Origin of the sequence: Croceibacterium segetis, assembly GCF_011320115.1 — a bacterium.
GTDB classification, from domain to species: Bacteria; Pseudomonadota; Alphaproteobacteria; order Sphingomonadales; family Sphingomonadaceae; genus Croceibacterium_B; species Croceibacterium_B segetis.
Genome location: NZ_JAANOZ010000003.1, coordinates 1 through 57,163, shown reverse-complemented (window position 1 = coordinate 57,163; position 57,163 = coordinate 1). Strand labels below are relative to the sequence as shown.

Below are 57,163 nucleotides of genomic sequence, written 5' to 3'. Positions count from 1 at the left end.
CCCGGCGCGGTTCGGTATCGGGCTTGAACGCTTCCCAGATCACCGAACTCAGCGGATCGTCCGTCGGATTGGCGTCGAACACCCTGGTGCCGGTGCGGCGATCGACCCGCACCATGCGCACGCCGGGCGGGGCCAGGAACGGCCGGTCGCTCCAGCGGTCGCGCGTGCCCTTGACGAAATCGATGAAGATCGGCGCAGCGATATTGGCGCCCTGGACCCACCCGCCGAGATTGCGAGGCTGGTCGAAGCCGACGTAAGTCCCGGCGATCAGGTCGGGCGAGCCGCCGATGAACCATACGTTGGTCGGGCCGCTGGTGGTGCCGGTCTTGCCGGCGAGCGGCAGCCCCAGCGCGCGGACGCGCACCGCGGTGCCGCGCTGCACGACGCCTTCCATCATGTGGACCACCTGGTAGGCGGTGCGCGGATCGAGCACCTGCTTGCCGCCGTCGGGCAGACGCGGCATCGCCTTGCCGTCCCATTCCGGCATGTTGCAGCCGGTGCAGTCGCGCTTGTCGGCGCGCCAGATGACCTTGCCGTGGCGGTCCTGCACGTAGTCGATCACTGTCGCAGCGTGCTGCACGCCCTGGTCGAAGAGCGCGGCGTAGGCGTCGACCATCTTGAGCACGGTGGTTTCGCCCGCGCCGAGCGCGAACGACAGATAGTTCTGGTAATTGCCGATCCCGAGCCGCGAGAACGTGCGGGTGACGTTCTCCATGCCGACGTCCGAGGCAATGTGCACGGTCATCAGGTTGCGCGACTGCTCGAGGCCCCAACGCATCGTGTGCTCGCCGCCGCCGCCCTCGTTCTCGAAATTGCGGAAGCATTTTTGGCCGAGCGCGGCACCCTGGTACACGCAATAGGCGGTGTCGGGGACCATCGTCGCCGGCGTCATGCCGTTGTCGAGCGCAGTGGCATAGACGAACGGCTTGATCGTCGAGCCCGGCTGGCGCAGCGCCTGCGTCGCGCGATTGAACGAGCCGAGGCGGAAGTCGAAGCCGCCCTGCATCGCCAGCACCCGGCCGTTATGCGGGTCCATGGCGATGAATCCACCGGAAACCTCGGGCACCGTCCGCACCGCCCATGCACCACCTTGCGGAGCGGCCGCGACGACGTCGCCAACCTTCAGCGCATCGGGCAAGTTCGTCAGAGGCGCCTGTTCGTTGGTCGCAAAACCGATCCGCGCCGTCGGGCCCGAGCGCTCGGTGACCACGCCCACGCGCCAGTCCTTGTAATTGATACCCAGGTTCGACCCCGCAAGCTGCCCCGTCAGGCTGCCCCTCGACGGGTCGAGCCAGGCGAGCGGCTTGGTCCATGCCTTGCCCGCCCAATAACGGAACAAGCCCGCGCGCACGGCCTCGCGCGCGGCATCCTGCATCTCGGTGTCGAGCGAAGTGCGAACCCACAAACCGCCGGCATAGACGCTGTTGGGCCCGTCCTCGGCCTTCTCGCCGTACCGCACGAGCAGCTCGCGGCGGACTTCCTCGAGGAAATAGCCGGCATCGGCGGAACCGGTGTCGTCATGCTGCGTGACGATGCCTAGCGGAGCCGCCTTGGCCGCATCGGCCTCGGCCTGGGTGATGTGGCCGTTGTCGACCATCTCGTCGAGTACGTAGTTGCGCCGGGCGATTGCGTCCGCGGCGTATTTCGGACGGCTGTAATGCTCGGGCGCCTTGGGCAGGATCGCCAGGAAGGCCATCTCCGGCAGGGTCAGCTGGTCGACGTCCTTGTCGAAATAGGCCCGGCTCGCCGCCTGCACGCCGAAGCTGCGCCGGCCGAGCGGAATCTCGTTGAGGTAAAGGGTGATGATCTCCTGCTTGCTGAGCACCCCTTCGATGCGCCGCGCGAGGATCATCTCCTTGAGCTTGCGGCTGACCGAGTATTCGTTGCCGACGAGGATGTTCTTGGCCACCTGCTGGGTGATCGTCGAGCCGCCCTTGGCCCGCTCGCCACTGCCGATCTTGGTCGCGTAATCGAACACCGCGCCGATCAGGCCCCCGATGTCGACCCCGCCGTGAGTCCAGAAGGTCTTGTCCTCGGCCGAGGTGTAGGCGTTGATGAGCTGGGTCGGAAAATCCTGGAACTGCAGCTGCACGCGATGCTCGCGCGCATAGGAATGGACGATCGCGCCATCATAGCCGCGCACCACGGTCGGCAGCGGCGGCTCGTAGGTCAGCAGCTTGTTGGCGTCGGGCAGGCCGCTCGCGACCACCGTCCAGCCGACGATGATCAGCGCGAGGAACGCCGCCAGCGCCGACGAAATCCACCGAAATTTCCGGCTGCCGCGCCAGTTCTCACGGAACCAGTCCAACGCCCCGCTGGCGTCACGGCGAATGCGGTAGCGGAAATAATCGCCGCGCGATTGCTGCGTCTCGTCCATTGTGCCGGCGCCTTAGCATGGCGATTCCGCATCGCGCCAGTTGCTTTGCGGCGGGTCGTTCAGGCCCCGGCTTCGCGGGCGAAGAAGATGCGGATGGCCCGCGACATTACCGTAGCGAAGCGCTGCTGGCCTGCAGGCGAAGTCAGCCGGGCGGCATCCGCCGGGTTGGAGACGAATCCGGATTCGTAAAGCACCGAGGGCACGTCGGGCGCGCGCAGGACGACGAAATCGGCCGAGCGGAGCGGATCGGGGTGGAGCGTGAGAATCCCCTGGCCCTCGCGAACGATAAGGCCTGCGAAGGTGGCCGACTGCTCCGAGGTGCGCCGCTGGGCGAGGTCGACGAGGATATTGGTGACGACGTCGCTGCGCCCGGCGAGCTGGACGCCGTTGACGCTGTCGGCGCTGTTCTCGCGCGCCGCCACCCGCGCGGCCGCTTCGCTCGAGGCCTTGTTCGACAGCGTGTAGACACTGGCCCCGGTAACCTGGTCCTTCTCGCCGGCCGAGTCCGCGTGAATCGACACGAACAGATCGGCGCCGAGCTGGCGGGCAATCCCGATCCGCTCGTCGAGCGCCAGGAAGCGGTCGTCGGCGCGAGTCAGCGCGACGCGTACGCCGCCTTGACGAACGAGCTGGTCGCGCAGCGCCCGCGCGAGCCCGAGCGCCAGCGCCTTTTCGCGGAAGCCCTCGCCGACCGCGCCGGGATCGTGCCCGCCATGGCCGGCATCGATCACCACCAGCGGCCGCGAAGGATCGCTCGGCCCGGCGATCGGCGGCAAGCCGATCGGCCGATTGGCGTCGGGCAGCTTCACGCGGATCACGTATTGGCGCCCGAGCAGCGGCACGGGAATCGTCAGGCCGAACAAGTAGAGCCCGCCGATCAGCACGACCGGTGCAAGGAAGATCAGCGCAATCTGTAGTCGGTGCCACATGCCGCACGCAGTGCTATCGGCGCAGCGGGCCGGCGAACAGCGGTAAATTGCCTTTAACCGCAACAAGGTTGCCGAGACGAATGGCGGGTGCTAGCAAACCCGGCGCCGGACGAGCTTCGCCCGGCCCACGCCGGAAACCCGTTTGGAGCCTTCCGGCCAATGCACACAGGTTGATGCCACAATGACAAGACTGCGCCTGTCCGTTTCGCCGCTGCCCCAGGGCCGCGACGCGATGGCTGGCGCGAGCGCGCAGACTGCAACCCTGCGCCTTGCCACTGTGGCAGACACATTCCGCAGCGCCGCCGCCTTCGTGCGCGTCGGTGCCGTTCCCTATTCCGGCGGCGTACTCGCACGCGCTGGATTCCACAAAGAGATGCGCGCCGCGCCCCCCAACAGGGCGCTTGCCTTGCCACACGCAGGGGCTCGCCGCGCATGGAGATTTTTACATGGCAACGCGCATGCTTATCGATGCGCGCCACCCGGAAGAAACCCGGGTGGCGGTGCTCAAAGGCAACCGGATTGAGGAATTCGACTTCGAATCTGCCGATCACAAGCAGATCAAGGGAAATATCTATCTAGCCAAGGTTACCCGGGTCGAACCGTCGCTGCAGGCGGCGTTCGTCGACTTCGGCGGCAATCGCCACGGCTTCCTCGCCTTCAGCGAAATCCATCCCGACTACTACCAGATCCCCAAGGAGGATCGCGAGGCGCTGATCGCCGAGGAACAGGCCCACGCCGAGGAAGAAGCCGCGCTCCGCGCCGCCGAGGAAGACGATGAGGACGACGATCACTCCGGTGAGGACGGCGTCGAGGAGATCGACACGTCCGAGAAGGACGACGTCGCCACCATCGAAGACGGTCACGTCGACCATGACGACGATGAGGCCGCCGCCGAGGAAGCCTACGAGGACTCCGGCGAGGACTCCGGCGAGGACGCCCATGACGAAGGCGAGAGTGACGGCGAAGGCCGCCAGCGCGGCCGACGGCAGCAGGGCCGCGGCCGCCGTCAGGGCCGCGGAGGCGGACAGGCGCGCGCCAAGGCGATGGACGACTTGCGCGACAAGCGCATGGCGCTGCGCCGCCGCTACAAGATCCAGGACGTGATCCAGCGCCGCCAGGTGCTCCTCGTCCAGGTCGTCAAGGAAGAGCGCGGCAACAAGGGCGCCGCGCTGACCAGCTACCTCAGCCTGGCCGGCCGCTACTGCGTGCTGATGCCGAACTCGAGCCACGGCGGCGGCATCAGTCGCAAGATCAGCTCGGCGGCCGACCGCAAGCGGCTCAAGCAGATCGTCGGCGAGCTCCGCCTGCCGCGGGCGATGGGCCTGATCGTCCGCACCGCCGGCCTCCAGCGCACCAAGACCGAGATCAAGCGCGATTTCGATTACCTCGCCCGACTGTGGGACGAAATCCGCGAAACCACCCTCAAGTCGAGCGCCCCGGCGCTGATCCATTCGGACAGCGACCTGATCAAGCGGGCGATCCGCGACATCTACAACCGCGAGATCGAGGAAGTCGTCGTCGAGGGCGAGGAAGGCTATCGCTCGGCGCGCGAGTTCATGAAGCTGCTGATGCCGAGTCACGCCCGGCGGGTGAAGGCCTATTCGGACCCGGTCCCGCTGTTCCAGCGCTACGGCGCCGAGGACCAGCTTTCGGCGATGTATGACCCGGTCGTGCAGCTCAAGAGCGGCGGCTACCTGGTGATCAACCCGACCGAGGCGCTGGTCTCGATCGACATCAACTCGGGCCGCTCGACCAAGGAGCATGGGATCGAGGCGACCGCGCTCAGCACCAACCTCGAAGCCGCGCGCGAGATCGCCCGCCAGCTGCGCCTGCGCGACATGGCCGGCCTGGTCGTGATCGACTTCATCGACATGGAATACGGCTCCAACGTCCGCAAGGTCGAGAAGGCGATGAAGGACGCGCTGCGCAACGATCGCGCGCGCATCCAGGTCGGCCGCATCTCGGGCTTCGGCCTGATGGAAATGAGCCGCCAGCGCCTGCGCACCGGCGTGCTCGAGGCGACCACTCGCCAATGCCCGCACTGCGACGGCACCGGCCTGGTCCGGACCGCCTCGAGCGCCGGGCTTTCGGCCCTGCGCCTGATCGAGGACGAAGCCGCCAAGGGCAAGGGCACGACGATCACGCTCCATGCTTCGACCGAGGCGGCGATCTACCTGCTCAACGCCAAGCGCGCCGATCTCGCCGAGATCGAGCACCGCTACGGCGTGACCGTCGAAGTCGTGCCCGAAGGCGAGCAGGAAGGCGCCAAGATGCGCGTCTCCAGCTCCGGCCCGCGCCCGACCTCGACGCCGAAGTTCGAGCCGATCGTCGAGGAAGTCGACGACCTCGACCTGATCGACGAGGACGAGGAGGAAGAAGAGGAAGAGCGCGAAGAGCGGGATAGCCCGCGAGAGCGCGAGTCCGGCGAACGCGGCGGCAAGCGCCGCCGTCGCCGCGGCGGCCGCGGCCGCGATCGCGAGCGCGAACCGGGCGAGGAGCAAGCCGCTGAGGACCGCGACGAGACCGACGAGGCGGTCGGCGAACCCGACCGCGAGCGCACCGAGGAAGGCGGCGAGGATCGCCCGAAGAAGCGCCGTCGCCGTGGCGGCCGCCGCAGGAACAAGCGTCGCGACGGCCAGGATGACGGTACCAGCAACGAGGAAGTCGGCGACGAAGCCGCGCTGATCCCCGAGGCCACCGACGGACCGGGCACCGAGGACGTGCCGGTCGCCGGAGCCTCGCTGGAAACCGCCGAGGCCGAAACGCCCAAGCGCCGCAGCCGCCGCAAGAAGGCGGTCGAGGAAGCCATCGAGGCCGCTCCGGTCGCCGAGGACGAGCCGTCGCAGATGGCCCCGACCGGTGAGGAAGCTCCGGTGGTCGAGGAGGCCAAGCCGAAGCGGAAGTCGCGGGCGAAGAAGCCCGTCGAGGAAGCTCCAGCGCCTGTCGTCGAAGCCGTCGTCGAGGAGCCCGCGGCGGACGCCGAGGCCCCGGCCAAGCCCAAGCGCAGCCGCAAGAAGGCCGAGCCGGCAGCAGCCGAGCCCGTGCCGAGCGCCGCCAACGACGTCAATGGCGACGAAGCCGCGGGCGACGACGGAGCGCCGCGGCGCAGCGGATGGTGGTCTCGCACCTTCGGCGAGTAAGCCTCGGGCGAACACGAAAAAGGGCCCCCGGAGCTACACGCTCCGGGGGCCCTTTTGGTTGTCAGCGCCAGTGGCTCAGACGTTGCAATAGGCTTCGGTCGTCGGATCGATGATCGAGACCACTTCGGTCACCTTGCTTGCCGGGAAGCCCGACTTCGCCGCGTGCTCGTGGATCTTGTCCTCGTTCTCGGCGAGGTAGATGCAGAAGGTCTTGTCCCCGGCGACGTAGGAATGCTCCCACTGCACGCCGGGAATCGCCGCCAGCGCCGCGTTCGACGTCTTCGCCGCGCCGCCCAGCTCGGCGTTCTTGAGCCCGCCGACACCCGGCAAGTCGCGCTCGATCACATACCGCTTCATCATGTTCATTCCTCCTCGATCTTGGTGACGCTGAACTACGCGTGTGGCGGGGCATGGACGAGATGGCGATAATGCTATAGTTGCGGGGTGATCCAGCCAAATGGGGCACAAATGCAACGTATCGTCATCCTGCTGGTCAAAGGCGGCCTCGCCTCGACGGCGATCCTGCCGATGGAGATATTCCAGAGCGCCGGCACCTTGTGGAACGCGCTCAACGGCGTGCCGCTCGAATCGCGCTTCGAGGTCGTGACCGCGAGCGCCGACGGTGCGCCGGTCCGGGTCAGCCGCCGCCTTACCCTCACCCCCGAACTCGCTTGCGCCGAGGTTGCCGAGCCGGACCTGGTATTCGTCGCCGCCGGCGGCCTCGAATTCGAGACCATGGTCAGCAAGCCCTACGACCCGGTGGCCAGCGTCGCAGAGAACGCGGCCGTGCTGCCGTGGCTGCGCCGCTGGCATGGCGAGGGAGCAACGGTGGTCACCGCTTGCTCGGGCGCTCTCCTCGCTGCCGAGGCGGGCCTGCTCGAAGGCAAGCGCGCGACCGCGCACTGGGGCCTCGCCGGGCTCTATGCGGAGCATTATCCGAACGTGGACTGGCGCGAGGAATACCTCGTCACCGATTGCGGAGACATCGTCTGCGGCGGCGGGGTCAACGCCGCGGCAGACGTCTCGCTCTACCTGGTCGAGAAGGTCTGCGGGCGAGAGGTCGCGCTCAAGACCGCCCGTTCGCTGTGCATCGAAATGCCGCGCACCTGGCAGAACAGTTTCACCCACTTCGAGCTGCGCGCACGGCACGAGGACGAGGCCGTGCTCGCCGCCGAGCACTTCATCCGCAACCACTTCGCCGAGGAGCTCAAGTTCGACGCGGTCGCCAGCCATGTCGGCATGAGCCCGCGCAACTTCGCCCGCCGCTTCAAGGAAGCGACCGGCGATACCCCCCTCGCCTACCTCCACGGCCTGCGCATCGCGGTCGCCAAGCAGATGCTCGAGACGACCCAGACCGGGGTCGCCGAGATCGGACAGCGGGTCGGCTATCTCGACCCGGCGTTCTTCCGCCAGCTGTTCCAGCGCAACGCCGGGATCGGCCCGAGCGACTATCGCCGGCGGTTTGGGCGGGTGGCGGCCTAAGACCCTGGCGACGGATCGGCGGGCGTGAAGACCATGAATGCCAGCTTGCCGTCGGGGGTGAGACCGATGGTGAAGATCATCGCTGCGCCGCTGTCGAAATCGACCCGGTAGACGTCGAGGCCGGTCAAGCCGGTGGCGAGGTAGGTAACCCTGGTGATGGTCCCCCACGCCTTGAACATCGGCTGCGCCGGATGCGCGCGCACCAGGTCGGCCATCGGCGGAAGCATCGTCGAATAGTCGATCGTGCCATTGGCTTCGTCGGCGATCAGCTTGCGCAGGAACGCTTCGCCGCCCGGCATCGGTGTATCCCGCAACGCAGGCAACGGCTTGTCCGACGTCAGCACGGCGAAAATGTCGTTGCCGACCATCTCGCTGAACATGACTTCGGAGTTGGAAATGACCGCGATGCGCAGGCTGAGGTCGGGCACATAGCTCAGCGCGCTGTTGAAGCCGTTGATGCCGCCGTTGTGAGAAACGACCTCATGGCCGTCCCGCTTGCCGATCCCCAACCCGAAGCCGTATTTGCCGTCGCCCTGGCCGGTCGGCACCGCTGAATCGATCATTTCCCGGTACGATGCCTGGCTGACGGCGCGGCCGCCGGTCAGTGCGATCTGCCAGCGCAGCAGGTCGCCCGCGGTCGAGATCAGCGCGCCGGCACCGCCGGGCACGTTCATGCTGAGCGGCGCGGCGTTGAGATGCTTTTTCGTGGCGAAGACATAGGAATAGCCCTGCGCCCGATGCGGGAGATCGGGGCCGTCGCGCCGTAGCGGGTGTGCGTCAGCCCGAGCGGGTCGAAAAACGCCTGCCGCATGTAATCGGCGTAGGACTCGCCGCTCAGCTTGGCGACGATCATCCCGAGCAGGTAGAAATTGGTGTTGGAATATTGCCACTTCGCGCCCGGTTCGAAGTCGAACGGCACGCCCTTGATCGCCGCCAGCAGTTCATCGTTGCTCAGGTCGCGCGGCGCGAACTTAGTCATGAAGTTCGGCTGCGCGGTGTAGTTGGGGATGCCCGAGGTGTGCGTTAGCAATTGCCTGATCGTCACCGTATGCCCCTCGGTGTCGAAATCCGGCAGGTATTTAGCGATCGAATCGTCGAGCCCGATCTTGCCCTGCTCGTGCAGCTTCATGATCGCCGCGGCGGTGAACTGCTTGGTCACCGAACCGATGCGGAACGGCGTGTTGGCGTCGGCCGGGGCGTTCCATTCGAGGTCGGCTGTGCCGACGCCCTCGTCGACGATCACGCGGTCGCCGCGCGCCACCGCCACCGACAGTCCGACGAACTCGGGCCGCGCCTTGTAGCGGTCGACCGCCGCCTGCACCCGCGCCGCGACTTCGGCGTCGCTCAGCCCGGTGAAGACCTGCGTCTCGCCCGCCGCTGCAGGGGGTTCCTGCGCCTGTGCGGCGGCCCGCGAAATGACCGCAGGATTGACTGCCAGCAGCGCCGCTGCCAGCAGCGTGAGCGATTTGCGCATGGTCAGCCCCCCTCGGGTCCCTCGCACTCGAAGCTCCCCGGCTTCGTGACGTCACCGCCGACATACTGCGCATGACTCGGGTAAGGACACAATGGCCGGCTGGCCGAACCGTCGCGGCGGCTGGCGATGACGCTTTGCGGCGCTTCGCCCTTCTCGACCCAGTCGATCATTTTCGAAAGCAGGTCGAACTGGTCGAAGCTGTTGCCGCCGGCGCAGTGGAGCATGCCCGGGACCATGTAGAACCGGCTCGCGTCGGTGAACGCCGCACCGTTGGTCTGGGCGGCGCGCTGGTACCAGTCCCAGGTCGCCAGCGGGCTGAACCAGAAATCGGAAACCCCATGATAGAACAGCGTCTTGCCGCCGTGATCTAAGAACGTATTGAGGTTGGTCCAGTAATTGGTATCGGTCAGCCGCTGCATCGCGTTGGCGCGCACGTCGTGCACGCGCGCGTCAAGATCGATCGCCGTGGCCTTGCTCGGCGGACCGAACGGGCCCGGAGCGCCGGACGGGAGGTAACCCATCGGCATCGCGAGGATGCCGGTGTCGAACGGGACCGGGGCATAGAGCGGATAGCCGGCCTTGTCCTTCGGCCCGGCGAACGCGGTTTCGAGCGTGTCGGCCAGCGGCTTGCCGATGCAACCGGCGGTCTGGCCCTTCGCGCAGACCAGCTTGGCGGGCTTGAAATGGCACGCCGCGACGTTCTCGATCATGCCATCCTTGAGTCCGTCGAGCGCGTCGCATTGCTCGAGCATGCCGTTCAGCAGCGTCTTGCGGACATCCGAGGTGAGCAGCATGCTGACATCGGGTTTGCTGTCCGTGCCGAGCGGTGAAACCTGGTTCAGCAGCACCTGGGTATATTCGACCCCGAGGTTCGAATCCCCCGTGCGCATCGCCGGGGCGCCGATCACCACGCCGTCGAACAGCTCGGGATAGCGCTCGATCGCCAGCATCCCCTCGCGCCCGCCGGTCGAGCAGCCGGTCATGTAGCTGTGCGCGATCGGCTCGCCGTAATAGCCGCTGGTGATTGCCTTGGCGGCGAGCGTGACCGTCCGCACGCTCGCTTCGGCGAAGTCGAGCGCAGCGCGCTGGTCGTCGGAGAAGCTGCTGTCGAACACCGCGCCCTTGTGGCCGCTGTCGTGGCTGACGACCGCGAAACCGCGCGCCAGCGCGGGAATCGTCCCGGCAGCGACCGGGCCGTACGGCGGCGCCACCGAGCCGTTGAGCCCGCCCCCGCCCATGAGCAGGAAGCGTCCGCCCCACTGGTCGGGCAAGGCGATCGCGAAGCCGATGCCGTAAGTCTTGCCGCCCGCGCCCTTGCGCTCGTTGATGACCCCGGTGACGGAGCAGTAACCCGGTAGCCCGGACTCGAGCTTGGCGGGCCCGTTCTGAACCGTTCCCGGCGCCGCGGCAGGCTTCTCCTCGGCTTTGGTGATCGTGATCCCCGGCCCGAAATCGCGCCCGACCAGCGCCGCGCAGCGCCCCGTCGATTGCGGCGCGGTCGAGGCCACCGTCGGCTGCGCCGCCTCCTGCCGCGTTGTGCACGATGCGAGCAGCATGACCCCGATGACCGCCAGTGATTTGCGCATGACCCTCTCCCAATCCGAGGTGCGACGATAAATCGCTTTCATCGCAGATCAAAATGCGAATATTCCGCCGTCGGGGGTGTCGGGATGCACATTCATCTGCCGAAGGTGCCGCACGGCTGGCGCGAATTTTTCAAGGAATACGCGATCATCGTGCTCGGCGTGCTCACTGCGCTGGCGCTCGAACAGGGGGTCGAATCGCTCCACGAACGCAGCCTGGCGCATGAGGCGCGGCAGGCGATAGACCAGGAAATCCAGACCGACATCGGCCGCACCGCCTATAGACTCAGCCAGCAAGCCTGCATCGAGAAGCGGCTTGACGAAATCGAGGCCCTGCTGGGAGACTGGCGTGACGACGATGCCTTTCCCGCAGGATTGCACATCGGCTTTCCGGGCGATGTCGGGCTGGTCTACGAACGCTGGGAAGCGAACCTCGCAAGCGGGCGGTTCAACGAAGAATCGGCCAAAGATCAGTCTGAACAGGCGGGCCTCTACTCGCTGATAAAGATTCTTGACGACCTTCAGCTGAAGGAGATCGATGAGTGGTCCCAATTGCGGACGCTCGAATTGGGTTCTCGCGCCTTGTCGCCGGCCGCCAAGCCGATGATCGCCAGCGCGCTGGCGAGCGCCCGCGCGGACGCGCGATCCTTCAAGCTTCTTGCGCCCGTGCTCGTGAACAGCCGGCCGGGGGCTGCGCGAACCGCCTTCAGCCCAGCCCAGCTTGGCACCGCCTGCCAGCCGATGCGGAAGGCCGGCTGAACGCAAGCCAAAAAAGCGCTTTCCTACAAAGGCGTCCAGGCGGCATGCAGCGGGAATGGAATGCGTTCAAGAATCTGATTCGCCACTATTTTCGGCCGCTAAGGAAGTTGAGGCCAGGACCCTGTCAACTGTGTCAGGCCCGTGTAAACTTCGCTGCCCTTGCTCCGCGCGCTCGGAACGCTAGATAGGCCGCGCAGCTAAGGATAGCCGATGGCCGAGTTCCTCCTCCCGAAGAACAGCAAGATCACCCGCAAGGGCCGGGTCCACCGGGCCGAAGGCGCCACGCGGATCAAGAGCTTCCGCATCTATCGTTGGGATCCGGAGAGCGGGCAGAACCCGCGTTACGACACCTTCGAAGTCGATCTCGACAACTGCGGGCCAATGGTCCTCGACGCGCTGATCAAGATCAAGAACGAGATCGACCCGACTCTGACCTTCCGCCGCTCCTGCCGCGAGGGCATCTGCGGTTCGTGCTCGATGAACATGAACGGCAAGAACGGCCTCGCCTGCACCACCGCGATGGACGAACTCAAGGGCGAGGTGCGGATCACCCCGCTGCCGCACATGGACGTGGTCAAGGACCTGGTCCCCGACTTCACGCATTTCTACGCCCAGTACGCCTCGATCCGCCCGTGGCTGCAGACGGTCACTCCGCCGCCGAGCGGCAAGGAGCGGCTGCAAAGCCCGGAGCAGCGCGAGAAGCTCGACGGGCTTTACGAGTGCATCCTGTGCGCCTGCTGCTCGACCGCGTGCCCGAGCTACTGGTGGAACTCCGACAAGTTCCTCGGCCCGGCGATCCTGCTGCAAGCCTACCGCTGGCTGGCCGACAGCCGCGACGAGATGACCCCGGAGCGACTCGACCAGCTGGAGGATCCGTTCAGGCTCTATCGCTGCCACACGATCATGAACTGCGCCAACGTCTGCCCCAAGGGCCTCAACCCGGCCAAGGCGATCGCCGAGACCAAGAAGATGATGGTCGAGCGCCAGCACTAACTTGGCGGGGCTCGAAGACATCCTCCTGCCCGCGCCCGACCATCCGGGCTGGCGGGAATGGCGCGTCCCTGGCGCCTTCAACCGCGAGGTCATCGGGACTCTGCTGGTGCGCGAAGAAGGCGCCGGCGTCGCGCGGACGCGAATTTTCCCGTCCCACCTCATGGGCAACGTCCACGGCGCGATCCACGGCGGGATCATCTCCGCCTTCGCAGACGCCTCGCTGTTCGCGGGCCCCGGCTTGCTGACCGGCCAGGACCTCGCCGCCTCGGTAACCATCGAGCTGTCGGTCCAGTTCATCGGCGTCGGCAGCATGGACGAACCGCTCGATGCCCTCGTGTCGATCCTGCGCGAGACCGGGCGGATGCTGTTCGTCCAGGGCAGGATCGTCCAGGGCGAGACCACCGTGGCCGGCTTCTCCGGCATCGTCCGCAAGATCGCCGCATGACCGGCATGCTCGCGCGCTACGAAGCGCTCGTCGCGGCCGGAGAGCTCGAGGCCGATCCCGGCCAACGCGCTGCGGCCGAACGCCTGCAGCTGTTGCAGGACGAGCTCGTCACGGCGCGCGAGCCGGGCGCCCTCGCCCGCCTGTTCGGCCGCGAGCAGGAGCGCGTGCGCGGGCTCTACCTGTGGGGCGGCGTCGGCCGCGGAAAGTCGATGCTGATGGACCTGTTCGTCGAGACGCTGCCGATCCGCCGCAAGCGCCGCGTCCACTTCCACGCCTTCATGCTCGAGATCGACCGGCTGCTGAGCGACGAGCGCAAGAAAGAAGCCGGCGACCCCATAGGCCCTGTCGCCGCGCGCATCGCCGAGGACGTCCGCTGCCTCGCGTTCGACGAGATGGTGGTCAAGAACACCGCCGACGCGATGATCATGAGCCGGCTGTTCACTGCGCTGATCTGCGACGAGAACGTGACCGTGGTCACGACCTCGAACCGCCAGCCGTCGGACCTCTACAAGGACGGTCTCAACCGCGGGCTGTTCCTGCCGTTCATCGCGCTGATCGAACGCGAACTCGACGTGCTGCCGCTTACCGGCCCGGTCGATTACCGCCTCCAGCGCCTCGCCGGCATCGGCACCTGGCACACCCCGCTCGGCCCGGAAGCGACCGAGCAAGTCCGCGAGGTGTTTTTTCGCCTGACCGACTATCCGCCGGAAGACGCCGCGCATGTTCCCTCGGCCAACCTCGACCTCGGCGGCGGACGGACGCTGCACGTGCCCAAGAGCCTGAAGGGCGTCGCCGTTTTCAGTTTCAAGCGCTTGTGCGGCGAGCCGCGCGGGGCGGCGGACTACCTCGCCATCGCCCAGGCCTATCACACGGTCATCGTCGTCGGCATCCCGGTGATGGACGCGGAACGGCGCGACGAGGCCGCGCGCTTCGTCACGCTGATCGATTCGCTCTACGAGAACAACGTCAAGCTGTTCGCCACCGCGGCCGCCGCGCCCGAGGCGCTCTATCCCGTGGGAGACGGCAGCTTCGAGTTCGAGCGCACGGTCAGCCGGCTCAAGGAAATGCAGAGCGCCGAATACATGGCACAAGGGCACGGAGCGGTGTAGAAATGCGCGCTGGGCAACGAGGGAGAGTCGAATGATCGTTGTGACAACCGAAAACATCGTCGGCCACCGCGTGACCGAGACCATCGGGCAGGTGTTCGGCGTGGTCGTCCGCAGCCGCGGATTGGGCGGCAACGTCATGGCCGGGCTGCGTTCGCTCGGCGGCGGTGAGATCAAGGAATATACTTCGCTGGTCGAGGACACGCGCCGTCATGCGCTCGATCGCTTGGTCCAGAATGCGCAGCTGATGGGCGCCGACGCGGTCGTGATGATGCGCTTCGATTCGGGCGAGATCGGCCAGACCATGAACGAAGTCGTCGCCTACGGCACCGCCGTGAAGCTGGCCGCCGAATGAGCCCGAATGCCCGCCTGCTGGTCTTGGCCATCGGCGCGCTGATGCTGTTCGGCGGCACGGTGTTGACGGTGCTGACGGGTGGTGGCGGCATTGGCCTGATGATCACCGGAGCGCTGATCTTCGCCAGCGTCGGGCTCGAGCGCCGCTACGGCCGTCCCGGCACGCCGCCGCGGGTCGAGCATACCGATTGGGAGCTGACCAAGGAGAAGTTCGTCGACCATGAGACCGGCCAGCTCCTGGAGGTGTGGATGGACCCGCTGACCGGCGAGCGGCGCTACGAGCCGGCCGGGCGCGATCTCAAGCTTCCGCGTCCTTGAAGCCTTCACCCACCGTTCGCATCTAACTCACATACCGGCGGCAACACCCCGCCGAGGTGGACTACCCGATGATCGATATCCGTCCTTTCGCCGGCCTGGCGCACAGCGACCACGGCTGGCTCGACACCCGCTTTCACTTCAGCTTCGCCGACTACCACGACCCCGAGCGCATGGGCTGGGGCAAGATCCGCGTGTGGAACGACGACACAATCGCCCCGCAAAGCGGCTTTCCGCCGCACAGCCACGCCAACATGGAAATCGTCACCTTCGTCCGCACCGGGGCGATCACTCACAAGGATTCGCTCGGCAACACCGGGCGTACCGGCGCCGGCGACGTGCAGGTGATGAGCGCCGGGAGCGGCGTCGCCCACGCCGAATACAACGTCGAGAGCGAGGACACGACGCTGTTCCAGATCTGGATCCTGCCCGACCAGGCCGGCGGTGAGCCCGGCTGGGGCATGCGCGAGTTCCCCCGCGGCGAACGTGCCGGGCGGTGGGAGATCGTCGCCAGCGGCGAACCCGAGAAGGACGACGCGCTGCCGATCCGCTCGGACGCGCGCATCCTCGCGGCGACCTTGCCGGCGGGCGACAGCGTGACTTACGAAGCCTCGCCCACGCGGCACCAGTACCTCGTCGCGACCGGCGGGCGCATTCGCGTCAACGGCGTCCAAGCGAACGCCCGCGACGGTATCGCGATCACCGGGGAGGAAGCGATCACCGTCGAGGCGCTCGAGGATTGCGAACTGGTGATGGTCGATGCCCGCTGATACGGGCACAGGCGCGCGCTAAGCGCGGGTCAGGCGTGGCCGACGCGCTCCTGAGCGCGGGTCAGCCGGCTCATTACCTTGAGGTCCTGCTCGGTGAGCTGAATGGCGGCGTCGGCCCAGAGCTCGACGATGTCCTTCAGCTCGCGCAGCTCGATGGGCCGCGTGCGCTTCATCGCCCTTCGTGCGTTGACCAGGCCCGGATGGCGCCGTTCGGAGCGCTTGATGAAATCGCGGCAGGCCTTGAGGCCCTCGCCCGGTTCGGCGAGCTGGTGGACCAGCCCGATCTCGTACATGTGTTCGGCGGTGTAGGTTTCGTTCGACAGGATCAACCGGTCGGCCATCGCGCTACCGAGGCGGCGCGAGAGGATCGAGTGCGCGCCCATGCCGGGGAACAGACCGAACAGGATTTCCGGCAGCCCGAACGTGGCTCCGCGCTCGGCGATGAGGAAATCGAACGACAGCAGCGCCTCGAACCCGCCGCCGAGCGCCGCGCCTTCGACGAGCCCGATGGTCAGCATCGGCAAGTCGAGCGAATGCATGTTGCGGTGGAGGATCTCGACGCAGCGGAAACCATAGTTCGCCAGGCCCTGGCGGTTGCCGGTGCGGATCAGCGTCTGGAACAGCGCCAGGTCACCGCCGAAGCAGAACACGCCGGGTGAACGGCTGCCGAGCACCAGATAACGCAGCGGCACCTTGTCGGGGCCAAAGTCGGCGCCGATCAGGCGCTGCCAGGTCTCGAAGTCACGGAGCATCGTCGGCGTGAAGCTTGGCCGGCCCTGCGGGCGCATGTACGACCACAGCGTCGCGGTCTGCGCTTCGTACAAGCAATCAAGTTCGTCGAGCTCAAACAATTGCGGATCGACCGCACGATGACGAACGTGCTCCTCGATGATCTGCTCGTGACCCGCGCCGAAACCGAACGCGGAAACATCCGTGTCGTTGGAAACCGGTTCGACATTTTCGATATGTCCCGACAACCGGTCCATACATTTACCCCGCTGGCGACCCCGCGCCCCCTGTAAGTTTTGGCGCTACATGCGGAATCTACGCTGGCCGGACTCGCTTTGGCAACGCAATATTTACCCTTAACCCCCGCTGGCGCCCTGTGGTGCCACGATGGGACAGGCGAGTGTGACCCGAGGGTAACACTCTAAAATGCTTAGGAAACGACACCGAGATGGCGCAGCGATCTGTCAAGCATAATCAACTGCCAGAGCAGCCGAGAATGGTCCAAACGGGATGCAATATGCGCCTCGGCGGCAGCCGCGAGACGTGCCGGGTCGAACCAGCCGGTGCGCGCCAACGCCGCGTTCTTGGCTATCGCCCGCGCCTCGGACGAGAGGGGGCCGCGCAGCCAATCGGCGATCGGTGTGACAAAACCCTGTTTCGGGCGGTAGAGCACGTTGTCCGGCAAATAGCGCCGCATGGCCCGCTTGAGCAGCACCTTGCCCTGCGCTCCGCGTACCCGCAGCTCTTCAGGCAGGCCGGCCGCGAATTCGACCAGCCGGTGATCGAGCAGCGGCTCTCGCGCCTCGAGGCTCACCGCCATACTCGTGCGATCGACCTTGGTGAGAATGTCGCCCGGGAGCCAGAACTTGAGGTCGGCATATTGCGCGCGGTCGAGCCCACTGCGCGCAGGGGCGCTCTCCATAAGCCGGATGAGCGGGTCTTCGGCGCGATAGTCGTCGATCTGCCGTGCGAAATCGGGCGAATAGAGCGATCGGCGCAATTCGGGCGGCGTGACCGACAGCGCCCGCGCATAGCCTTCGGCCCCGCTGCCCGCGAGCGAGAGCAGCGTGGTCTTCAAGCGCAACGAGCGGGGTGCCCAGTCCGCCTTGGGGTAGGCCGCACCCAGCCCGCCAAGCACCGATTGGCGGAACCCCGCCGGCAGCCAGCGCCGCGCCTGCTCCTCGTGCGCGTGAAACACCTGCCGGCGATACCCGGCGAACGCCTCGTCAGCGCCGTCGCCTGAAAGCGCCACCGTCACCGTCTCGCGCGCCAACTGGCTGACGCGCCAGGTCGGCAGCGCGGAGGCGTCGGCGAAGGGCTCGTCGAACATCGCCGCAATCGTGTCGATTTCGCCGAACTGGTCGGCGCTGACAGTGCGCGCGTGGTGATCGGTGGCGAACAGGCGCGCCACCTGCTCGGCGTAGGAAGTCTCGTCGAACGCGCCGACGTCGAAGCCGATCGAGCAGGTCCTTACCGGCTCGCGGCTCGCTTCGGCCATCAGCGCCACGACGCTCGAGGAATCGACTCCGCCGGAGAGGAACGCGCCGAGCGGCACGTCGGCGACCATCCGGCTTGTCACCGCCTCGCGCAAATGGTGCAGCAGCTCGGCTTCGAGATCGGCCGCCTTGCCGTTGTGCCGTTCGGCGAAGGAGACGTCCCACCAACGCACCGGCGCGGCGGGCGACGTGTCGTGCCGCAGCAGCCGGTAGTGGCCGGCCGGCAGCTTTTCGACGCCTTTCAGGATCGAGCGATGGTCGGGCACGTAACCCCAGGTCAGGTAATCCTCGACCGCCAGCGGATCGACTTCGCGCCGCAGCAGGGGGTGCGCCAGCAGGCCCTTAAGCTCGGAGGCGAAAGCCACACTGCCGTCGCTCAAGGGCGCCATATACAACGGCTTCACCCCCAGGCGGTCGCGGGCGAGGAAAAGCTCGCGCCGGACGCAGTCGTAGATGGCGAAGGCGAACATGCCGTTGAAGCGCCGCAGGCAATCGGCACCCCATTGCTGCCAGGCGGCGAGGATGACCTCGCTATCCCCTTCGGTGCGGAACTGCGCGCCGAGGCTCGTTAGCTCGCGGCGCAGCTCGCGGTAATTGTAGATTTCGCCGTTGTAGACGAGCACCGCGCGACCGTCGGCGGCGTGCATCGGCTGCGGCGAACCGGCAATGTCGATGATCGACAGCCGACGGTGGCCGAGGCCGACCCCCGGCGCGGTCCACACGCCCGACCCGTCCGGCCCGCGATGCGCCAGCGCATTGCTCATCCGCTCGACCCGCGCCGGATCGACCGGCTTGATCGTGCCGCAATGGAATAGACCCGCGATCCCGCACATTGTCTTCGCGGTTAGGGACGGAGGCCGGCGGCGGCAAGGCCGTCGGCGAGCAGGAGCGCCGCCGGCACGGCGAGCGCTACGACCGCCAGCGCATGCCAACCGCCGATCCGGCAGCGCGCCAGGCGGTTGAGCAAAGGGGACGCTTCGAGGGCTTCTACGTCGACCAGGCGATCATTCGCCGCCCGGTCGAAGTACCGCCAGGAAACCGCGAGCAAGCCCGTCATCACCAACGCGAAGAAGAACCAGCCGTAGACGACGTGATCGAACCCCGCGGCGAACTCCACACCGCGGCTCTGGGCAACGTAGATCGTGCCCCACGCGCGCACGCCGTTCGCGAGCACCGGAACAACGGCGCAAGCGGCCATGAATACCGCCCGGCGCTTCCAGCTACGGAAGCACAAGTGCGCGACCAGCGTGCCGAGCGCGATCATGGCGACGAGGAACTTCACCCCCGAACAGGCCTCGGCGACCTCGAAGCGGCCCACCGGGGTGTCGATGAACACGCCGGCGATACTGGCAGGAACGCCGCTGGCCTGCGTCAACGCAACGGCCATCTTCGCGGTGATGGCCTGCAACGGCGGGACGATCTCTTCGCCGAAAGGCACGAGAAAGATCATGTAGGCAAGCGGGAACAGTAGCCCGGCGACGATCCGTGGTCCGAGCAGGGTGGCGACCGCGGACTGCATCAGCATCACGGTGCCGAGTTGGGCGATGAGGTTGACACTCGCCGCCGTGCCCAGGGCCCAGGTCGACAAACCCGCCGCGAGCCACGCGAGGCCCGGCCACCACGCTTGCGGGCGCAGCTTTGCCAGTTCAGGCCAGCGCAGGTGCACCAGCCAGGCGAGGATCGGCGGGATCAGCAGGACGTGGTTGCAAGTCGACGAGTTCCACCACTGCCTCGCCATTTCAGACCAGTCGGTGCGAGTCAGCAGCGCAAGAGCGGCGCAGGCAAGGGCCAGTTGCAGCAGCGGCGTTCGCCACGCGGGCGGCACGCGCTGACGCCATGCGCGGCCTCGCGCGATGGCCAGTTCATGCGGCATCGCGCCGTCCCTGCACCCTCGCCTCTCGTCCCACCAGTCGCGGCAGCGGGGCCAGCATCGCCGGCCAGCTCATCGTCTCGATCACGAAGCGGCGGGCCGCCCTGCCCATCGCCGCAGCGGCCGTTCGGTCACCGAGCAGGGCCAGGGCCCGCGAAACGAAACCGGCGTCGCCGTCCTCGACCGCGAAGTGAACTCCATCGGTGGCGGCAATTCCCGTCGCCGCATCGGTGGTGAGCAGCGCCGGGCGCGCCATCGCCATCGCCTCGAGCACCTTGTTCTGGATACCGCGAGCGATGGTCAGCGGCGCCACGACGAGGTCGGCGCCGGCGAGGAACGGTTGCACCCCGGGGACTTCACCCCACACGCGGACGCCCCCGCCCTCCAGCGCGCGCACCTCGGCGGTCGGCGCACGGCCGACGATATGGAACTGCGCGGCGAGATGCGCCCTGCGGATTTCCGGCAGGATCATGCGCGCAAACCGCTGCACGGCGGCGATGTTCGGCGGATAGTCCATCTGCCCGGTGAACACGAAGTGCGGTCCCGGCGTCGCGGCGAGTTCGGGATGCGGAACGGCTTTCGCCGGATCGAAGGCGGCGAAATCGATACCGTTGCCGAGCGCTTCGATCCGCGCGCGATGGGGTTCGCGCAGGCGCGAGCGCAGCAGGGCCGCCTCGGCCTCGCTGACCAGCAGTGTCCGATCGGCGATGCGGGCGAGGCGTTCCTCCTCGATGCGCAAGAGGCGATCCTCGCGGGCGAAGAGTGGGGCCTTGGGCCAGCTGGCGTCGCGAGCATAGGATTCGAACTTCGCCGAATCGACGTCCCCCATGTCGACCACCAGGCGTCCGTCCCAATCCGCCGGGACGTACTGGCCCATCTGGCCGGAGAAGACGTAGATCGTGTCGACCGGTCTTTCGCGCAGCGCGCGTTCGATAAAGTCGGCGATCGCGCGGTGGCGAAACGCGGTCAGATTGATCGGCTCGCCTTGCAGCAACGCTTGCACGCCCGCGAGCGGGAGCGGCCTGCTCCGCGCCACGAGGCAATGGCTCGTGGCCAGGGAGGCCAGATACGGCTCCTGTGCGCGATCCGCCGCCGTCTCGGCGAACGTCGCCACGTGCACGGGCGCCAGCTCCGCCAGCGCCTTGAAGATATGGTGCGAGCGGATCTTGTCGCCGCGATCCGGGGGAAACGGGATGCGGTGGGCGAGGAAGAGGATCTCTCCGCTCACCCGAGCCCCCGCGCGATCGGCGGGCCGAGGCGGTTGGTCAGCGCCAGCGGCAGCCGCCGCCACAGCGCGATCCGCGCCGCATGCCTGGCGCTGGTGGGATCGGCGTCGCGCTTGTCGGCACCCGGTGCGGTCCAGCTGGCATAGGATAGCGGCTCAGGCGTGAAGCCCCAGTTCTTCTTGAAGGCCCAAGGTCCGCTGCCGGTCTTGGAGCGGCCGAAATCGAACCGCATGCAGCCGCGGCGACGGGCGTGAAGCATGAGCTCGTAATAGAGCCGGTCGTTGGCGCGAAGGCGGCGTGCCGCCTGCGTACCCCCGCCCCAGTAAGGCATCACCGCGCCGGCGTGGTAGAACGACAGCACGCTCGATACCGGCCGTCCTTTGTGGAACACTGTCAGGATGTCGCTGTCGAGCGCGTCGAGCATCGCCTCGAACAGCTTGCGCGGGAACGCCGGCGTGCCCAGATTGCGCACGCTTTCGGCATACATCGCGTAAAACGCCGCGAGACCGTCTGGACCGGTCCCTTTTCGTATCTCGAGGTCCTGCTCCAGCCCTTTGCGCACTTCGGCGCGCTGTCGCTTGGTTATGGCCAGCAACTGCTTTTCGTCGTCTTCGGCGAGCGGAGCGGCGAAACCGCAGTGGCTGTCCGTTCTCACGTGCCAATTCTCGGGCGCCGGACCGCCCCGCAGCTCAATCGTCGGACAGGAGAGGCGCGCCGCAAGCTCCTCGGCCGCGCGGCATAGCCTTTCCGCCGTCGCCGGGCTCTCGGTGAGCACCCCGCCGCCGACGGCAAAGCCGCTCGAGGCGAGCATGCGCCCGAAGATCGGTGAATGCACTTCACTCAGCGGCAACCAGCCGCTGATCGCCCCGCCCTTCTCCGCCAGCAGACCGAGCGCCCGTTGCCCAGTGCCGCGCTCCGCCGCGAGCAGCCACGCCGGGCGGTGGAACAGGTTGCCGGCCATCTCGGCGACGAACCTTTCGATCCGCGCAGTCTCGTCGGGTTGGCGCAAGTCGACGGTACGCACAGACTCGCGCGCGAGGGCGAAAGGCACGTTCATAGCGTCGCCGCACTGTCGAGCCGGGCGGCTTCGCGGTGAGCCAGCAAGTCCATCCGCCCCCAGGCGAACTCGCCGACCAGCTGGCGCAGCTTGCCGGCCATCTTGTCGAGGTTGGTATAGTGCCGCAGCCGCGACTTGAGCGGCGCGCCGGCAACGCGCGGCTGGCCCGGGTCGATCTCCCACGGGTGGAAGTAGAACACCGCCGGCCGGCCGGCGGTGCCATTGACCTGGCGGATCGCCCAGCGAGTGAAGCCGTAGGGGATCACGCGGAAGAATCCGCCGCCGCCAGCGGCCAGGCGCTTTCCGGCGAACATGGCAGTCGTCACCGGAAGCTCGACCAGTCGAACGCCGGGGATCGGATGGAAGGCAAAGCGCGGCGCGTCCGCCCAGCCGTAGTGATCATGGCTGACCGGGGCGACGCTGGAGGAATAGAGGTAGCCCTGTTCGGCCAGCTCCATGAATGCCCACGGGGTGCGCCGGTCGATCGAGAAGCTCGGCGCGCGGTAGCCGAGGATCGGCATGCCCGAGGCATCCTCGAGCACCTTGCGGGCGCGCGAAATGTCCTCGGCGAAGGCGGGGCGGTCCATCCGGAACACTCGTCCGTGATCCCAGCCGTGGCTCGCCAGCTCGTGTCCGCGGGCGACGATCTCGCGCATGAGCCCGCCGTGGCGCTTGGCCACCCAACCGAGCGTGAAAAACGTCGCCTTGACCTCGGCCGCGTCGAACATGTCGAGAATCTCGCGCACGTTGCGCTCGACCCGGTCGGCGAGCGAGTTCCAGTCGTCGCGCTCGATGACGCTCTCGAACGCGCCGACCTGGAACCAGTCCTCGACGTCTACGGAGAGGCCGTTGACGACCGCCGCGCCCTGTTCCGCGCGAAAAGGGAGCGAGACGGCGTTCAAGTCAGGCGGCCTTGCTCTCGTCCATCTCGCTTTCGATCCACTCGATCAGCATCGTCAGCGTGTGGCGGATGGTCCGCTCCTGCTCGAAGGTCTTGGCCTCGAGCCGGGCGAGCTTTTCCTGCAGCGTGGCGATCTCCGGCATCAGCGCAAGGCGGACGGTGTCTTCCTGGCGTTCGGCCAATTCGACGATCGCCTGCTGCAGCTCGGCGATGGTTGCATCGCGCTCGGCGAGCATGGCCTCGACCGTTTCGCGGTCGAGCCGCGGTTCGTGCCTCAAAGGCTGGACGGGCGCGAACTTCGGCTCCTGTTTGGGCATCGGCCTGGGGGCAGCCGCGGGGAATGCCTTCTCGCCGATCATCTCGTCGAGGACCGCCTTGAGCATCGCGGAATCGATCCGCGTACGCTCCTCTACCGCGCCGAGCAGCATCAGCCGGTTGGCGATCTGGTTGACGCGCCGTGGAATGCCGCCGCTGGCTTCGTAAAGCTCGGTGAACACCCGCTGGTCGAACGCCGGGTTGCCGTCCCAGCCGACCTTTTCCAGGCGGTGGATGATGTACGGCTCGATCTCGCCTTTCTCCATCGGCTCGAGATGGTGTGCGGCAATGACCCGTTGGCGCAGTTGCTCGAGATCGGGGCTCGATTGCAGCGTCACGCGGAACTCGGGCTGGCCGAGCAACAGCGTCTGCAGCAGCGGGTGATTGCCGAGCTGGAAGTTCGACAGCATCCGCAGCTCTTCGAGCGCCGGCACCGAGAGGTTCTGCGATTCGTCGACTACCAGCAGGCAGCGGCGGCCCGCGCGCGCCTGCTCGTGCAGGAAGCCCTCGATCGCGCCGAGCGCGCTGGCCTTGTCATGGCCCTCGACCTCCAGCCCGAAGCTCTGCGCGACGATGTGAATGACCTCCTCGTCGTCGAGCTTGCTGGTGACGATCTGACCCACCGCCAGCCGCTGCGGGTCGAGCGTGCCCATCAGGTGCGCGACGAGGGTCGACTTGCCGGCGCCGACCTCGCCGGTGACGACGATGAAGCCCTCGCCCTGCGCAAGGCCGTAGCCGAGGTACGACAGCGCCTTGCGATGGGTAATGCTGCGGAAATAGAACGCGGGGTCCGGCGTCAGCTGGAAGGGCTTGCCCGTCAGTCCGTAGAAGTCATGGAACATCTTGAGTCTCCGGGGCTCAGAACGAGTACCGCAGGCCGGCCAGGGCCGAAGCGGACACGATATCGGGAAGGCTGGGTTGCTTGATGCCGTCGATGCCGACGGCGGCGGTGCCGGCGAGGCCGGCGATGATCTGGCGGTAATAGGCGAGCGAGGCGCTGTAGCCGATCGCGTGCCCGCCGCTGCCGTCGAAGCCCTCGCCGAACAGCGTTTCGGTGGCGTTGAAGTGGATGCCCGAGCGCTCGTCGAGCTTGGTGCTCAGGTAGACCGCGCCCCACCAGGTCTCGTCGACCACGCCGTCGGCCGAGGCGAGCACGGTGCCCGGTGCGGCGATGAACTTGCGACGGTCGTATCCGAAGCCGAGCCCTGCCGTGGTGCGACCCATGTTGACCGCGTACGAGGCCGAGACTCCGCGGCTGCGGAAAGCGAGCGACTGGAGCGAGCCGAGCGCGCCGCCGATGCAGCTGCCGCCCTTCAGGCTGGCGACGCAGCCGCCGATATCGCCCGACAGCGCGTTGCGAACTGCGGTGAATTCCGCCGGCAGCCCGGCGAGGCGGTCGGTAATCACACCGCCGAAGCTGCTGATTCCGTCGTAGACCGAAACGTTGACGCTCTCGCGCGAGTTGGGCGCGTAGGCGAAGCTGCCGTAGTAGGTCGTCGAATCGTAGCGCCGGCCGACAAACGCCTCGAGCGAGGTGCGCCTGCTCGGGCGCCACATCACTCCGGCGTCCCAGATCAACCCGTCGGTCTGGTAGGCGATCGTGCGCGGCGCGCCGTGATCGGTGACGTAGCGGCCATCCTTACCGATCACCGGATTGCCGCCCGCGTCGCGCTTGGCGTCGCGGCTCGAGACTTCGACGTCCTCGTAACCGACGCCGCCGGCGAGCGCGAGCGTCGGGCTCACCGGCACGGTGACGTCGCCGCGCACATTGCGATCGCGCACGCGCTGGTCGAGGTTGGCGACGTCCTGCTCGTTCCACATTCCGCCGACGCCGACGCCGACCGGCAGCACGGTGTTCGGACGGAAGCCGACCCGCGCCTGGGCGTTGTGTGTGGTGGTCTCGTCCGCGAGGTCGACCGGAACCACGCCGGTGCCGGTGGCGAGCGTGTCGGGCTCCTCGACCTTGGTATAACCGAAGCGGTAATGCCCCTCGACCTGCAGGTCGCCCAGTTGAGTCTGGACCGAAGGTCCGACGTAAGCCGAGTAGATCTGTCCGCTGGTGCTGTCGTGCCCGACGAGCCCGCCGGCGAACGCCTTGCCGTCGCCGTCGAAATTCGCCCGCGAGGCGAGCGCACCGGCCTCGACCGTTACCGCGTGCGGCACCAGCGAAACCGAGGCGCGAACCACGCCGCTGACGGTGTCGCCGTCGCTGCCGCCGCTGCTTTCATCGATGTGGCGCTCGTAACGGACCGAGGCGGAAACCGCGGAATTGCGCCCGACCACGGTGGCGTCAACGCCCCCGGCAAGGCTCGTGTAAGTGACGATGTCGTTGCCCGGCGAGAGTTCGGAAGCGAGCACCTGGTCGGCCTCGATGTACGGCGTCACCGTGGTGTGCGGCCCCGGATGCACGCCTTTCGAGGCCTCGCTGCCGGCCCAGGCGGTCCCCGGCAGCGCGAGCGCCGCCAGTCCGAAGGCGAGAAGATGGCGGGGGGCGCGCATCCGCGTTACTCCCCGTAGCCGTAATAGGTGCCGAAGCGGCGCCCGCTCGGGCTGAAATGCACGGCATTGAGCAGCAGTTTGATGTCCGGGCAGCTCGACAGGAGCGACAGCGCGTCTTCGAGCGCGGATTGCCCGGTCATGTCGGCGCGGGCGACGACCAGCGCCTGGCCGACGTGCTTGGCGAGCTCGGCCGCGGGCGATGCTGCCAGCGCCGGCGGCGAATCGAAAATCACCATCCGATTGGGCGCGCCCTGCGTCAGGCGATCGAGCACTTCGGCCGTGCGAGCGCTGGCGAGATATTCGCTGTCGGAATTGGTCGTGCTGCCTGCCGGCAGCACGAACAGGCCCGGAACGTCGGTGGCGATGACGCATTCCTCGACCCGGATCGTCGCGTCGGCCAGCGCGTCCATCAACCCGCGTCCGGCGGGCAAGCCGAGCGTCGAAAGGATCGACGGCTTGGCGAAATCGGCATCGACCAGCAGGACTTCGCTGTCCTTCTCGGCGGCGATCGCAAGCGCGAGATTGGTCGCGCAGAAGGTCTTGCCCTCACCCGGCAGCGGCGAGCAAACCAGCACTCGCTGCGCGCGGACTCCGCTGCCGGCGCGCCGAGCGGCGCGCGCGGAAAGCAGCAGCTGCCGCTTCACGATGCGGAATTCCTCGAGCAGCGCAGTGATCTTGCCCTCGGGCTGGATCAGGCTCTGTTCCGCCAGGCGCGCGCGGTCGATGGCTTTGGGCGAGCCGGAGAATCGAATGGCCTCGAGCTCCGGCTCAGGCGCGGGTTCCGCCACTTGGATGGCCGGCGACGGCGCTTCCGATAACGCAGACGTATGATCGAACGGTCGAGGTTCGGCGGGCGGCGAAGCTCCCTTGCGCGACGGCCGCTTGACCACGGCATCGGCGACCCCTTCGGGCACCGGCGGAGCGGCAAAGCCATCAAAGCCGAACAGCTCCTCGGCGCGCTCGAACAGCGACTTGCCCTCGGCGGGCAGCGGGATCTTGCTCTGTTCGGTCATGCGATCATCCCCCGCTGGACGAACTCGGCCGCGAGCAGCACGACGAACAGGCCGCCGAGGCTTCCCGCCGCGGCCATGAACAGCTTGCGCTTCCTTTTCGCCAGCGCGCGGCCGGCATCGGTCATCGCCAGCGACACCGTGCCGATCACCGGCAATCCGAAGGTCGTCTCGAGCTTGCCCGCAGTGGCGAACGTCGCGCGCACCTTGCTGGCCGCGTAGGCGACCCCGCAGCCGGCCGCGATGCCGATGAACAGCACGCCGAACAGCAGCAGCGGCCGGTTCGGCGCCGCCGGTTTGCGCGGAGTGCTGGGCGGATCGATCACGTTGAACTTCACCGAGCTGTGCTCGGTCTCGACCTGGCCGCGCAGTCGCAGCTCCTCGCGGTCGGCGAGGAGCTTGTCGTACTGCGCCTTGAGCACCTCGTAATCGCGGCTGATCTGCTTGGCCTCGCCCGCCACCGCCGGCGCCTGCGCCTGGTTCGCCTCGACGGTCATGATCTGCTGGCGCAGCGCCGCGGCGCGCGAGGTCAGCGCCTCGACGGTCGCCTGGCGCTCGACGCGGATCGACTGCAGCGAGCCGTACGCCGGATTCGGCGTGCCGTAGTCGCCGCCCGGGCCTTGCGCCTGCTTGCCCAGGGCGGCGATCTGCTTCTGCGCCGCGATTACATCGGGGTGGCTGTCGGTGAGCCCGCGCGCCTGCAAGGCGGAGAGGTTGGCGCGGGCTTGCGCCAGCGCGGCCTTGGGCCCGCCGTTTCCGGGGGTGTCGAGGGTCTTGGGCGTGCTCGCCATCTGCCCGTCGATCGCGGCCAGCGCGCTTTGCGCCGCGGCGCGGTCGGCTTCGACGTTGCGCAGCTCGGCGCGGTAGCCGTTGAGCTGCGAGATGATCGCATCGGTGCCGCCGGCCAGATCGGGGTATTTCGATTCGAACGCCAGGCGCCGCTGCTCGGCGTCCTCGAGCTGCTTGCTGCGCTCGGCCAGCTGCTGGTCCATGAATGAGATGGTGTCGCGCAGCTCGCCGCGCGAACCGCCGAGGTTCTGTTCCTTGAAAATGTCGATCAGCTGCTGGGCGATGTCCTGCGACAGCTGTGCGTTGTCGGCATCGGACAAGTCACGGCGGCCGCTGGTCGCGGTGATCTTGAACACATGGCTTCCCGGATCGCCCTCGGCGACCATCTTGATGCTCTTGGTCAGCCCGGCGACCGCGGTCTGCATCTGGCTCGGGTTACTGACGGTGTCGCCGAGCCTGGTCGAGCGGACGATCTTCTCGAGGTTGACCGAGCTGGTCAGCGTCTGGCGGATACGCTCGATGTCCTTGTCGCGCGCCGCGGCGGTAATACCGATCTGGTCGGCGAGCATGTCGTCGAGCTGGACGAAGATGCGCGCTTCCGACTGGTAGGAATTGGGGATCAGCGCGACGACCAGCCAACCGAGCACGCACACGCCCCAGGCGACGCCGAGCGCGAGCCAGCGGCGGTTCCAGATCGTCCACAGCGCGACCCGCGCTTCCTGGAGCAGCTCGGTCACCTAGAACATGCTTTCGGGAATGATGATCACATCGCCCGGCTGCAGCATCACATTGGCGCTGGTGTCGCCCTTTTTGAGCAAGTCATTGAGGCGAACGGCGTATTCCTTCTGCTTGCCCTGCTGCTTGTCGAAGCGGACCAGCTTGGCGCGGTTGCCGCTGGCGAATTCGCCGAGCCCGCCGACCGCGATCATCGCATCGAGCACGGTCATGTTCGCGCGGTAAGGCAGCGAGGCCGGCTTCTCCGTGGCTCCGACGACGCGAATCTGCTGGCTGAAGGTGCCGGAGAACTTGTCGACCATCACCGTCACCAGCGGCTCGGTGATGTACTGCGAAAGCTGCAGGCGGATATCCTGCGCCAGCATCGTCGGGGTCTTGCCGACGGCCGGCATGTCGGGAACCAGCGGCGTCGTGATGCGCCCGTCGGGCCGCACCTGCGTCTTCGCGCCGAGCTCGTCGTTGCGCCAGACAGTGATCGTCAGCTCGTCGAGCGGGCCGATGACGTAATCCTCGCCCGGCCCTTCCTGCATGGCGACGAAGCTCGCCGGCGGCAACTGGCCGCCGGGCGCGCTGGCGCAGCCGGCCAACGTGAGACTGGCCGCGGCGCTGGCAGCGACGAGACGAGCGACCTGCATTTTGAACATTGCGAACAACCCTGACCCTGTTCGGCAGCGACCGGAATGCAATCAGGCGCAGCCGACCAACTGCCCGTAAAACTGAAGCGCGTTGTCCCCGAAAAGGGTGAACAATGCGTTAGCCTTAGGCCTGAAAAGCCTAGCAATTCCGGGGATTTGGCGGGCTGTCCCGATGCGGGACGGGTGGCCTCGAAGGCCTAAACGAGCACTTCGCGCGCCGGGCCCTGGCCGAGAAATGCCGCGGGGCTGGCGGAGGCGCCGTAGGCCCCTGCACAGAAGATCGCGACGAGGTCGCCGGCCTCGGCATGGGGCAGCAGTGCCTGGTCGGCGAGCCGGTCGAGCGGGGTGCACAGGCAGCCGACGATGTTCGCTTCCTCAACCGGCTCGGCGGCAAAGCCACTGGCGATCGCCGCAGGATAATTGCGGCGGACGACCGTGCCGAAATTGCCCGACGCGGCCAACTGGTGATGCAGACCGCCGTCGGTAACGAGATAGACCGCGCCGTGGCTCACCTTCCGGTCGACGATGCGGGTCAGGTAGACCCCCGCTTCGCCGACGAGATAGCGGCCGAGCTCGATGGCGAACTCGGTTGACACCAGCGCATCGGGCAAGGCCGCAAACCGGTCGTCCAGCGCCGCGCCGACGGCGGCGATGTCGAGCGGCCGGTCGCCGTGGAAATAGGGAATGCCGAAGCCGCCGCCCATGTTGAGGTGGGGAAGTGCAACACCGATCTCCTCGCTGAGAGCAGCCGCGAGCGTGAGCACGTTGCCCTGCGTCTCGATTATCGCCTGGGCGTCGAGCGCCTGGCTGCCGGCGAAGATATGCAGCCCGCGCCATTCCGCGCCCGCGGCGATCACCTCCCGCGCCAGCGCCGGCACGCGCTCGGCATCGAGTCCGAACGGCTTCGCGCCGCCGCCCATCTTCATTCCCGAGCCGCGTAGCTCGAAATCGGGATTGACCCGGATCGCCAGGCGCGGCGTCGCGCCGTGCCGCTCGGCGATCGCCAGCGCTCGGCCAGCCTCAGCCTCGGATTCGAGGTTGAGCGTCACGCCCGCGAAGATCGCCGCCGCCAGTTCCTCATCGCGCTTGCCCGGGCCGGCAAAGCTGATCCGCTCCGCGGAGAGGCCGGCCGCCAGGGCCGTCCGAAGCTCACCGCCCGAGGCGATGTCGAAGCCATCCACGAGAGTTCCCATCAATTCAAGAACTGGCCCGTAAGGATTTGCCTTCATGGCATAATGGACGTGCAGTCGTTCGGGCATGACCGACCGCAGATCGGCCACGCGGCGGCGGATCAAGTCCGCCGAATAAATGAACAGCGGCGTCCCTCCGGCTTCCTCGACCAATGCGCTTGCCGGGCAGCCGCCGATGGCCAGCTCGCCATCGATGACGTCGAAGCCGGCGGGGATCGGACCCAGCGGCTTCACGCCACCATCTCCGCCTGCAGTGCCGCTCGGTCGACCTTGCCGTTGGGATTGAGTGGCATCCGTTCGACCCAGCGGATCTCGTGCGGCTGCATGAAATTGGGCAGGTCGCGCTTCAGCGCCGCCTTGAGCCCCTCGTTATCGCCGTTTCCGCGTACCACCAGCAGCACGGATTGCCCCAACCGCTCGTCCTTCACGCCGACCGCGGCAGCCTCGGAAACAAGCCCCGTAGCCAGCGCCGCCTCCTCGATCTCCTGCGGGCTGATGCGGTTGCCGGCGCTCTTGATCATGGCGTCACGCCGCCCGACGAAGTAGAGCAGCCCGTCAGCATCACGCTGCACGCGATCCCCCGACCACACGGCCACGCCTCGATATTCCGACTCTTCGGGAGCGGGCTTGAACCGCTCGGCGGTGCGCGCCGCGTCCTGCCAGTAGCCCTGCGCCACGAGCGGGCCGCAGTGGACCAGTTCGCCCTCCTCGCCCGGCGCGGTTACGCGGCCATCGTCGCCGATCACCAGGACTTCGGCGAACGGAATCGCCTTGCCCATCGAGGTCGGATGCGAATCGACCAGCGAGGGGTCGAGATAAGTCGAACGGAACGCTTCGGTCAGGCCGTACATCGGAAACAGGCGCGCCTGCGGGAACAGTCCGCGCAGCCCGCGCACCAGGTCCGTGGTCAGCGCGCCGCCGCTGTTCGTCAGGCGCCGCATTGGCGTCACTGCCTCCGCCGGCCAATCCTGCTCGACCAATTGAACCCACAACGGCGGCACCGCCGCCAGCGTGGTCACCCCGTAGCGCGCGCAAGCCTTCGTGACGTCACGCGGGGCGAGATAATCGAGCGGCACCGCGCTGGCGCCGGCATACCAGGCCGAAAGCAGCTGGTTCTGCCCGTAGTCGAACGACAGCGGCAGCACGGCGAGCACCACATCGTCGCGCTCGAGCCCGAGATATTGCGTGACGCTGACCGCCCCGAGCCACAAGTTGGCATGACTGAGCATAACGCCTTTCGGCCGCCCGGTCGAACCGCTGGTGTAGAGGATCGCGGCGAGCGCCTCGGGATCTGCGGCGGACGGTGGCATTTCCCCCATTCCGCGCGAGGCGCCGATCGTGGCACCTTCCTCGAAGACCGAACAGGCCGAGGGCACATCCGCAGGTTCGAGGCTGTCGAGCCGGGCTTGCGTCCCGATCAGCAGCTTCGCCCCGCTGTCGCTGACGATGTGCGCCACTTGTGCGCGCTTGAGGAGCGGGTTGATCGGCACGTGCACCAGCCCCGCGCGCGCCGCCGCCAGCGGCAGCAGGCACGTCAGCTCGCCTTTCGCCGCCCAGCTCGCCACCCGCGCCCCGGGCTCGGCTCCCTGGCTCGCGAGCCAGCTCGCCAGTTGGCCAATACGGGTTCTTAAGGCCTTGTAGCTAAGCCCTTCCTCGCGCAGAACGAGCGCCGGATCGTCATCGCGCCCGCGTTCGGCGAGATGGTCGAGCGGATGGGCCACGGGATCGAGCGGCAGGGACATAAGGCTCCGCAGGGGGACAGTTCGGTGACGGCGATCAGCTATCACGCCACTATTAAAGATGTGCAAGCGCAGCCGCTTGCGGCCGCCGGGCCATTTGCTCGCCGCGAGTGGTTCGAACGGCTCGAAGCTGCCGAGCCGCGACCCTTGTTCGCCTTGGCCGAGGACGCGTCGGGCGCCGTGGTACTGCCGCTGCGCCGCAAGGGCCGGCGGCTCGAATCAATGCTCAACTGGTACGCCTTCAGTTGGCGCCCGCTGGCGACACCCTACGGCTCGGTGGACAGCCTGCTGATCGCCCTTGCCGAGGCACTTGCCAGGCAGACCTCTCATGTCGTGCTCGACAGGTTGCCGGACGAGGATGGCACCGCCCGCCAGCTGCAACGTATCTTCGTGCGCGCTGGCTGGCTGATCGCTTGCGAGCCCTGCGACACCAATCGGGTCCTGCCGGTCGACGGCCGCGACTATCGGACTTATCTCGACAGTCGTCCCGGGCCGCTGCGAACCACGCTCAAGCGCAAGGCCAAGAAAGTCGACGTCCAGATCGTCGAGCAATTTGATGAAGATATCTGGCACTCTTACGAATCGATCTACGCCGAAAGCTGGAAACCCGAGGAAGGCGATCCGGCACTGCTGCGCGCCTTCGCCGAGGCCGAGGGGACAGCCGGCCGGATTCGTCTCGCCGTTGCGCGCCACAACGGCGAATCTGTGGCGGCGCAGTTCTGGACGGTGGAAGACGGCACCGCGTACATCCACAAGCTCGCCCACCGGGAAAGCGCCAAGCCGCTCTCGCCCGGGACCACGCTGACCGCCGCCCTGATGGAGCACGTGATCGATCGCGACGGTGTGAAGCTGGTCGACTTCGGCACCGGCGACGACGGCTACAAGCGCGACTGGATGGACGAGGCGCGCGAACGTTACCGGCTGCAGTGCTGGCGGAAGAACGATCCGCGCAACTGGCCGACGATGGCCAAGGCTCGGCTGCGCGCGCTTGTCTCCGGCAAGACGCATGGCTAACGCTCGCGCGCTTTTCGATGGGGATACAAGCATGAGCAGCCACGCCGCGGCGAGCGACACCGATTCCGTGCTTCGCGGGGTGCTGCAGGACGTCCTTGGACTCGCCGCCGACCGCGTCGCCGCGTTCACGCCCGAGACCGGGCTGTTCGGTCACCTGCCCGAACTGGACTCGATGGCGGTCGCCGGCCTGCTGACCGAAGTCGAGGACCGGCTTGGCATCGTCATCGAGGACGACGAGGTCGACGGCGAGATGCTCGAGACCTACGGCGCGCTGCTGACCTTCGTGCAGGCCAAGCGCGGCTGAGCGACGGGCCGTGATCGCCGCCTGGCCCAGCCCCGCGGGCGAGGAATACGCCTTGGCGTTCGACAAGCACCGCTCGCGCCGCGTGCTGGTGCTGCCCGCCTGGTTCGACGAGAGCAACAAGCTGCGGCACTTCGCCGTCGAGGTCATGCGTCGGCTCGACGGTGCGGGCGTCGACAGCTTCCTCCCCGACTTGCCCGGCTGCAACGAAAGCCTCGCACCTCTCGAGGCTCAGACGCTCGCGAGCTGGCGCGCCGAGGCAGCGGAGGCCTCGGCGTATTTTTCGGCCACGCACGTCCTGGCCGTGCGCGCCGGAGCAATGGTCGCGCCCGAGGCGCTGCCGGGTTGGCGCTACGCGCCGCTTGCGGGCAGCTCGCAGCTTCGCGGACTGCTTTGCGCCCGCGTCCTGTCCTCACGCGAAGCAGGCCGCGACGAGAACCGCGAAGCGCTGCTTGCCGAGGGGCGCGACCGCGGGCTGGAGCTGGGCGGCTACCGCCTTGGGGCAGCGATGATCGGGGATCTCGAGGCAGCCGACCTGCCGCAGGCGGCTCAACAGCGCGATGTCGCGCAAGGGGACCTCGGCGGCGCCGGTCTGTGGCTTCGCGCCGAGCCCGACCACGATTCCAGGCAAGCCGATGCATTGGCAGCGATCATCGCGGTGGAGCTCCTCGCGTGAACCGGCGGCATTTCACGTTCGCCTGTGGGGGAAGTGCCCTCGCCGCGACCCTGGATGAAGCCGCGGCGGTCAACGGGCTGCTCATCGTCACCGGCGGCAACGAAATCCGCGCCGGGGCTTTCTCAAGCCAGGCCGAGCTTGCCTCGCGCATTTCCGCCGCCGGCCACCCCGTGCTGCGCTTCGATCGCCGCGGCGTAGGCGACAGCGAGGGCGTTAACTTTGGCTTCCGCCACTCGGCCGAGGATATCGCGGCCGCGCTCGCGGCATTCCGCGCGCATTGCCCGGCGCTCGAGCGGGTGATCGCGTTCGGCAATTGCGACGCCGCGAGCGCGCTGATGCTGGCGGGCGGCGCGGGCTTCGATGGGCTCGTGCTGTCCAATCCGTGGACTTTCGAGAACGATCGTTCCGACGCCCCGCCGCCGCCCTCGGCCATCCGCGCGCGCTATGCCGAGAAGCTGAAGAATCCGCGCGAACTGCTGCGTCTCTTCACCGGCAAGGTGAACCTGGCGAAGCTCGCCCGCGGCCTCGTTAGCGCCTCAACCAGGCAGCCAGCCCCAAGCGGCTTGGCCGAGATGATGACGCAGGGCCTGGCTCGCTTCGCCGGGCCTGTGCGGTTGCTGATCGCCGAGCGCGATCGGACCGGGCAGGCCTTCCTGGCCGGCTGGGACCCGAACGATCCCCGGCTCCAGCGCTGCGCCGGAGCCGATCACGCTTATTCCGACGAGGGCTCGCACGAGTGGCTGATCGGGCACGTTCTCTCGGCGCTAACGGACGAATAAACTCGCCAGCTCGACATGGGTCGACCAGCGGAACTGGCCGACTGGGCGCAACTCGACGAGACGGTACCCGGCGGCCACCAGGGTAGCCGCATCACGGGCCCAGCTCGACGGATTGCAGCTGATGTAGACCACCCGCGCCACACCGCTCGAGGCGATCTGTGCGACCTGCTCGCGCGCGCCTGCCCTCGGCGGATCGACCACCACTCCGTCGAAACCGCGCAGCTCGTCGCCTCGCATCGGATTGCGGAACAGGTCGCGGTGCACCGCTTCGATCGGCCGTTTCGCCCGCGCCGCCGCCTGCCGGCAGGCGAGGTGTGCCTCACGCGCGGCTTCGGCCGCGACGACCGGGGCGTCGAGCGCAAAGGCAAAGGTCCCGAGACCCGAAAAGAGATCCGCCACCCTTGCGGCGCCGGTGAGCCAATCGGACGCCGCCCCGGTGAGCGCTTCCTGTCCATCGCGCGTTGCCTGGAGGAACGCACCGCTCGGGAACGCCACCGGCACGCCCGACAGCGTCACGGTTACAGGTTCGGGCTCCCAGAACGTCTCGGGTCCATATCCCTGATCGAGCATCAGCCGGGCAAGCCGCTGCTCGCGGCAGAACTCGAGCAGCCCCTCGGTTTGCTCCAACCCTTCGATCTCCATGCCCGAAACCGCGCAATCGACGCCCTGGTCGGTCAACGTCAGCTCGATGTTCAAGGCATATTTCCCGCGCCGGCCGCCGAGCGTCCGCCGCAGCGGCTCGACAAGCGCGAACAGCTCGGGCGCCAGCACATGGCATTCGCGCATGTCGACGATCCGGTGCGAGCCCGCCTCGCGAAACCCAATTAGCGGCCGGCCGCCCCCGTTGGTCGCGTGCAAGGTCGCGCGTCGGCGGGTGCGCGGTGGCGAGAGGTGCACCGACGCGATAGTTTCGGGCACCAGCCCCTGCCCCTCGGCCGCATTGACCGCGCGGTCACGCGCGAAGGCCGCCAGCGACTGCTCATCCAGATGCTGCAGCTGGCACCCGCCGCAAGTACCGAAGTGGCGGCACGGCGGGACGGCGTGGTGCGGCCCTGGCAACAATGCGCCGTCGGAGCCGACGGTGTCGCCCGGTGCCGAAAACGCCACGTGCCGCCCCGAAGCGGTGACGCCGTCGCCCTTGGCGGCGACGCGGACGATCTCTTCGGGCTCGTTCACAGCGCCGCGGCGTAAGCGCGAGAGACCGCCTTGGCCAGTTCGGAAGCGAGGAACGCCGGGCCGGCCAGTCGCGCGGCCTCGCCGTGCAGCCAGACCGCTTGGCAAGCGGCATCGAACGGATCGTGAATGGCTGCGAGGCGGCTCGCGATCGCTCCCGCCAGGACATCCCCCGTGCCGGCGACAGCGAGCCAGCTGCTCGGCGAAGGCGCAAGGACGACACGCCCATCGGGTGTTGCGATCACCGTGTCGGGCCCTTTGGCGACCACCACCGCCCGCGCCGCCCCTGCCAGTGCCTGGGCCCGAGCGACTTTGCCCTCAGCCTCGATGGCGAAGCTCGTGGCCAGGCGGTCCATCTCACCGGCGTGCGGCGTCAGAATCAGCGCGGCCGAGCGCCTCTCGATCAGGTTGGGCGTAAGCAGCGTGAGGGCGTCGGCATCGGCGACGGTCGGCAAATCGGCCTGCAGAACGCTCGCGAGGCGTTCTTTGGCCCCGTCGTCCAGGCCAAGACCAGGGCCGACGAGCACAGCATTGGTTCGCTTCTCTTCGAGCAGTTCCGCCAGCGGCTGGTCCTTGAGCACGACATCCGGCGCCACCGAAGGGTGCGGATGCGTCGACGAGAGCCGCACCGCGCCGGCGCCCGCTCTCAGCGCTCCTTCGCAGGCGAGCATCGACGCGCCGGCCATTCCGCCGCCGACGACGAGCACCAGTCCGCGCGTGTACTTGTGAGCATCGGCGGGGGGCGCGGCGAAACGGGGGCGAGCGAGCAGGGTCGCCGCGCCGCCAACGGCATCCACGCCGATCGCCACCAGCCGTCGGTCGCCCATCCGCTCCATCGCCGGCATGAGCCAGTGCGCGAATTTCCACGCGCCGAGAGCCACGGTCAGGCCGTAATGGGGCAGGTCCTCGTCGAGGAGCGCTCCGCTGTCGCTCGCGACGCCACTCGGCAAGTCGATCGCGACGCGATAGTGATGATGGCGCGCAAGCTCGCGCACAAGGTCGGCAAACTCCGCCCCAAGCGGCCGCGTGAGTCCACTTCCGAACAGGCAGTCGACGAACACGCCGCCCTTGCCGCCTTCGGCCAAGGTTCCGCCGTAAGCGGCTCTGGCCCGTTGCGCGGCGCCCGTCTTCGGCTCCATCGGCGCGACGACCGTCACTGCCAGCCCGCGCCGCCGCAAGGCCTCTGCGATCACGTAGCCATCACCCCCGTTGTTGCCGGGTCCGCACAGCACGGTCACCGGACGCCCGGCGGCGACGCGCCAGACCCATTCGGCGGCGCCCCCGCCGGCGATCTGCATCAAGCTGTCGACCGTGTCGCCGCCCGCAATCAGCGCCTCTTCGGCGGCGCGCATCTGCGCCACGGTGAGGACCTGGCTGCAGGTAGGCAAAACGGCGTCAGATGTCCGCATAGACGTGGGTTTCCGCCGCCGCGCCGGGGTGCGTTACCGCGCCCTTGCGCGCCGGGCCGACTTGCTGGGCGTACTTCCACAACGCGCCCGACTGGTAGTCGTTTCGGCGCGGCTGCCAGACCGCGCGCCGCTGTTCGAGCACTTCGGGAGCGACTTCGATCTCGATCGTCCCGGCTTCGGCGTCGATCGAAATAATATCGCCGTCCTCTACCAGCGCGATCGGTCCGCCGTCGGCCGCTTCGGGGCCGACGTGGCCGATGCAAAAGCCGCGCGTGGCGCCCGAAAAGCGCCCGTCGGTGATCAGCGCGACCTTCTCGCCCATGCCCAGGCCATACAGCGCCGCGGTGGTCGAGAGCATCTCGCGCATGCCCGGGCCGCCCTTGGGGCCTTCGTAGCGGATGACGATGACCTCACCTTCGCGGATGTCGCGGTTCTCGACGGCAACGAAAGTGTCCTCTTCGCAGTCGAACACCCGCGCCGGGCCGGAGAATTGCAGGCGGTGCATGCCGGCGACCTTGACGATCGCCCCGTCGGGCGCGAGCGAGCCGCTCAGGCCGACCACGCCGCCGGTGGGGGTGATCGGCGTCTTCGCGTCGTAGATCACCTGCTGGTCGGGGTTCCAGGTGACCTCGTCGATGTTCTCGCCAAGCGTCCTGCCCGTCACCGTCAGGCAATCGCCGTGAAGCAGGCCTTCGGCGAGCATCGTCTTCATCAGCATGTAGACGCCGCCGGCCTCGTACATGTCGCGCGCGAGGTATTGCCCGCCGGGCTGGAGGTCGGCGCAATAGGGCGTGGTCTTGAAAATCTCGGCGACGTCGAACAGGTCGAACTCGATTCCCGCCTCGTGCGCCATCGCCGGCAAGTGCAGCGCGCCGTTGGTCGAGCCGCCGGTCGCGGCGACGATCCGCGCGGCGTTCTCGAACGCCTCGCGGGTGCAGATGTCGCGCGGGCGGATGTTGCGCTCGAGCAAGATCATCACCTGGCGGCCCGCGGCGATCGCAATATCCTCACGACTTTCGTAAGGAGCCGGGACCATATTGCTGTTTGGCAACGATAATCCGATGGCCTCACCCACGCAGGCCATGGTGTTGGCGGTATATTGCCCACCGCACGCGCCGTGGCCCGGGCAGGCGACCTTCTCGAGCGCGATCAGTTCGCTCAGCGGGCAGGCACCAGCGGCGTAGCGACCGACCACCTCGAACACGTCTTTAACGCTGACGTCCTTGTCATGGAAACGGCCGGGGAGGATCGAGCCGCCGTAGACGAAGATCGACGGCACGTTGAGCCGCAGCATCGCCATCATCATGCCCGGCAGGCTCTTGTCGCAGCCGGCGAAGCCGACCAGCGCGTCGTAGCAGTGCCCGCGCATCGACAGCTCGATCGAATCCGCGATCACCTCGCGACTGGCAAGCGAGCTTTTCATGCCTTGGTGGCCCATGGCGATACCATCGGTCACGGTGATCGTGTTGAACCGCCGCGGCATTCCCCCGCCTTGCTCCACACCCACGCGGCAAATATCGGCCTGCGCGTTCAGCGTGGTGTTGCACGGGGCGCTGTCGTTGCCGGCGGAGGCGATGCCCACGAAGGGTCGGGCGATCTCTTCCTCGGTCAGGCCCATCGCATAATAATAGCTGCGATGGGGCGCGCGCTCGGGGCCGACCGAAACGTGCCGGCTGGGCAGACGGGACTTGTCGAAACGATTGCTCATCGGGGTTCCATGATACGATAAATTGCGCGAGCGCCCTGCCCTCATGGCAGGTCGAGCGCAACCCTGTTGGCAATGCGCGCCAGCCGCTCGGCCCACGCAGCCTGCCCGGCCGCGTCGCCGATCAGGTCCTGGCGGATCTCGATCCCGAAATAAGGCCGCCCGTGGGCCTCGGCGTGTCGGTTCATCGTCGCGTTGAGCAACTTGCCCGAATAGGGCTGCTGGTCGCCGACCATCAGCCCTTCCGCCTCCAGCAGCGGGATCGCCAGGCGCGCGCCACGTTCGTCGGCGTTGTAGAGCACCCCGCAATGCCAGGGCCGTTGCTCCTCTGGGCGGCTGGTGAGCGACGGCGTGAAGCTGTGCAGCGAGACGATCAGGCGCGGCGGGGCACGCTCGAGGAGCCCGGCGAGCGCGTCATGATACGGCCGAAAGAAGCGTTCAAGCCTGTCCTCGCGGCCCTCGACATCGAACAGGTTCCCGGGAATTGCGTGACCGTCGCTCGAATGGGGAACGACCGCCGGCGCGTCCTCGTCGCGGTTGCAGTCGCATACCAGGCGGCTGACGTTAGCGAGGAACGCCGCGAATCCGGGCCGCTCGGCTATCCCCTGCGCCACTCCGGCGACGCCGATGTCGATGGCGACGTGCTCGTCCAATAGCGCCCGGTCGATGCCGAGGTCGATGTCCTCGGGCACGCGGTTCGAGGCATGGTCGGAAACGACCAGGATTCCTCCGTTCCGGGGCTCGCCCGCAATGCAGAACGCTTCCTCACAAATCATCGCAACTTGCCCTGCATCTGCCACCAGCCGGGATGCTCGGAAGCGAGCTTTTCCGCTGCATTCTGAATGACTTCATGACTTCGGTAGAGCGCGAAGCAGGTCGCTCCGGAACCGCTCATGCGGACGAGATCGGCATCGGTTTGCCGCAAGGCGGCGAGCACATCGGCAATTGGCGGACAGAGCGAGATCGCCGCCGTTTCGAGGTCGTTGCGGCCCGCCGTCGCGATCTGCGAAACAGTCCCCTCAGGCAGCGGCCCGCGATCTTCGCGATTCCAGCCAGCGAAGACCGCGGAAGTGGCGAGCGGCGCGCGCGGATTGACCAGCAGAACCTGGGTGCCGACCCAGTCGTTCTCGATCGGCTCCAGATCGGTCCCCGTCCCGCGCCCAAGGCAGGCGACGCTTTCCACGCAAGCTGGCACATCGGCGCCGAGCTTCGCCGCCCGCGCGCGCCAGTCGTCGGGCAGGCCGAATTCTTCCCGCACAATTCGGAACACCGCGCCCGCGTCGGCGGAACCACCACCGAGCCCGGCGGCAACCGGCAAGTTCTTTTCCAGCACCACCGCCAGCCCGCCCGTATGAGGCAACGACGTCAAAGCCTTCGCGACGAGATTTCCAAATGGATCAGTCAGTTGTGAGGCGAATTCGCCGACAACCGTCAACTCATCTCGGTCGCTGCGTCGTGCCGTCAACTCGTCACCGGCGTCAACGAAGGCGAACAGCGTTTCGAGCTCGTGATAGCCGTCCGCGCGATTGCCGCGCACATGCAGCGCGAGGTTGATCTTCGCGTAGGCGGTTTCGCGCATCACATGTTCGGGTAGTTGGGCCCGCCGCCGCCTTCGGGCGTGACCCATTCGATGTTCTGGGTCGGGTCCTTGATGTCGCAAGTCTTGCAGTGGACGCAGTTCTGGGCGTTGATCACCAAGTGGGGCTCGCCTTCTTCGGCGCCGACGAATTCGTAGACCCCGGCCGGACAGTAACGCGCCTCGGGCCCGGCGTAGAGCGGCCAGTTGATCCGCTCGGGCACCGTCGGGTCCTTGAGCACCAGGTGGCAGGGCTGGTCCTCGAGGTGGTTGGTACCCGAAAGGAACACCGACGAGAGCCGGTCGAAGCTGATCCTGGCGTCGGGCTTGGGATAGACGATCGGCTGGTAGAGGTCCGCCCGCCGCGTGGTCTCGGCGTCGGTGTGGTGCTTCATCGTGAATGGCAGTCGCAGCTTGAGCGTGCGCAGCCACATGTCGGCGCCGGCAAACAGGGTGCCGAGCGCGCCGCCGAACTTCGCCACCAGCGGCTGGGCGTTTTTCACCAGCTCGAGCTCGTCGGCGATCCAGCTAGAGCGGACGGCTTGATCGTACTCGGACAGCTCGGCCCTCTCGCGCCCGCTCGCGAACGCGGCGGCCACCGCTTCGGCGGCGAGCATGCCGCTCTTCATCGCCGTATGGGTGCCCTTGATCCGCGGCACGTTGACGAACCCGGCCGCGCAGCCGATCAGCGCGCCGCCGGGGAACGCCAGCTTCGGCACGCTTTGCCAGCCGCCCTCGTTGATCGCTCGCGCGCCGTAAGCCACGCGCTTGCCACCCTCGATCACCGCGCGGATCGCCGGGTGCTGCTTCCAGCGCTGGAATTCCTCGAACGGGCTGACGTAAGGATTGGCGTAGTCGAGCGCGGTCACGAACCCGAGCGCCACCTGTCCATTCGCCTGGTGGTATAAAAACCCCCCGCCCCAGGTGTCGCTCTCCGACAGCGGCCAACCTTGCGTGTGCACTACCCGGCCCGGCTGATGCCGTTCGGCAGGAATGTCCCACAACTCCTTTATTCCAAGGCCATAGACTTGCGGCTCGCTTTTCGCATCGAGCGCGAAATGCGCCTTCATCCGCTTGGTCAGGTGACCCCGCGCTCCTTCGGCGAACAGCGTGTACTTGGCGTGCAGCTCCATGCCCGGCTGGTAATCGGACTTGTGCGAACCATCGGCGGCGACGCCCATATCCTGCGTTGCCACGCCCATGACCGCGCCGCTCTCGTCGAACAGCACCTCGCAGGCCGGGAAGCCGGGGAAGACCTGCACGCCGAGCGCCTCGGCCTGCTCCGCCAGCCAGCGGCACAACATGCCGAGCGAGCCGGTGTAGTTGCCCTTGTTCGACATCAGCGGCGGCATCGCGAGGTGCGGCAGCGACCACTTCCCGCTTCGGGTGAGCACCCAGTGGTGATTTTCGGTCACCGGCACCTGCGCGAGCGGGCAGGTCTGGCGCCAATCGGGCAGCAGCTCGTCGAGCGCGCGCGGGTCGATCACCGCGCCCGAGAGGATGTGCGCGCCGACTTCGGAGCCCTTTTCGAGCACCACGACCTCGAGCGCCTCGTCGAGCTGCTTGAGCCGGATCGCCGCGGCGAGGCCAGCGGGGCCGGCGCCGACGATGACGACATCGACGGGCATCGATTCGCGGTCACTCACAGGATCGGCCCCAGATGGTCACAACGCATGCCCGGGGCTTGCTAGCGGGGCGCGGCAAGGTCAAGACCTGCGACCGGACGATGAACACGCGCTCCCCACCCACGCTCGCCGAGCAACTGGCCGCCGCGCACGACTGGTGGCGCGAAGCCGGGGTCGACAGCCAGTTCGCCGACGAGCCGCGCAACTGGCTCGAGCGACCGCTGGAAAAGCCCGCCGAAGCCCCGCAAGCGGCCGCTCCGGTCAAGCTCGCCGCACCGACCCTGCCTCCGTTCGGCGGTCCGCCGCCGAGCTGGCCGCAGACGCTCGCCGAATTCGCGCCCTGGTGGATCGCCGGCGAACAGCTCGATACCGGCGGCTCCGGCCCGCGCCTCGCCCCGCGGGGTATGGCGGGCGCCGAGCTGATGATTCTCGTGCCGATGCCCGAGGAGGCCGACCGCGACCGCCTGCTCTCCGGGCAGCAAGGACAGCTGATCGCCAACATGCTTGCGGCGATGGGCATTGCCGAGGACGCCGCCTACCTCGCCTCCGCCTTGCCCCGCCACGCGCGTCATCCTGACTGGCAGGCGCTGGCCGATCGCCAGCTCGGCGAGATCGTCGCACATCACGTCAACCTCGTCGCCCCGAAGCGCCTGCTGGTGCTCGGGCGGGCCATGCTGCCGCTCTTCGGGCACGATCCGGCGCAAGCCGGTGCAAATCCGCGCCGAATTGAGGTTCAAGGCTGCGGGGCGCCGGCTCTGGCGAGCTTCGGCCCGGAAGCGCTGCTGCACACGCCGCGTTTCCGTGCCGGGCTGTGGCGGGGCTGGCTGGAATGGACGGGAGGAGCCGAGTGAGGATGGCGTCGGCGGCCGTCGTGGCCGCGATCGCACTGGCCGGTGCCGTCCCGGCGCAGGCCAACAGCTCGCGCGATTACTTTGTCGCGCGCACTACCCGGCAACTGCCACCACAACTCGACCCCGCCGAGCGCGACTATTACCGCCAGCTGTTCGCGGCGATCGACGCGCAGGACTGGGGCAAGGTCCAGGCGCTGTTCGCCCAGAAGGAGCACGGGCCGCTCCACCATGTGGCCCGCGCCGAATACTACCTCGCCAAGAATTCCCCCAAGGTCACCCTCGAGCAGATCCAGGACTGGATGGACAAGGGCCGCCGCCTGCCCGAGGCCGCGCAGCTCGGCCGCCTCGCGCTTACCCGCGGCGCCACCCAGCTGCCCGACATTCCCCAGGAACAGACGTTTTACCGTCGCGGTTCACCTCCCCTGCGGGTCCGGCCGCGGTCGGTCGAAGACGGGACGATGCCGGCGGACGTGCGCCAGGCCATTCTCGACCGCATCACCAACGACGATCCCGATGCGGCGCGCGCGTTGCTCGACGGAGTGGACGCGCTTCTGAGCGGCGACGCCCGCGCCGAATGGCGCCAGCGGGTCGCCTGGAGCTATTACATCGAGAACCGCGACCCGCAGGCGCTGGCGATCGCCCAGACCGTCTCCGACGGAAGCGGCGCGTGGGTGGCCGAGGGCGACTGGGTCGCCGGCCTCGCCGCCTGGCGGATGGGCGACTGCGCCACGGCCGGCGCTTCGTTCGAGCGCGCCGCCGCGCGATCGACCAACGCCGAGCTGCGCAACGCCGCATTCTACTGGGCAAGCCGCTCCGCCCTGCGCTGCCGTCAGCCGGAGCGAAGCGCGCAGCTGCTCCGCGCGGCCGCGGTTAACGACGAAACGCTGTACGGAATGCTTGCCGCCGAGCAGCTCGGGCGCAGCCTTCCCGATCTGGCCGGGCGCGCCGATTTCACCGAAAGCGACTGGAAACGCATCAAGGACAGCGACAATGTCCGTGTCGCCATCGCTCTGACCGAGATCGGCCGCGATGACCTCGCCAGCCAGGTCCTGATCCACGAGGCCAAGCTCGCCGACGCCAAGGACTTCGCTCCGCTCTCGCGCCTCGCCCGCGAGCTTGGGCTACCGCAGACGCAACTCTACCTGGCCTACAACGCCCCGGCCGGTGCCAGTCCCGATCCGGCCGCGCGCTACCCCGCGCCGAAGTGGGCGCCGGTCGGCGGGTGGCAGGTCGACCCAGCGCTCGCTTTCGCCCACACGTTGCAGGAATCGGCGTTCCGCGGCCGGGCGATCAGCCCGGCGAGTGCGCAGGGCCTGATGCAGATCACTCCGATCACCGTGCGCGAGTTCGCCCCGCGTCTCGGCCTCAGCGCCAGCCAGGTGGACATCTTCGATCCCGGTACCAACCTCGCCTTCGGCCAGCAGAACCTCAAGATGCTGCGCGACAGCGCGGCGACCCAGGGTGAGCTGCCCAAGATCATGGCCGCCTACAACGCCGGACTGTCGCCGGTCACCCGCTGGAACAGCCAGGTCAACGATCAGGGCGACCCGTTGCTGTACATGGAATCGATTCCCTATTGGGAGACGCGCAGCTACGTCGCCACGGTGATGCGCAATTACTGGATGTACGAACGGCAGGCCCAGGCGCCTTCGGCCACCCGCGTCGCGCTGGCCGAAAACGCGTGGCCGATGTTTCCGGATGCTGAGCAGGACCGGAGCGGACGGGTTTACCTGAGCGCGCACAAGGACTGACATGGCGATCGACGAAAGCCGCACCTTCCGCCCGATCAACATCGCGCTGCTGACGATTTCCGACACCCGCGGACCCGAAGAGGACACCTCGGGCGACCTGCTCGCCGGGCGGATCCAGGGCGCCGGCCATAAACTCATCGAGCGCGCGATCGAGCGCGACGACGTCGAGACGATCTACCGCCGCCTGGTCAGCTGGGCCGACGACCCTGCGATCGACGCCATCATCACCACGGGGGGCACCGGCCTGACCGGCCGCGACGTCACGCCCGAGGCGCTCGACCGGATCAAGGAAAAGGAGATTCCCGGCTTCGGCGAGTTGTTCCGCTGGGTCAGCTACCAGACGATCGGCACCAGCACCGTGCAGAGCCGCGCGCTTGCAGTGCTCGCCCGCGGAACCTACATCTTCGCCCTCCCCGGCTCGAACGGCGCGGTCAAGGACGGCTGGGACAGGATCCTCGCCGAGCAGCTCGACAGCCGCAACCGCCCCTGCAACTTCGTCGAGCTGATGCCGCGCCTGCGGGAGAAGTAGCCCCGGGGCTATCGTCTCGACGCGTCCTAGCCGTCGCCCGCCGCATTAGCCGTGGCCGCAGCCGATTTTCCTCGATATTTCAGCGCATCATTCGCGCAATCGGAGGATTCGGCATGGTCGAAGAACCGCGATTTCAACTCTCGGACATGCCGCCCGAGGCCTACAAGCACCTGCTGGCGATGGAGGGACTGATCGCCCGCAACGTCGAGCCGACACTCTATCACCTGATCAAGCTTCGCGCCTCGCAGATCAATGGCTGCGCCTTCTGCCTGCACATGCACACCGAGCAGGCGCTGCACCACGGCGAGAAGGTCGAGCGGATCACCGCGCTCGACGGCTGGCATGAATCGCCGCTGTTCTCGGACAAGGAGCGTGCGGCGCTCGCGTGGGCGGAAGAGATTACCCTGATCGCCGACACCGGCGCCTCGCGCGAGACGTTCGTGGCACTCAAGCCGCACTTCGGCGACGAGGAGATCACCTGGCTGATCCTCGCGGCGATGCAGATCAACAGCTGGAACCGCCTCGCCATCGCCACCCGCGCGCAATACGATCCCGGCGCCTTTGCCGTGACGATGGGCGCCAAGGCGGCCGAACCGGCCTAGCCTGCCGTGGATATTGCCGCCCGCACGGCGTCTCGTTAGGGGGACCGACCCCTAGCGACGGAAGCCCGCCTTGTACCTGACTCGATTCCTGTGCGGCGCTGCCGCGCTCGTCTTTGCCGCACCCGCCTTGGCCGACCACACCGGCCCCACCGGGGTCGGCAGCAGCGGCGGCGGGATCGACGTGCTGGGGCCCGATACGCTCGAGGCCGGGCGGCTCGCCCTGGGCCAGCAGACCACCGTGACCCTGCCCCAGGACCGCTCGGACGCCGAACTCGAGGCGCTCGCGGCGCAGCATATCCATGCCCACAACAGCGATTACACGCTGGGCGCGGCCGTAGGCGCCGCCTATGGCGTGACCGACCGGCTGACAATCTCGGTCCAGGTGCCTTACATCCGCCGCGACGGCTTGCGCGAAGGCGAGCATTCGCATTCGGGCGGGGTGACGACCAACGAAGTCTTCCCACTCGGCAGCGTGAGCGGATTCGGCGACATGAGCCTGCTCGCCAAGTACTCGCTGGCCGGCGGAGCGCTCGCGCTGATAGGCGGGATCAAGATGCCGACCGGCGGCACCCATTCGCATGCCCTGTCGGGCGAGCGGCTCGAGACCGAGCACCAGCCGGGCACCGGCAGCTGGGACCCGATCGCCGGCGCGGCGCTCGGCGTGCCTCTCGGCTGGGCCAAGCTCGATGCCAGCGTCCTCTATCAGCTCGCCCGCACGGGCGCACAGGCGACCCGGCTGGGCGACCGGCTGCAGGCGGGCGCGGCGCTGTCGCATCGCTTCGGCCCCGGCGAGCATCATCACGATGAGGAAAGCAAGGGGCGTCACGAGCACCAAGAGCACCACCACCCCTCGTGGGACCTGTTCACCTCGGCGACGATCGAATGGGAAGGCCGCCAGACGATCGCCGGCGCCGTCGAGGCGCAAAGTGGAGGTACAGCCCTGTGGCTGACACCGGGCGTGCGCTACAACTCGGCCGCGGAAATCGCGCTCGCCGCAGCGGTCGGCGTGCCCCTCTGGCAGGATGTTCGTCCCTCACACCCCGAGAACCGAGTGCGGCTGATTGTTTCGCTGGGGAAGGCGTTCTAGCGGCGATCCGGTTCCACCTGCCATTGAGCGCTATAGATGTTCCTGCTATGTTCCATCCATGGAACGCAGCAAGGATCCTGCCGTCGGCGGCCGCGGGGCGCAGTCGGGCGCGGTGCCGTCGCGCTTCGGGCTGGCGAGCCGCGAGGCCGACGGCGACTGGCGCGATCACGTCGCTTTGCTCGATGGCGACCCGCCGAAGCTGCGGACCACGGTGACCGAGGAGCATCCCAAGACCATCCTCACTTTCAACCAGTCGCCCGACATCGGGTTCGACCGCTCGATCAACGCATATCGGGGCTGCGAGCACGGCTGCATCTATTGCTTTGCCCGGCCCAGCCACGCGTTCCACGACCTCTCGCCCGGCCTCGATTTCGAGACCAAGCTGTTCGCCAAGCCCGACGCGGCAAAACTTTTGCGGGCGACCCTGGCCAAGCCCAAATACAAGCCGCGGCCGATCGCGATGGGCACCAACACCGACCCCTACCAGCCGATCGAGCAGCGTTATCGCATCACTCGCCAGGTGCTCGAGGTGTGCCTCGAGACGCGCCATCCGTTGACGATCACCACCAAGTCGGCGCGGGTGCTGCGCGATCTGGACCTGCTGGGGGAGCTGGCCAGGCTCAATCTTGTCGCGGTGGCGGTTTCGGTCACCACGCTCGACCCCAAGCTTTCGGGTAAGCTCGAACCGCGCGCCTCCGCCCCGGCCAAGCGGCTCGACGCGCTGAACAAGCTCGCCTCGGCGGGCATTCCCGCGCATTGCTCGATCGCCCCGGTGATTCCGGCGATCACCGACGAGTTCATGGAGGCGATCGTCGCCCGCGCCGCCGCGCTCGGCGTGCCCAGCGCCGGGTGGATCCCGCTGCGCCTGCCATTCGAGGTCGCACCGCTGTTCCGCGAGTGGCTGTCGGTCCATTTTCCCGAGCGCGGCGACAAAGTCATGAGCATCGTCCGCTCGATCCGCGGCGGTCGCGACAACGACCCGGACTTCTTCACCCGGATGAAGCCCACGGGCGTGTGGGCGGAGTTGTTCCGCGCCCGCTTCCGCCTCGCCTGCAAGCGCGCCGGGCTCAACAAGCAACCCTTCGAACTCGATTGCAGCCAGTTCCGCCCGCCGGAAAGCGGCGGACAGTTGCGGCTGCTATGACATCATTCCAACATCATGAAGATTGCGAAAGCCAGCAGGGTCCCGCCGACGAACAGGACCCACGACCAGTAGAACCCGAAGCCCTCGATGACGAAGTGATGGACACTGGCGGCGCCGCCTGTGCCACCGGCATGGCCGACCACCGCGCTGATCACGCCCGACAGGATCGCTCCCAGAACGATCGCCTTGAGGAATGCGAACATCAGCCGTCCTCCCGCCCAGCGCTTCTACCGCGAAGCGCCCGGCCGCATCAAGCCACCAGCTTGAGATGGGCCTGGGCCCGCCGGGTGGTTAGGGCAATGTTGGCCAGGCCGTCTATGTGCGCCAGGCGCTCGGCCAGTTCGCCGTCGATGTCGAAGTCGCGGCCGAGACGGACGAGCGGATCGCTCCCCTCGCCGATGCGCAGCCGGGCGAGCACTTCACCGCGCCCCGGCTCGCCGTCGGTCAGCGCCAGGCGCAGCTCCTGCAACGCCTCTGGGGTGAGCACCTCGAGGGTCAGCAGCATGCGCGCGTCGTTGCGCACTTCGGCCAGCGGCCGCGCGCCGCGCACCGTCACCCGCGGCGGCTCGTCGGGGCTCGGGGCGTCGAGCTCGACGTTGAGCAGCACACACGTGCCGTCCGCCGCCCAGCGCTGGAAGCTGTCGACCAGGCTCTCCTCGAAGCAGGCGGCGCTGAACTGGCCCGAGCTGTCGGAGAAGTCGGCGCGGATGAACTCTCCCCCGCGTCGGGTGCGGCCCTTGCTCACGCCCTCGACCAGCGCCGCCATCACCGCCGGCTGGCGCCCGCCGCCCGCCACGCCGCTTTCCATCAGCGAAGCGAAGGAACGCGCGCCGTTGGCGCTGGCAACCGCGCGGAAGCCCTCGACCGGATGCGCCGCGAAGTAGAACCCGAAGTTCTCGCGCTCGGCGGCCATCTGCTCGGTGCGGGTCCATTCGGCGGTCTCGGCGAGGCGCAGCGACGGCTCGTGGTGGTCCTCCCCGCCGAACAGCCCGTGCTGGCCACTCTCGCGCTCGCGCACCGCGGTCTCGGCGACCGACAGCAGCAGATCGGCGTTGGCGAGCACCTTCGCCCTGTTGGGCTCGAGGCAGTCGAAAGCTCCCGCCCCGGCGAGCCCTTCGATAGCGCGCCGATTCATCGCCCCCGGCGGCATGCGCCGGAACAAGTCCTCGAGGCTGGCGAACTCGCCCGCCCGGCGGCGCTCCTCGACCACCTGCTCCATCGCCTTCTCACCGACGTTGCGGATGCCGGCGAGCGCATAGCGCACCGCGTGGCCTTCCTCGGTCGGCTCGACCGAGAATTTGGCCTCGCTCTTGTTGATGTTCGGCCCGAGCAGCGCCACGCCGCTCCGGCGCATGTCGTCGACGAACACCGCCAGCTTGTCCGACTGGTGCATGTCGAAGCACATCGAGGCGGCATAGAACTCATGCGGATAGTGCGTCTTGAGCCACGCGGTCTGGTAGCTCAGCAGCGCGTAGGCGGCGGCGTGCGACTTGTTGAAGCCGTAGCCGGCGAACTTGTCGATCAAGTCGAACAGCTCGTTGGCCTGCCGCGCCTCGATCGCGCTGACCTCCTTGCAGCCGTCGACGAAGCGCTGCCGCTGAGCGTCCATCTCCGCCTGGACCTTCTTGCCCATCGCCCGGCGCAGCAGGTCGGCGTCACCGAGCGAGTAGCCGGCGAGAATCTGCGCCGCCTGCATCACCTGCTCCTGGTAGACGATGATGCCGTAGGTTTCGGCGAGAACACCTTCGAGCTTGGGATGCGGATACTCGATCGCCTCGAGCCCGTTCTTGCGCCGGCCGAACAGCGGGATGTTGTCCATCGGGCCCGGACGATAGAGCGCACCGAGCGCGATGATGTCGTCGAACGTGGTCGGCTTCACCGCCGCCAGCGTGCGGCGCATGCCTTCGGATTCGAGCTGGAACACGCCGACGGTGTCGCCGCGCTGGAGCAGCTTGTAGACCTCGGGATCGTCCCACGGCAGGCTGGTCAGGTCGACTTCTATTCCGCGCCTGGCCAACAGCTCAATCGCCCGGTGCAGTACCGACAAGGTCTTGAGACCGAGGAAGTCGAACTTGACCAGCCCGGCGGTCTCGACATCCTTCATGTCGAACTGGGTTACCGGCATGTCCGAGCGCGGATCGCGATAAAGCGGGACCAGCTGGCTGAGCGGCCGGTCACCGATGACCACGCCGGCGGCGTGGGTCGAGCTGTTGCGCGGGAAGCCTTCGAGCTGCATCGCCAGGTCGAGCAGCCGCTTGACCTCGTCGTCGTTGTCGTACTCGCGCTTGAACTCGCTGACGCCGTTAAGCGCGCGCGGCAGGGTCCAAGGGTCGGTCGGGTGGTTCGGGACCATCTTGCAGAGCCGGTCGACGTGGCCGTAGCTCATCTGCAGGATGCGGCCCGTATCGCGCAGCACCGCCCGCGCCTTGAGCTTGCCGAAGGTGATGATCTGGGCAACCTTGTCCTGGCCGTAGCGTTCCTGCACGTAACGGATCACCTCACCCCGGCGGGTTTCGCAGAAGTCGATGTCGAAGTCCGGCATCGACACGCGCTCGGGATTGAGGAAACGCTCGAACAGGAGCCCTAGCCGGATCGGATCTAGGTCGGTGATCGTCAGCGACCAGGCGACCACCGAGCCCGCGCCCGAGCCGCGACCCGGCCCCACGGGAATGCCGCGCGCCTTGGCCCACTTGATGAAGTCGGCAACGATCAGGAAGTAGCCTGGGAAGCCCATCCCGGCGATGACGCCGATCTCGTATTCGAGCCGATCTTCATAAACTTTGCGCTCCTCGTCGGCGAGGTCGGCGTAGGGGGCCAGCCGCGCGGCGAGACCGGCGCGGGCATCCTCCGCCAGCAGCTTTGCTTCGCCTTCGACATCGCCGGCGAGGCTCGGGAGGATCGGATTGCGCTTCGGCGGCGCGAAGGCGCAGCGCTGGGCAACAACCAGAGTGTTCTCGACCGCCTCGGGCAGGTCGGCAAACAGCTCGGCCATCATCGGCGCCGACTTCACGAAGGCCTGCGGGTTGGAACGCGGCCGCTCGGCGCTGTCGATGTGCGTCGAATGGGCGATGCACAGCATGGCATCGTGCGCCGCGTGCATGTGGGGCTCGGCGAAGTTCGCCGGATTGGTCGCGACCAGAGGCAAGTCGGCGGCGTACGCGAGATCGATGAGGCCGGTTTCGGCCGCTTCCTCGACCGCGTTGCCGCGCCGCGCAAGTTCGACGTAGAGCCGGCCGGGAAACAGCCCGGCAAGCCGTTCGGCCACTGCGCGGGCGCGGTCGGACTTCGCTTCGGCAAGCAGCCGGGTCACCGCGCCTTCGGCCGCGCCGGTGAGCGCCATCAAACCCTCGGTGCGCCCCTCGAGATCGGCCAGCGATACATGCGGATCGAGCTCGAGCGGCCGTTCGAGGTGTGCGCGACTGACGAGGTGGCAGAGATTTTGCCACCCGGTCTCGTCCTGCGCGTAGAGCGGCAGGTAATCGATCAGCTCACCGTCGCCGCGCGCGACCCCGAGCAGGGTGCCGACAATCGGTTGCACGCCTTCGCCGGCACAGGCCTTGGCGAACGCCATCGCGCCATAGAGACCGTTGCGGTCGCAGATCGCGATCGCGGGAAAGCCGCGCTGCTTGGCGAGCCGCGCGATCGCCTTGGGATCGATCGCCCCCTCGAGCATCGAATACGACGACAGGACGCGCAGAGGGACGAACGGGGCGAAAGCCATCGCGCAAATGTGTTATGCCCTCGCGCGCCAATCAAGCTATGATCGGTCGGTCGCTGGGGAAAAGCCGCCGCTCTCGCCGTCGCGCCCGTCGCAACGGTCAGCGCGCCGGGACGCAACGGGGGAGGACCATGAAAGACATCACGCAGCAAAACAGTCCGGCACCGGGGCTGGCCGAGAGAGCCAAGGCGATGCTCGTCACGCCGAAGGAGGAGTGGCCGAAGGTCGCCAGCGAAAGCGATTCCGTGCGGGACGTGTTCATGCGCTACGTCGTTCCGCTCGCGGCGATCGGGCCGATTTGCGGATTCATCGGCGGTCAGCTGTTCGGCTTCGGCATCCTCGGCTTCCGCTATCATCCGACGCTGGTCGCCGGACTGTCGACAGCGATAACCGGCTACGTTCTTGCCCTGCTGTCGATATTCGTGGTGGCCTGGGTGGCGAACTTTCTCGCCGATAAGTTCGGCGGACAGGAAAACTTCCCGCGCGCGTTCCGCCTATGCGCTTATTCGTTCACGGCCGCGTGGGTCGTCGGGCTGGTCCAGATTCTGCCCACGCTGGGCATTCTCGGCTTGCTCGGGCTTTACAGCCTATACCTGTTCTATCTCGGCGCCTCGCCGATGATGGGCGTCCCGCGGGACAGGGCGACCGGATACACCGCGGTGACCCTGGTGGCGGCAATCGTCGTCTACCTCGTGGTCGGGGCCATCGCGGCGGCAGTGACCGGGGCCTTCGGCACAGTTGCGGCGGAGACGGCTCGAAATGACGGCACCGGCACCGTCGAGATGACCCTTCCCGGCTATGGCAAGGTGAAGGTCGAGAACAACGGAGACAAGCAGACGATCGAGGTTCCGGGAATGGGCACGATCCACGTCACCAAGGATGGCGACACGGTGAAAATCGATGGCCGCGACATCAAGGCCGAGGTGAAGGACGCCAACTCCGGCGGCTAGCTGCGCGCGGATCTAGGGAGTGGCGGCCTTGTGCGGCCGGTAGACGAAGTCGAAACTGGTCTGCCAGGTTAGCCCGTGGTCGGCGGAAAATTCGCCGAACTGACGCACCGCGTTTCCCTCGACCCGGGAATAGCTCATGCGCGTCAGCCCGTCCTCGCCTTTCGGGCCGGACTTCGGCCACCAACCGGTGAGCACCATCTTGCCGTCGACCAGGCCCCCGTCGAAATCGACCCGGCCGGGCGCTGAGCCGATCCACGTCTGGTGCCAGCGGCCTGTGGCTGGCTCGAACTCGCTGAGGCTGCCGCCACCGGTTCCCTTCAGCGGCATCCAGTTTTCGCGGATCGCGCAGCCGCCGTAGAGCTTCTCGATGCGGCTGTGGGCGACAAGCGTGTCCTTGCCGCTGGGATAGACGTCCCATTCGCCGATCCAGAAGTCGAATGCAGCGAAGTCGGGTGCCGTGCACGGTGGCGTCGGAGGCGGACTGGCTGCGGCAGCCTGCGAGACAAGCAGCGCGGCGACGACGGCAAGCATATCCCTTCCTCCTTCTTTTACTGGAGCACGCCCTCGTGCAGCCGGACGATGCGGTCCATCTTGCGCGCAAGGCGCTCGTTGTGCGTGGCGATGAGCGCGGCACTGCCTTGCCCACGGACCAGCTCGAGAAACTGCGCCAGCACCTTGTCGGCGGTGAGTTCGTCGAGGTTACCGGTCGGCTCGTCGGCGAGCACCAGCTGCGGCCGGTTGGCCAGCGCGCGGGCGACAGCGACGCGTTGCTGCTCGCCGCCGGAAAGCTGGCTCGGCCGGTGATCGAGGCGCTGCGACAGGCCAAGCGCGCCGAGCAGCTCGCGCGCGCGCTCGGTTGCCGTCGCGCGATCCTTGCCGGCAACCAGCTGTGGCAAGATGACGTTCTCTTCGGCATTGAAGTCCGGCAGCAGGTGGTGGAACTGATAGACGAAGCCCAGGTGATTGCGGCGCAGCTCGGTGCGGCCGCGACTCTCGAGTTTGCTGGCGTCGGTTCCGGCAATCTCGATGATGCCGCCGAAGCCGCCCTCGAGCAGCCCTACCGCCTGCAGCATGGTCGACTTCCCCGAGCCCGAGGGCCCGAGCAAACCGACGATCTCACCCGGGCGCATCTCCATGTTGACGCCGCGCAGGACCTCGATCCGAACCCCGCCCTGCTCGAAGCTGCGCGTGAGGCCGATCAAGCGGACGACCGCGTCACTCATAGCGAAGCACCTGCACCGGATCGGTGCTCGCCGCCTTCATCGCCGGGTAAAGCGTGGCGAGGAAGCTGAGGATCAGCGCCAACAGCACGATCATCGTCACTTCGACCGGGTCGGTCCGCGATGGCAGCTCGGTGAGGAAACGGATCGAAGGGTCCCACAGGTTCTCGCCGGTGAGGATCTCGATGACATGGACGATGGGCTGGCGGAAGATCAGCACAACCGCGCCGAGGATCAAACCGGCCACCGTGCCGATCGCGCCGATCGTGAAGCCGACCGTGACGAAGACCTTGAGCAGGCTCTTCCGCGTTGCTCCCATCGTCCGCAGGATGGCGATGTCGCGGGTCTTCGAGCGGACAAGCATGATCAGCGAAGAAAGGATGTTGAACACCGCCACCAGCACGATGATCGAGAGCACGAAGAACATCGCCACCCGCTCGATCTGCAGCGCGTCGAACAGGCTGGCATTGATCGACTTCCAATCGTGGATTTCCGCCTGTCCCTGGAGTTTTCGGGCCAGCGGCGTCAGCGTCTCGCGCACGGTATCGGGGTCGGTCGTCTTGACTTCGATCATACTGATCGTGTCGCCGGTCAGCAGCAGGGTCTGGGCGTTGGGGATCGGCATGACCACGAACGCCTTGTCGTAGTCGTAGATGCCGATCTCGAAGATCGCGGTTACGGTGTAGCCGACCTGACGGGGCACGGTGCCGAACGGGGTCGCGCGGCCCTGCGGATTCCAGATCGTCAGCGTGTCGCCGATGCCGATGCCGAGGTTTTCGGCCAGCCGCGAGCCGATCGCAACGTCATCGAGATCGGGCCGCAGCGAATCGAGGTTGCCGCGCAGGACTTGCGGCTTCATCCGGGCGATGTCCTCGGCGGTATTGCCGCGCACGACGATCGCTTCTGCGCGGCCGTTGAAGGTCGCCAGCAGGGGCGTCTCGATGAGCGGGCTGGCACGGGTGACGCCGGGCGTGTCGCGAACTTCCTCGAGCACGTTTTGCCAGTTGCCAAGCCGGCCGCCGTACATCTGGATGATCGCATGGCCGTTGAGGCCGACGATCTTGTCGATCAGCTCGCCGCGAAAGCCGTTCATCACGCTCATCACGATGACCAGCGCGGCGACGCCGAGCATCACCGCGATCAGGCTGATCCCGGCGACGAGGGCGATGAACGCCTCGCCACGTCCCGGCAGCATGTAGCGCTTGGCGATCGTCCATTCGAAGGGGGAAAGGATCAAGCGGAGGCCCTTGGCTGCTCTTGGTGGTCGGCGTGTAGGAAGGCCAGCCTTGCGCTGCAATGAAAAAGGCCGGCCCTGAACGGACCGGCCCCGATGTGGTTCCGAACCTGTCAGGCGGCTTTCTGATGCAAATAGACGGCCCGCTCGTGCGAGAAGGCCTTGAACCCGAAGTAACCGTGGTAGCTGCCCATCCCGCTGCCGTTGACGCCGCCGAAGGGAAGCTGGTTTTCGAGGTAGTGCGAGAACACGCCGTTGACGGTGACGCCGCCGGAGGAGGTGCGGTCGAGCACCTTCTGCACATTGGCCTCGTTGTCGCTGTAGACGTAGAGCGCCAGCGGCTTGTCGCGCGCTTCGATGTACTCGATCACCTGGTCAAGGTTGTCGTAAGTCATCACCGGCAGGACGGGGGCGAAGATCTCTTCCTGGAGTATCTTCATCTGCGGGGTGACGTCGGTGAGCATCGTCGGATGGATCGTCAGGTCTTCCTCTTCAAGATCCCCCCCGACGGCCACTTTGGCGCCTTGCGCCACTGCGTCGTCGAACAGCGATTTGACCCGGGCGAAATTGCCCTTGTTGACGATTTGCGCGATCGATTCCTTGTTGATCTTGCCTTCCGCGTAGAGGTTCTCGGCTACCTTGGCCTTGAAACCCTGCACCAAGCGGTCCTTCTGGTCCTCGCGAACGAATACGTAGTCCGGACTGATGCAGGCCTGCCCGCCGTTGAACTGCTTGGCCCCGGCAAGGTCGGCGGCGATCTTGTCGATGTCCGCGCCTTCGTCGATGATGACCGGCGACTTTCCGCCGAGTTCGAGCGTCACCGTCGCCAGGTGCTTGGCGGCGGCCGCCATGACGATCTTGCCTACGCGCGTGCTGCCGGTGAAGAAGATGTGGTTGAACGGCAGCTCGAGCAGGGCCTCGGCCACGCTCACGTCGCCTTCGAACAGCGCTACTTCGTTCTCGTCGAAAACCTCGCGGACGATCTCGCCGGCGATGCGGGCGGTGTTCGGGCATAGATCAGTCAGCTTGACCATGCAGCAATTGCCCGCCGCGACGGCGGCGGCGAGCGGGCCGAAGACCAGACCGAGCGGGAAGTTCCACGGGCCGAGGATGAGGCACACACCGCGCGCCTCATAGACGATGAGGCCCTTGTCGTTGGGATTCATCGAGGGAGTGATCTCGGTCGGCTTCATCCACTCCTCGAGATTGTCGATGTTGCGCTGGATGTTGGCAGTGACGTTGAGCACCTCGGTGACGCGGATCTCGCCCTCGGGCTTGCGCGTGTCTTTGCGCACCGCCGCGATAATATCGTCGGCATGCGCCTCGACCGCGGCCTTGAGGCGGGCAAGCTTGGCCTTGCGCTCCTCGGCCTTGCTCGCCTTGACGTCCCACTGATGGGCCTGCTGCAACGCGAAGACGCGCGCGATTTCCTGGGTCATGTCGGCTGTTGGGGCGGTGCTGGCCATGGGACTTTCCTGTCTCGGATGAATGTGCCGCCCATATGGACGTTGCGAGCGAAAATGCCAGCTACTGGTCGCGGGCGACCCAGGTATGATTCTCGATCACGCCCGCGCGCACCGGCTTCCCGTGTTTGTCCTTCGCCGGCCGGAAGCGGAAGCGCTGTTCGATCAAACTGCAGGCGAGCCGGTCGAGCATGGGGTAGCCGCTCGAATGTTCCGCGCGGCATTGGCTGGCCCGCCCGTCAGGATTGACCCAGTAGAGCACCTCGACCGTCGCCTCCTGCCCCGGCGCCAGTACGCCCTCGGGCAAGTCGTCGTAGCGCAGCTCGCCGTGAGTGCGGCGCGGGCCGACAACCGCCGCGCCGTCGCCGGCACCGTTCCCCTCGCCGCCGAGGCCGCCGCCGCCGTTGCCGTCGCCGACGCCGCCGGCGCCCTGCCCCG

General features: G+C 67.4%; 50 protein-coding genes and 1 pseudogene (1 of these 51 cut by a window edge). 20 read left to right on the top strand and 31 right to left on the bottom strand.

Annotated elements, in window-relative coordinates; translation table 11 throughout:
* Both G7B69_RS03910 and G7B69_RS03905 read right to left on the bottom strand, forming a co-directional pair.
* A protein-coding gene (locus G7B69_RS03910; protein WP_166176322.1) for a penicillin-binding protein 1A crosses the window boundary here: on the bottom strand, positions 1-2,377 show its 5' portion. Its footprint begins 146 nt before the window's first position; the window shows 2,377 of its 2,523 coding nt (coding positions 1-2,377); the start codon lies at positions 2,375-2,377; its stop codon lies beyond the left edge, outside the window.
* 59 nt (positions 2,378-2,436) lie between these two features.
* The gene (locus G7B69_RS03905; protein WP_166176320.1) at positions 2,437-3,306 is read right to left on the bottom strand and encodes an N-acetylmuramoyl-L-alanine amidase family protein; all 870 of its coding nucleotides are present in this window, start codon (positions 3,304-3,306) and stop codon (positions 2,437-2,439) included.
* 446 nt (positions 3,307-3,752) lie between these two features.
* Between G7B69_RS03905 and G7B69_RS03900 the strand changes: the two genes are divergently transcribed.
* Positions 3,753-6,446 (top strand): Rne/Rng family ribonuclease, encoded by a 2,694-nt coding sequence (locus G7B69_RS03900; RefSeq protein WP_166176318.1) that lies wholly within the window; start codon positions 3,753-3,755, stop codon positions 6,444-6,446.
* A gap of 75 nt (positions 6,447-6,521) precedes the next feature.
* Here the strand turns inward: G7B69_RS03900 and G7B69_RS03895 are convergent, their stop codons facing one another.
* Positions 6,522-6,806, bottom strand: a complete 285-nt coding sequence (locus G7B69_RS03895) for a DUF4242 domain-containing protein (protein WP_207785946.1) — start codon at positions 6,804-6,806, stop codon at positions 6,522-6,524.
* Between the two features lie 108 nt (positions 6,807-6,914).
* Between G7B69_RS03895 and G7B69_RS03890 the strand changes: the two genes are divergently transcribed.
* Positions 6,915-7,928: a GlxA family transcriptional regulator gene (locus G7B69_RS03890; protein WP_166176316.1), complete on the top strand. Its 1,014-nt coding sequence runs from the start codon at positions 6,915-6,917 to the stop codon at positions 7,926-7,928.
* Here the strand turns inward: G7B69_RS03890 and G7B69_RS16750 are convergent.
* Both G7B69_RS16750 and G7B69_RS03880 read right to left on the bottom strand, forming a co-directional pair.
* Positions 7,925-9,402 (bottom strand): annotated as a pseudogene (locus tag G7B69_RS16750) (serine hydrolase domain-containing protein). The gene G7B69_RS03890 and the pseudogene G7B69_RS16750 sit on opposite strands and share 4 nt — an antisense overlap.
* A 2-nt stretch (positions 9,403-9,404) precedes the next feature.
* Positions 9,405-10,988 carry a tannase/feruloyl esterase family alpha/beta hydrolase gene (locus tag G7B69_RS03880; RefSeq protein ID WP_166176312.1) on the bottom strand — a complete coding sequence of 528 codons (1,584 nt, stop codon included), beginning with the start codon at positions 10,986-10,988 and terminating at the stop codon, positions 9,405-9,407.
* 150 nt (positions 10,989-11,138) lie between these two features.
* Here G7B69_RS03880 and G7B69_RS03875 point away from each other — a divergent pair, with 150 nt between their 5' ends.
* The 7 genes from G7B69_RS03875 (at position 11,139) to G7B69_RS03845 (ending at position 15,727) form a co-directional block, all read left to right on the top strand.
* On the top strand, positions 11,139-11,744 hold the full coding sequence (locus G7B69_RS03875; RefSeq protein ID WP_166176310.1) for a hypothetical protein: 606 nt from the start codon (positions 11,139-11,141) through the stop codon (positions 11,742-11,744).
* A 210-nt stretch (positions 11,745-11,954) separates the two neighbouring features.
* Positions 11,955-12,737 carry a succinate dehydrogenase iron-sulfur subunit gene (locus G7B69_RS03870; RefSeq protein ID WP_166176308.1) on the top strand — a complete coding sequence of 261 codons (783 nt, stop codon included), beginning with the start codon at positions 11,955-11,957 and terminating at the stop codon, positions 12,735-12,737.
* Position 12,738: 1 nt separating this feature from the next.
* Positions 12,739-13,182 carry a PaaI family thioesterase gene (locus G7B69_RS03865; protein WP_166176306.1) on the top strand — a complete coding sequence of 148 codons (444 nt, stop codon included), beginning with the start codon at positions 12,739-12,741 and terminating at the stop codon, positions 13,180-13,182.
* A complete protein-coding gene (gene zapE / locus G7B69_RS03860; protein ID WP_166176304.1) occupies positions 13,179-14,291 on the top strand; it encodes a cell division protein ZapE in 1,113 nt (370 codons plus the stop codon). Before G7B69_RS03865 ends, zapE begins: the two co-directional genes overlap by 4 nt.
* Positions 14,292-14,322: 31 nt before the next feature.
* Positions 14,323-14,643, top strand: a complete 321-nt coding sequence (locus tag G7B69_RS03855; RefSeq protein ID WP_166176302.1) for a heavy metal-binding domain-containing protein — start codon at positions 14,323-14,325, stop codon at positions 14,641-14,643.
* The gene (locus G7B69_RS03850) at positions 14,640-14,960 is read left to right on the top strand and encodes a hypothetical protein (RefSeq protein WP_207785945.1); all 321 of its coding nucleotides are present in this window, start codon (positions 14,640-14,642) and stop codon (positions 14,958-14,960) included. The genes G7B69_RS03855 and G7B69_RS03850 overlap by 4 nt, the downstream gene beginning before the upstream one ends.
* Positions 14,961-15,028: 68 nt before the next feature.
* Positions 15,029-15,727 carry a pirin family protein gene (locus tag G7B69_RS03845; RefSeq protein ID WP_166176300.1) on the top strand — a complete coding sequence of 233 codons (699 nt, stop codon included), beginning with the start codon at positions 15,029-15,031 and terminating at the stop codon, positions 15,725-15,727.
* A 29-nt stretch (positions 15,728-15,756) separates the two neighbouring features.
* Here G7B69_RS03845 and G7B69_RS03840 read toward each other — a convergent pair whose 3' ends face one another.
* The 13 genes from G7B69_RS03840 to G7B69_RS03780 form a co-directional block, all read right to left on the bottom strand.
* A complete protein-coding gene (locus G7B69_RS03840) occupies positions 15,757-16,713 on the bottom strand; it encodes a crotonase/enoyl-CoA hydratase family protein (RefSeq protein ID WP_166176298.1) in 957 nt (318 codons plus the stop codon).
* A gap of 173 nt (positions 16,714-16,886) precedes the next feature.
* Positions 16,887-18,785, bottom strand: a complete 1,899-nt coding sequence (locus G7B69_RS03835; protein WP_166176296.1) for an XrtA/PEP-CTERM system amidotransferase — start codon at positions 18,783-18,785, stop codon at positions 16,887-16,889.
* An 11-nt stretch (positions 18,786-18,796) separates the two neighbouring features.
* Positions 18,797-19,825 (bottom strand): exosortase A, encoded by a 1,029-nt coding sequence (xrtA, locus tag G7B69_RS03830; RefSeq protein WP_166176294.1) that lies wholly within the window; start codon positions 19,823-19,825, stop codon positions 18,797-18,799.
* Positions 19,815-21,050 carry a TIGR03087 family PEP-CTERM/XrtA system glycosyltransferase gene (locus G7B69_RS03825; RefSeq protein WP_166176292.1) on the bottom strand — a complete coding sequence of 412 codons (1,236 nt, stop codon included), beginning with the start codon at positions 21,048-21,050 and terminating at the stop codon, positions 19,815-19,817. The genes xrtA and G7B69_RS03825 overlap by 11 nt, the downstream gene beginning before the upstream one ends.
* Positions 21,047-22,105, bottom strand: coding sequence for a FemAB family XrtA/PEP-CTERM system-associated protein (locus G7B69_RS03820; protein ID WP_166176290.1), 1,059 nt, complete (start codon positions 22,103-22,105; stop codon positions 21,047-21,049). The genes G7B69_RS03825 and G7B69_RS03820 overlap by 4 nt, the downstream gene beginning before the upstream one ends.
* Positions 22,102-23,007 (bottom strand): XrtA system polysaccharide deacetylase, encoded by a 906-nt coding sequence (locus tag G7B69_RS03815; protein ID WP_166176288.1) that lies wholly within the window; start codon positions 23,005-23,007, stop codon positions 22,102-22,104. Before G7B69_RS03815 ends, G7B69_RS03820 begins: the two co-directional genes overlap by 4 nt.
* 1 nt (position 23,008) lies before the next feature.
* The gene (locus G7B69_RS03810) at positions 23,009-24,163 is read right to left on the bottom strand and encodes an XrtA/PEP-CTERM system-associated ATPase (RefSeq protein ID WP_166176286.1); all 1,155 of its coding nucleotides are present in this window, start codon (positions 24,161-24,163) and stop codon (positions 23,009-23,011) included.
* Between the two features lie 16 nt (positions 24,164-24,179).
* Entirely contained in the window at positions 24,180-25,820 is a 1,641-nt protein-coding gene (locus G7B69_RS03805) for a preprotein translocase subunit YajC (RefSeq protein WP_166176284.1), read from the bottom strand.
* A gap of 5 nt (positions 25,821-25,825) precedes the next feature.
* Positions 25,826-26,833: a P-loop NTPase family protein gene (locus tag G7B69_RS03800; RefSeq protein WP_166176282.1), complete on the bottom strand. Its 1,008-nt coding sequence runs from the start codon at positions 26,831-26,833 to the stop codon at positions 25,826-25,828.
* Positions 26,830-28,356 carry an XrtA system polysaccharide chain length determinant gene (locus G7B69_RS03795; protein WP_166176280.1) on the bottom strand — a complete coding sequence of 509 codons (1,527 nt, stop codon included), beginning with the start codon at positions 28,354-28,356 and terminating at the stop codon, positions 26,830-26,832. Before G7B69_RS03795 ends, G7B69_RS03800 begins: the two co-directional genes overlap by 4 nt.
* A complete protein-coding gene (locus G7B69_RS03790) occupies positions 28,357-28,998 on the bottom strand; it encodes an XrtA/PEP-CTERM system exopolysaccharide export protein (protein ID WP_166176278.1) in 642 nt (213 codons plus the stop codon). It lies immediately after the preceding gene.
* Positions 28,999-29,186: 188 nt separating this feature from the next.
* Positions 29,187-30,413 (bottom strand): pyridoxal-dependent decarboxylase, exosortase A system-associated, encoded by a 1,227-nt coding sequence (locus tag G7B69_RS03785; RefSeq protein ID WP_166176276.1) that lies wholly within the window; start codon positions 30,411-30,413, stop codon positions 29,187-29,189.
* Positions 30,410-31,921, bottom strand: a complete 1,512-nt coding sequence (locus tag G7B69_RS03780) for an acyl-CoA ligase (AMP-forming), exosortase A system-associated (protein ID WP_166176274.1) — start codon at positions 31,919-31,921, stop codon at positions 30,410-30,412. Before G7B69_RS03780 ends, G7B69_RS03785 begins: the two co-directional genes overlap by 4 nt.
* 24 nt (positions 31,922-31,945) lie before the next feature.
* Between G7B69_RS03780 and G7B69_RS03775 the strand changes: the two genes are divergently transcribed.
* From G7B69_RS03775 to G7B69_RS03760, 4 genes are read left to right on the top strand one after another with little or no spacing between them, the layout of a single operon-like run.
* A complete protein-coding gene (locus G7B69_RS03775) occupies positions 31,946-32,932 on the top strand; it encodes a GNAT family N-acetyltransferase (RefSeq protein ID WP_243415019.1) in 987 nt (328 codons plus the stop codon).
* Between the two features lie 31 nt (positions 32,933-32,963).
* Positions 32,964-33,236, top strand: a complete 273-nt coding sequence (locus G7B69_RS03770) for an acyl carrier protein (protein WP_166176272.1) — start codon at positions 32,964-32,966, stop codon at positions 33,234-33,236.
* A 10-nt stretch (positions 33,237-33,246) separates the two neighbouring features.
* Complete coding sequence (locus G7B69_RS03765; RefSeq protein ID WP_166176270.1) at positions 33,247-33,909, top strand: alpha/beta hydrolase family protein; 663 nt, start codon at positions 33,247-33,249, stop codon at positions 33,907-33,909.
* Complete coding sequence (locus G7B69_RS03760; RefSeq protein WP_166176268.1) at positions 33,906-34,688, top strand: hydrolase 1, exosortase A system-associated; 783 nt, start codon at positions 33,906-33,908, stop codon at positions 34,686-34,688. The genes G7B69_RS03765 and G7B69_RS03760 overlap by 4 nt, the downstream gene beginning before the upstream one ends.
* On the opposite strand, the gene G7B69_RS03755 is transcribed toward G7B69_RS03760, so the two are convergent.
* From G7B69_RS03755 to G7B69_RS03730, 6 genes are read right to left on the bottom strand one after another with little or no spacing between them, the layout of a single operon-like run.
* On the bottom strand, positions 34,674-35,864 hold the full coding sequence (locus G7B69_RS03755) for a class I SAM-dependent RNA methyltransferase (RefSeq protein ID WP_166176266.1): 1,191 nt from the start codon (positions 35,862-35,864) through the stop codon (positions 34,674-34,676). The genes G7B69_RS03760 and G7B69_RS03755 overlap by 15 nt on opposite strands.
* Positions 35,861-37,270 carry an NAD(P)H-hydrate dehydratase gene (locus tag G7B69_RS03750; protein WP_166176264.1) on the bottom strand — a complete coding sequence of 470 codons (1,410 nt, stop codon included), beginning with the start codon at positions 37,268-37,270 and terminating at the stop codon, positions 35,861-35,863. Before G7B69_RS03750 ends, G7B69_RS03755 begins: the two co-directional genes overlap by 4 nt.
* On the bottom strand, positions 37,257-38,978 hold the full coding sequence (gene ilvD, locus G7B69_RS03745) for a dihydroxy-acid dehydratase (protein ID WP_166176262.1): 1,722 nt from the start codon (positions 38,976-38,978) through the stop codon (positions 37,257-37,259). Before ilvD ends, G7B69_RS03750 begins: the two co-directional genes overlap by 14 nt.
* A gap of 41 nt (positions 38,979-39,019) precedes the next feature.
* Entirely contained in the window at positions 39,020-39,751 is a 732-nt protein-coding gene (locus G7B69_RS03740; RefSeq protein ID WP_166176260.1) for an N-formylglutamate amidohydrolase, read from the bottom strand.
* The gene (locus G7B69_RS03735; RefSeq protein WP_166176258.1) at positions 39,748-40,554 is read right to left on the bottom strand and encodes a 4-(cytidine 5'-diphospho)-2-C-methyl-D-erythritol kinase; all 807 of its coding nucleotides are present in this window, start codon (positions 40,552-40,554) and stop codon (positions 39,748-39,750) included. Before G7B69_RS03735 ends, G7B69_RS03740 begins: the two co-directional genes overlap by 4 nt.
* Complete coding sequence (locus G7B69_RS03730; RefSeq protein WP_166176256.1) at positions 40,554-42,197, bottom strand: electron transfer flavoprotein-ubiquinone oxidoreductase; 1,644 nt, start codon at positions 42,195-42,197, stop codon at positions 40,554-40,556. The genes G7B69_RS03735 and G7B69_RS03730 overlap by 1 nt, the downstream gene beginning before the upstream one ends.
* A 14-nt stretch (positions 42,198-42,211) precedes the next feature.
* On the opposite strand from G7B69_RS03730, the gene G7B69_RS03725 reads away from it, so the two are divergent.
* The 6 genes from G7B69_RS03725 to G7B69_RS03700 all read left to right on the top strand — a co-directional run bounded on the left by G7B69_RS03725 (position 42,212) and on the right by G7B69_RS03700 (position 48,140).
* Positions 42,212-43,027 (top strand): uracil-DNA glycosylase family protein, encoded by an 816-nt coding sequence (locus G7B69_RS03725; protein WP_166176254.1) that lies wholly within the window; start codon positions 42,212-42,214, stop codon positions 43,025-43,027.
* 2 nt (positions 43,028-43,029) lie between these two features.
* A complete protein-coding gene (locus G7B69_RS03720) occupies positions 43,030-44,778 on the top strand; it encodes a lytic transglycosylase domain-containing protein (protein WP_243415017.1) in 1,749 nt (582 codons plus the stop codon).
* 1 nt (position 44,779) lies between these two features.
* Positions 44,780-45,307, top strand: a complete 528-nt coding sequence (moaB, locus tag G7B69_RS03715) for a molybdenum cofactor biosynthesis protein B (protein ID WP_166176250.1) — start codon at positions 44,780-44,782, stop codon at positions 45,305-45,307.
* 113 nt (positions 45,308-45,420) lie between these two features.
* Positions 45,421-45,909 (top strand): carboxymuconolactone decarboxylase family protein, encoded by a 489-nt coding sequence (locus G7B69_RS03710; RefSeq protein ID WP_207785943.1) that lies wholly within the window; start codon positions 45,421-45,423, stop codon positions 45,907-45,909.
* Positions 45,910-45,979: 70 nt separating this feature from the next.
* Positions 45,980-46,996, top strand: a complete 1,017-nt coding sequence (locus tag G7B69_RS03705; protein WP_166176248.1) for a transporter — start codon at positions 45,980-45,982, stop codon at positions 46,994-46,996.
* A gap of 58 nt (positions 46,997-47,054) precedes the next feature.
* A complete protein-coding gene (locus G7B69_RS03700; RefSeq protein WP_166176246.1) occupies positions 47,055-48,140 on the top strand; it encodes a PA0069 family radical SAM protein in 1,086 nt (361 codons plus the stop codon).
* A gap of 2 nt (positions 48,141-48,142) precedes the next feature.
* On the opposite strand, the gene G7B69_RS03695 is transcribed toward G7B69_RS03700, so the two are convergent.
* Both G7B69_RS03695 and dnaE read right to left on the bottom strand, forming a co-directional pair.
* A complete protein-coding gene (locus G7B69_RS03695; RefSeq protein WP_166176244.1) occupies positions 48,143-48,343 on the bottom strand; it encodes a hypothetical protein in 201 nt (66 codons plus the stop codon).
* Positions 48,344-48,390: 47 nt separating this feature from the next.
* Complete coding sequence (gene dnaE / locus G7B69_RS03690; RefSeq protein ID WP_166176242.1) at positions 48,391-51,861, bottom strand: DNA polymerase III subunit alpha; 3,471 nt, start codon at positions 51,859-51,861, stop codon at positions 48,391-48,393.
* Between the two features lie 128 nt (positions 51,862-51,989).
* Here dnaE and G7B69_RS03685 point away from each other — a divergent pair, with 128 nt between their 5' ends.
* Positions 51,990-52,808: a Yip1 family protein gene (locus G7B69_RS03685; RefSeq protein WP_166176240.1), complete on the top strand. Its 819-nt coding sequence runs from the start codon at positions 51,990-51,992 to the stop codon at positions 52,806-52,808.
* 12 nt (positions 52,809-52,820) lie between these two features.
* Here the strand turns inward: G7B69_RS03685 and G7B69_RS03680 are convergent, their stop codons facing one another.
* From G7B69_RS03680 to G7B69_RS03660, 5 genes are all read right to left on the bottom strand, one after another.
* Positions 52,821-53,339: a hypothetical protein gene (locus tag G7B69_RS03680; RefSeq protein WP_166176238.1), complete on the bottom strand. Its 519-nt coding sequence runs from the start codon at positions 53,337-53,339 to the stop codon at positions 52,821-52,823.
* A gap of 17 nt (positions 53,340-53,356) precedes the next feature.
* Positions 53,357-54,031 (bottom strand): ABC transporter ATP-binding protein, encoded by a 675-nt coding sequence (locus G7B69_RS03675; RefSeq protein ID WP_166176236.1) that lies wholly within the window; start codon positions 54,029-54,031, stop codon positions 53,357-53,359.
* Positions 54,024-55,265, bottom strand: coding sequence for a lipoprotein-releasing ABC transporter permease subunit (locus G7B69_RS03670; protein ID WP_166176234.1), 1,242 nt, complete (start codon positions 55,263-55,265; stop codon positions 54,024-54,026). Before G7B69_RS03670 ends, G7B69_RS03675 begins: the two co-directional genes overlap by 8 nt.
* Positions 55,266-55,375: 110 nt before the next feature.
* On the bottom strand, positions 55,376-56,752 hold the full coding sequence (locus G7B69_RS03665) for an aldehyde dehydrogenase family protein (RefSeq protein WP_279323141.1): 1,377 nt from the start codon (positions 56,750-56,752) through the stop codon (positions 55,376-55,378).
* 37 nt (positions 56,753-56,789) lie between these two features.
* The coding region (locus G7B69_RS03660) for an energy transducer TonB (RefSeq protein ID WP_166176230.1) at positions 56,790-57,163 on the bottom strand (374 nt) is incomplete at its 5' end.

What these genes read in the sequence shown, in the direction of transcription:
- G7B69_RS03740 (WP_166176260.1), bottom strand. Translation starts at nt 39,751, where the DNA reads ATGATTTGTGAGGAAGCGTTCTGCATTGCGGGCGAGCCCCGGAACGGA.
- G7B69_RS03820 (WP_166176290.1), bottom strand. Translation starts at nt 22,105, where the DNA reads ATGAACGTGCCTTTCGCCCTCGCGCGCGAGTCTGTGCGTACCGTCGAC.
- G7B69_RS03720 (WP_243415017.1), top strand. Translation starts at nt 43,030, where the DNA reads ATGGCGTCGGCGGCCGTCGTGGCCGCGATCGCACTGGCCGGTGCCGTC.
- G7B69_RS03855 (WP_166176302.1), top strand. Translation starts at nt 14,323, where the DNA reads ATGATCGTTGTGACAACCGAAAACATCGTCGGCCACCGCGTGACCGAG.
- G7B69_RS03905 (WP_166176320.1), bottom strand. Translation starts at nt 3,306, where the DNA reads ATGTGGCACCGACTACAGATTGCGCTGATCTTCCTTGCACCGGTCGTG.
- G7B69_RS03890 (WP_166176316.1), top strand. Translation starts at nt 6,915, where the DNA reads ATGCAACGTATCGTCATCCTGCTGGTCAAAGGCGGCCTCGCCTCGACG.
- G7B69_RS03810 (WP_166176286.1), bottom strand. Translation starts at nt 24,163, where the DNA reads ATGTTCCATGACTTCTACGGACTGACGGGCAAGCCCTTCCAGCTGACG.
- G7B69_RS03675 (WP_166176236.1), bottom strand. Translation starts at nt 54,031, where the DNA reads ATGAGTGACGCGGTCGTCCGCTTGATCGGCCTCACGCGCAGCTTCGAG.
- G7B69_RS03685 (WP_166176240.1), top strand. Translation starts at nt 51,990, where the DNA reads ATGAAAGACATCACGCAGCAAAACAGTCCGGCACCGGGGCTGGCCGAG.
- G7B69_RS03735 (WP_166176258.1), bottom strand. Translation starts at nt 40,554, where the DNA reads ATGCGCGAAACCGCCTACGCGAAGATCAACCTCGCGCTGCATGTGCGC.
- G7B69_RS03770 (WP_166176272.1), top strand. Translation starts at nt 32,964, where the DNA reads ATGAGCAGCCACGCCGCGGCGAGCGACACCGATTCCGTGCTTCGCGGG.
- G7B69_RS03725 (WP_166176254.1), top strand. Translation starts at nt 42,212, where the DNA reads ATGGTCACAACGCATGCCCGGGGCTTGCTAGCGGGGCGCGGCAAGGTC.
- xrtA (WP_166176294.1), bottom strand. Translation starts at nt 19,825, where the DNA reads ATGCCGCATGAACTGGCCATCGCGCGAGGCCGCGCATGGCGTCAGCGC.
- G7B69_RS03710 (WP_207785943.1), top strand. Translation starts at nt 45,421, where the DNA reads ATGGTCGAAGAACCGCGATTTCAACTCTCGGACATGCCGCCCGAGGCC.
- G7B69_RS03805 (WP_166176284.1), bottom strand. Translation starts at nt 25,820, where the DNA reads ATGCGCGCCCCCCGCCATCTTCTCGCCTTCGGACTGGCGGCGCTCGCG.
- G7B69_RS03750 (WP_166176264.1), bottom strand. Translation starts at nt 37,270, where the DNA reads ATGCGGACATCTGACGCCGTTTTGCCTACCTGCAGCCAGGTCCTCACC.
- G7B69_RS03880 (WP_166176312.1), bottom strand. Translation starts at nt 10,988, where the DNA reads ATGCGCAAATCACTGGCGGTCATCGGGGTCATGCTGCTCGCATCGTGC.
- dnaE (WP_166176242.1), bottom strand. Translation starts at nt 51,861, where the DNA reads ATGGCTTTCGCCCCGTTCGTCCCTCTGCGCGTCCTGTCGTCGTATTCG.
- G7B69_RS03800 (WP_166176282.1), bottom strand. Translation starts at nt 26,833, where the DNA reads ATGACCGAACAGAGCAAGATCCCGCTGCCCGCCGAGGGCAAGTCGCTG.
- G7B69_RS03680 (WP_166176238.1), bottom strand. Translation starts at nt 53,339, where the DNA reads ATGCTTGCCGTCGTCGCCGCGCTGCTTGTCTCGCAGGCTGCCGCAGCC.
- moaB (WP_166176250.1), top strand. Translation starts at nt 44,780, where the DNA reads ATGGCGATCGACGAAAGCCGCACCTTCCGCCCGATCAACATCGCGCTG.
- G7B69_RS03850 (WP_207785945.1), top strand. Translation starts at nt 14,640, where the DNA reads ATGAGCCCGAATGCCCGCCTGCTGGTCTTGGCCATCGGCGCGCTGATG.
- G7B69_RS03695 (WP_166176244.1), bottom strand. Translation starts at nt 48,343, where the DNA reads ATGTTCGCATTCCTCAAGGCGATCGTTCTGGGAGCGATCCTGTCGGGC.
- G7B69_RS03780 (WP_166176274.1), bottom strand. Translation starts at nt 31,921, where the DNA reads ATGTCCCTGCCGCTCGATCCCGTGGCCCATCCGCTCGACCATCTCGCC.
- G7B69_RS03790 (WP_166176278.1), bottom strand. Translation starts at nt 28,998, where the DNA reads ATGTTCAAAATGCAGGTCGCTCGTCTCGTCGCTGCCAGCGCCGCGGCC.
- G7B69_RS03840 (WP_166176298.1), bottom strand. Translation starts at nt 16,713, where the DNA reads ATGGACCGGTTGTCGGGACATATCGAAAATGTCGAACCGGTTTCCAAC.
- G7B69_RS03835 (WP_166176296.1), bottom strand. Translation starts at nt 18,785, where the DNA reads ATGTGCGGGATCGCGGGTCTATTCCATTGCGGCACGATCAAGCCGGTC.
- G7B69_RS03895 (WP_207785946.1), bottom strand. Translation starts at nt 6,806, where the DNA reads ATGATGAAGCGGTATGTGATCGAGCGCGACTTGCCGGGTGTCGGCGGG.
- G7B69_RS03700 (WP_166176246.1), top strand. Translation starts at nt 47,055, where the DNA reads ATGGAACGCAGCAAGGATCCTGCCGTCGGCGGCCGCGGGGCGCAGTCG.
- ilvD (WP_166176262.1), bottom strand. Translation starts at nt 38,978, where the DNA reads ATGAGCAATCGTTTCGACAAGTCCCGTCTGCCCAGCCGGCACGTTTCG.
- G7B69_RS03870 (WP_166176308.1), top strand. Translation starts at nt 11,955, where the DNA reads ATGGCCGAGTTCCTCCTCCCGAAGAACAGCAAGATCACCCGCAAGGGC.
- zapE (WP_166176304.1), top strand. Translation starts at nt 13,179, where the DNA reads ATGACCGGCATGCTCGCGCGCTACGAAGCGCTCGTCGCGGCCGGAGAG.
- G7B69_RS03845 (WP_166176300.1), top strand. Translation starts at nt 15,029, where the DNA reads ATGATCGATATCCGTCCTTTCGCCGGCCTGGCGCACAGCGACCACGGC.
- G7B69_RS03900 (WP_166176318.1), top strand. Translation starts at nt 3,753, where the DNA reads ATGGCAACGCGCATGCTTATCGATGCGCGCCACCCGGAAGAAACCCGG.